This window comes from Polyangium sorediatum (assembly GCF_029946465.1).
GTDB classification, from domain to species: Bacteria; Myxococcota_A; Polyangia; order Polyangiales; family Polyangiaceae; genus Polyangium; species Polyangium fumosum.
The window spans coordinates 57,672-115,342 of record NZ_JARZHI010000028.1 but is presented as its reverse complement, the minus strand read 5'-3'; the positions used below and the strand labels follow the sequence as shown (position 1 = coordinate 115,342).

Below are 57,671 nucleotides of genomic sequence, written 5' to 3'. Positions count from 1 at the left end.
GGCCGCCCTCCGCGCCGATCTCCTCAAGCTCGGCCACCACGGCAGCCGCACCTCCACGACGGCGCCCTTCCTCGACGCCGTGCGCCCGAGCGTGGCCCTCGTCTGCTCCGGCGTGCGCAACCGCTACGGCCACCCCGACCCCGGCGTCCTCGCCTCGCTGCGCGCCCGCGCCATCACCATCGCCCGGACCGACCGGGGCGGCGACATCGTCTGGGAGACCGACGGCGAGGCCGTACACCTCACACGCCCCTCCGCCCGCTGACGCGGGGATCTCGGGTGTTTCCGTGAGGAAATCGGCCGGGATCGCTTGCGCCACCGAGCCTGCTGAAGGAGTCTCTCCCCGAATGTCACGTGACGTCACCGTGGCGACCATCCGGCGGCGGCTCGCCGAGGAGGTCGGCCGCCTCGACAAACACGCGCCCTGGCGCATCGCGCTCGCCTACCCGTCGCCTTACCGCACGGGCATGAGCTCGCTCGGCTTCCTGCAGATCTACAAGTCGATCCAGAACGAGCCCGACATGGCCGCGGATCGCGCCTTCCTGCCCGACGACGAGCACGGGCCACGCGCCGTCCCGCTCACGTACGAGTCGCTCCGCCCGCTCAGCGATTACCCGGTGATCGCCATGAGCGTCGCCTACGAGCTCGAGGTCGCAGGCGTCATCCGCCTGCTCGAAGCCTCGGGGATCGCGCCGCTCCGCGAGGAACGTTCGTTTCGTGATCCCTTCATCCTCGCGGGCGGCCCGCTGACGAACTCGAACCCGCTGCCGCTCGCGGCCTTCGCCGACGCGATCGTCATGGGCGAAGCCGACACGCTCGCCGTCGACGTGCTTCGCATCCTGCGCGACACGCCCTCCCGCGAGGCCGCGCTCGACGCGCTCGCGAAGACCCCGCACGTCTTCGTCCCCGCGCGCCACGGCGCCTCCATGCCCGGCATCGCGCAGTGCGACGACGAGCTGCTCCCCGCGTGGGCGCCGATCCGCACGCCCGACACCGAGCTCTCGAACATGTTCTTGATCGAGACCGAGCGCGGCTGCTCGCGCGGCTGCACCTACTGCGTGATGCGCCGCTCGACGAACGGCGGCATGCGCATCGTCCCCAAGGACAAGATCCTCGGCCTCATCCCCGAGGACGCGCGCCGCGTCGGCCTCGTCGGCGCCGCCGTCAGCGATCATCCGAAGATCGTGGAGATCGTCCGCACCCTCGCCGAGCGCGGCTGCGAGGTCGGCCTCTCCAGCCTGCGCCCGGACAAGCTCTCGGACGAGTTCGTCGGCGCGCTCAAGCTGGCCGGCTACCGCACGCTCACCACCGCGATGGACGGCACGAGCGAGCGCGTGCGCGAGACCCTCGACCGGCGCGCGCGCATCCGCCACCTCGAGCGCGCCGCCGAGATGGCGCGCAAGCACGGCATGCCGCGCATGAAGCTCTACTTGATGATCGGCGTGCCCGGCGAGGAGGACGTGGACGTGGACGAGTGCGTCCGCTTCGTCACGCAGCTCTCGCAGCAAATCCCCATCGCCCTCGGCATCGCGCCCTTCTGCCCGAAGCGAAACACGCCGCTCGCGCAGGCGCCGTTCGCGGGCATCGACGTGGTGAACGCGCGTCTCGAACGGCTGCGTCGTGGCCTCAAGGGCCGGGCCGACGTGCGCTCGACGAGCGCGAAGTGGGCCTGGGTCGAGGCCGTGCTCGCGCAGGGCGGCGAGGCCGAGGGCCGCGCGGTGCTCGACGCCGTACATGCCGGCGGCACCTTCGCCGCCTACAAGCGCGCGTTCGAAGCCTTCACCCCGAAGAAGCCGAAGAAGAGCCTTACCATCGTCGCGAGCGCATGAAGACCCTCACCCTGTACACGCGGGAGCGATGTCACCTCTGCGACGTGGCCAAAGAGGCGCTCGAACAGGTGCGCAGCACGGAGCCCTTCGAGCTTTTGGTCGTGGACCTCGACCACGAGGCCCCGGCCGAAAAGCGCGCGGCCTACGATTGGGACGTGCCCGTCCTGGAGCTCGACGGCCGTAAGATCATGAAACACCGCGTCGACGAGGCGCGGCTCCTGCGGTTGATCCGCGAGTCCGAGGCGTGAGCGAGTGGGCGCAGGGGCGCCCTTGCGCTATGGAGGTCGAGGCATGAAGTCGTCCACGCTCCTGCAGATCGTCTTCATCGTGGCCGCGGCCATCGCCGTCTTTGGCTTCGTCACGGCCGCGAAGAACGATCAGGTCCGCGCGAGCTGCACCGCGATGTGTGGCCTCAACCCCGCGTACGCCGGCCGCGATCGGCTCGCGCCCGACTTCGAGCTGCCCGACCTCGACGGCAAACCCGTCCGGCTCTCGTCCTTCCGCGGCAAGGTCGTCTTCCTGAACTTCTGGACCGAGACGTGTGGCCCCTGCAAAGAGGAAATGCCCTCGCTCGCCACGCTCGCGCGCGTGTTGCGCGGCCGCAAGGACATGGTCCTCCTGACCGTCACGATCGACGAGGACCGCACGAAGGTGCGTGACCTCCTGCGCGTGCTGCTCGACGGTGACGCGCCCTTCCCCGTGCTCTTCGACACGGACTCGAAGATCGTCGCTGACCGCTACGGCACGAAGCTCTTCCCCGAGACCTGGCTCATCGACAAGAACGGCATCATCCGCGCCCGCTTCGACGGCGCGCGCGACTGGTCCGAGGCGAGCGCCGTCGAGATCGGCGAGATGCTCAAGAAGCCCTCGGGCGCGGTCCTCGACTTCGGCTGCCCCGTCGACTTCCTCCAGGGCGTGCCGCGCGGCAAACACGCGTCCCTGTGCATGGACGACTCCTGAAGCTACATTGGCGCCCGCGATGACCTCTCGCAGGCCAGACGGAGACGGAGAACCGAGCGCCCCCGACGAACGCGTCGTCGCCGCGCGCCTTGCGCTGCTCGAAGGCGTGGGCGCGGAGATCGCCGCCTCGTTCCCCGGCATCACGCGGCTCGGCGGGCAGGTCGTCGCCGCGCTCTACCTCGCCGACAGCCCGCGCTCGATGGACGAGCTCTCGATGGAGCTCGGCCGTTCGAAGAGCAACATCTTCGCGAACCTGCGCGGCCTCGAAGCGGCGGGCATCATCGAGCGCCGCCGCGAGTCCGGCGCGCGGCACGACTCGTACACGCTGCGGGGCAAGTACCCCGACGTGATCATCGGCGCCTACCTCGCGCGCCTGCGCCGCGTCGTGCAAGACAAACGCGCCCTCTCGCGCCGCGCCCTCGGCCTGCTCGGCGACGCGCAAGGCGACGAGGCGAACGCGCTCCGCAAGCGGCTCGACGACCTCTCGCGCAAGTACGATCTCTTCGCCGAGCTGATGGACCGCTACGTCCCGAACACGGACGGCCCGGTGGACCTCGAGCGGCTCATCGCCCTGATCCCCGAGCCCGTCCTGCGCGCGCTCATGACGGCCGTGAAGGCCGCGTTCTCCGTGGCCGACACGATCGCCACGCACCACGAAGAAACGCTCCGCCGCGCGAACCGCAAGCGCTGACTAGCTCGCCGCTTGCTCGAGCTCGAGCATCCGCTCGATCCGATCCCGCACGATCCGCGCCGTCGCCATCCGTTCGAGCTCGCCTGCGTCCGCCGGCGAGAGCTTGCACGCGAGCGTCCGCGCGTCCGCCACCGGCGCTGCTCCCTCCGCGAGCCACACGACGGCGTGCGGGTTCACGAGCGCCTCGTCGAGCTTCAGGATCGACGGTGTTTCCAGGCCGATCTCCGCGAGCACCGCCGGCACCTCGGCGGGCAGCGGCGAGACCTCGCCGGAGGTCGCGGCCACCGCGTCCGTATGACCGAGCGCGCGCGCCACCGCGGCGCCGAGGGCCGCAAGCGCGCCCCCTGTGGCGTCGGCGAAGCAGAGCGGCCGATGGGGCTTTGTGGTCACGAGGGATCCGCCTAGTTCGTGTTCAGCTCGACGCGCAAGAGCTTGCGGCCGATGAAGAGGTAGTCGCCGTGCCCGAGCTCGCGCTCGCTCTTGATGCGCACGTACGTGCCGTTGCGGCTGTTCAGATCGGTCAGCGAGAAGCGCCCGCTGCTCTCCTCGATCCGGCAGTGCGAGCCCGACATGTAGAGGTCGCCCGGGAAGTTCAGGTCGCCGCCTTCGCGCCCGATCTGCAGCGACGAACCCCGCGCGCACACCGTCATGCCGACCGCGCCGCCCTGGAGGATCTGCGTGAGCCGGAAGGGGCTCGGATGCTTCGGCGACGAATAAAAGTACGTGCCGTCCGGGTCCTGCCCGTCGGAGGGCTTGGGGCTCGAATCGAGGCGGAAGAGCTGCTCGCCGGCGAGGAACGTGTCGCTCGGGACGATGTCGACGGTGCCGCGCACGCGGATGTAGACGCCGTTCAGCGAGCCCTCGTCGCGCACGACGAGCTTGCCGTCTCGGTAGAAGAAGTTCGCGTGTTTCGGAGAGACGAACGGATCGTCGGGGAAGACGAGCTGACCGTTGCGGCCGACGATGTGCTGCTCGGCCTTGAGGTGGAAGCTCAGGCCGTCCATGCCTTCGCCGCGGATCAGGATGAGCTTCGCCTTCGCCGGGTTCTGCATGTCCCCGAAGAAGAGCGTCTGCGCGTTCATGATCTCGAGCGGAACGGCAGTCCCGCACCTCCCGCAGAACTTGTGGCCCGAGGGCACGCCGCTCGAGCAGGAACGGCAGACGTAGTTACGGGCTTGCTCCATGAGCTCCTCCTGCGATAGGTCCGCGAACTCGCTTCGTGCTGGGGTTTTTTGCGCGGGAACGGCGCCCGCCGCGGGGGCGCGGCGAGGTCCCACGGAGGTCGCTGCGGCGGGCAGCGGCGTCGCGGGGCGATGCAGCGGCGGCGCAGGCGTCGTCGCGGGACGGGCCGACACGGCCGGACGCACGGGCGCCGACGGCAGCGGCGCCGGCAGGACGGATTGCCGGCTCCCGAACAGGGCCAGATCGTTGTCGCACGCCGTGCAGCTCGTGGCGCCCATGGAGCTCCACGTGTCGCACTGACCGCAAACGATGCCTATCTCGTGCTGCTCGTTGCCCAACGTCGTTCCTCGGGGACACCCGGTTCTAAACGGCGATCGAGAGGAGGGTCAAGCAAACAAGGATCCGAACGAGCGTGTCATCGGATCACCGTCATCCGGGCGTCCGCATCGCCCCAGCCGTTCTTGCCGACGAACCGGAAGACCACGCGCTCCTTGCACGTGGCGCGCTCCAGCGTACCGAACTCGCGGGAATCGTCGTAGAGGTCGATGTTGTCGCTGAGCAGATAGACCATGCCCTCGCCCACCTCGGCCTTGAAGGTCGAGGGGCTCGTCTTGGACTTCGTCTGCCCGCGGTAATGCCACCCCCCGCCCATCTCCACGACGCCACACTCGAGCTCGACCTCGGCCTCGGTGTTCGGGTGCAGCGTTTGGTACTTGCGCGGCGGGCACGCCTGGACGGTGTTGTAGCGCTTGCCGTTGACCTCGACGCTCCGCGCGGTGATCTCGATCTTGTCGCCCTCGACGCCGATGATGCGGCCGACCACGTACTGGGTCGGATCCTCGGGGTCCTTGCAGCGGACGAGATCCCCGAAGCCCGGCGTGCCTCGGGTCAAGAGGAGCACGAAGTCCCCGCCGTCGAGCGTGGGCGCGACCGATGCCGAGAGACGGAGCGTCGTCGGCACGGCCCAGGTCTTGAAGAGCAGCACCCTGAGGAGCCCGAAGACCACCACGAGGGCGAGGACGGTGTAGCCGAGCGCTTTGCCGAATTTCTGCATCGGAGCGCAGATCGTATCGCAGGTGCGGCCGGGCGGGCGAGCATCCGGCGGGGCGGGCTGCGCCGCGCGCGCCGCTCAGCGCTGGCAGCTTCGGAAGGGCGGCAGCTCGCTCGGGCTCGTCCCGTTCGCGATTTCCTTGGCGGCGCTGAAGAGCTCACGCCACGCATCGAGCCGCACGAAGATCGAGGGCGCCGCCGTCGCGTCGTCGCCATCCATCACGGAGGCCGAGACCACGCCGACCACGTCTTGCCGGTTCGCGCTGTACGCCGGTCCGCCCGAATCGCCGGGGCAAACCGAGGCGACCGCGATGAAATCACCGCCGCGCACCTTGCCGATCGGCCCGCCCACGCGCTCGATGCGGTGGATCGGCCCACGCGAGAGCGCGCACCTTCCAAACCCGATCGGGTAAATCGACTCGTTTTGCGTGGGCGCCTCCTCGATGCGCGGGCTCAGCGTGGGCACGCCGACGAGCTTCCGCGAGAGGACGAGGATCGCGATGTCGCCTTCGCCTGACACGTAGCCGCAATCCGGGCTCACGATCGCGCGCACCTTCACCTCGCCCCAGGGCAGGTCGTCGCCGCCGAGCTCGATGGTGAGGCTCTCCGGATCCTTGTCGCGGTTATGCACCGTCCCGTCGGCGTCGCGCTCGGAGACGCAGTGGTGCGCCGTGAGCACGAGGTCCTCCGCGATGAGCGTGCCCGTGCACGTCACGTCCCCCACGATCCGCACGACCGCGTTGACCTTGTTCTCGATGTCGAGGTCCACGGGCGGCTGGAAGATGAAGGGGCGCTCCTCGGCCTGACCGTGCGACGCGGGGGTCGCGATCGGGCGCTTGGTGGGCTGGCCGCAGCCGACGAGGAGGGAGGTGGAGACGAAGACGGTCGCCCAAGGCAGCCCACTCGAAAGGCGGGCGCCGAGGGAGGAAGGCGGGGAGGAGCGGGGCTCGCGTCGATTCAGCACGCTGGCGATGGCCTCCCGCGTACGCATCGTCGGTGGGTTCCAGTCATCGCTTCCTGAGACGAACCAGAAAAAGAATCGTGACATGGCGGCGCCGATGGGGCATCCGACAACGCCGCCCGATTTTCCTTGGGTGCGTCTTACGTCACGTGACGGACGCGCCCCCGGGCGGCTTCAACGCATCGCGACAAGACCGACCTTCTGCGTCGAACGCTCGTACGCAGCCCGGACGGCGGCGGGATCCGTCATGGGGTCCTCGACGCCCGCGGCCACGACTTCATGGAGAAACGCGGCCTGGCGGCGGGCCTTCGCGACCTGCCAGGAGCTGCACGCGACCGCGTCGGTGTCGCAGGCGTCGAGCGCGCCCTCGACGGTCGCGAGGGCCTTCCGCGCCTGCCCGCGGTGGAAAAGGGCGCGGGCCGCGACGTCGGCGACGCGGGGATCGAGCTGAAGGGCGCGGGGGGCCTTGTCGATGACGGCGCTCGCGAGGCCGGGCTGGCCACGGTCGACGTACGCCGAGGCGAGGGCCACGACGGAGTCGACGGTGGGCGAGAGCGCGGCGGCCGATTCGAGGGCGGCCATGTCGACGGCGGTCTCGGAGGCCTGGGTGGTGTCGGCGGCCAGGAGGCGCTTCGAGTGGGTCCCGGGGCCGATGCCCAGGGCGAAAGCGATGCCTGCGAGGAGGATGCCGTTCATGAAGAGGAGGCCCGAGCGCATGGTCCAACCGACAGCGCTCGGGCGGGTGGGTTCCCGCGTTTCGAAGAATCCGGACGCGTGTCCGGGGCTGCCTGGGTCAGAGGGCCGCGCCGAGCCCGAAGGTCATGAAATCGCCGGCGCGAATGCTGACGCGCTCGAGCTCCTCCGCGTCGCCCGCGACACGGGTGTACTCGAAGAAGAGGTGCACGCCGGGGACGCTGAAGTCGTCGCGGTCTTTCCTCTGGCGGAAGGACACGAACAAGGAGGCGCGGAGCTTGTGCTCGCCGAAGCCCTCGTCTTCGAGGCCATCCGCCCGACCGCCGAAGACGTTGCTCGCGGTCTCCGGGATCCAGCGGTAGGTCGCTTCGGCGTCGACGTAGTCCGGCACGATCGTGAAGGCGATGCGCGGCTTCAGGTACCCATACCCGTGGGCGTTGAAGCCGCCGCCGACCGCGAGGCTCGCGCGCAGGTGGCGGAACGAAATCGGCTGCACGACGAGGCCCAGGTTCGCGCCGAAGCCGCCGAAGTACGATTTGAAGAGCGGGAACCCGATCGTGATGTCCCCCTCCATGCCGCCCATGCCCCCGAAGAGCGTGGGCAGCGGCAGGATACACGCCGCGATCGTGAGAGCACCCGTGCCGGAGATCGGCGGGTCCTGCTCGTTCTCCTCGAAATCGACCACGGAGCGCGGCGTATAGACGATCGCCACGCTCCCGAAGTGGTTCGTGCCGAGGCCGTAGCTCTGCAAGAAGTCGTCCGAGGAGAACTCGTCCCGCGGGCTCCAATCGTCGGCCCGGGCCACGCCGGACGCGAGGGCGAGCGCGGCGAAGGCGAACGAGGCCGCGGCGATCGGGCGGGGCATTCGTGTGCGCAAGACCATGGCTAGAACCTCGCCCCCGCCGTGGCGACATACCCGAACTGGCCCGTCCACGGCCGCGCCGTCTCCACGCCCACCGAGAGGTGCAGCCGCCAGAGCATCGCATTCACCGAGATCGTGAGCGGAATCGGCCGCACCGGGTCCACGCGCATGCGGCGCCCGTCCACCTCGCGCGTCTCGATCTCGTCGTCCGCGAGCAGGCCGAAGTCGAGCCCGCGGAAGTTCAGGTCGACCGCCGCCTGGGCGTAGAACGGGCCCCAGGGGACGATGAAGCGGACCGGGATTCCGACGTACTTCTCCTCGACGAGGATGTCCTTGCCGGGGACGATCGCGCTGACGTCGCCGAAGCCGAACCCGCCCTCGAGGATGAATCGTTTCCCCGTGTAGACGGTGAAGAGGAAATTCATTCGATAGCCGCGGGCGTCGCCGAGGTCCGCGCCGAACCACTTGCGGGTGAAGACGTCGAGCTCGAAGGATTGCTGGCGATAGGCGACGAGGCCCTTGGCGCTTTCTTCTGCCGCAGCGAGGGCCGCCTCGCGTTCTGCGGCGCTCCTGGTGGAGGTCGCGGTGTACGTGGTGGTGGTGACCCGCTCCGTTTGGCCGCTTGCGTTCGTGCGCACATAGGACGAGGTCGAGACGCTGGTGGAGTCCGGCATGCTCGCCGCGGTGGCGCCGAGCAGATAAAAGATGCCGCCGACCACGAAGCCGGAGATGAAGCCGCCCCGCTCGACGAAGCGGTACCCGGTGACGAGCGGATTGCCCTGGCCGAGGGAGGAGCCGAACATACCGCCGCCGCCGCGGATGCTGGCGCCGACGGTGTACCCCGGCCAACGAAAGCCGCTGTAGGCGTGTGACTGCACCTGGAACTTCGTCAGCTCCGGGGCGGGCGTGGGCTTGGGGGCGATGGGCGCGGATGGGGTCGGCGATGGCGTCGACTCGGTCGGCGATGGGGTCGACTCGGTCGGTGATGGCGTCGACTCGGTCGGCGGTGGGGTCGACTCGGTCGGTGATGGCGTCGACTCGGTCGGTGATGGCGTCGAACCGGTCGGTGGAGGTTGTGCGCCCGATGCTCCCGAAGGCGCCGGCGCGCTTGGAGAAGGCGTCGGCGACGTCGGGGTGCCCTGCGCAGCCGCCCCCGGCGCTGCGAGCACCACGAGCCAAGCCGCCGGGAACCACAGGAGATGTTGACGGAAAGAGGACATCGGCCAGGACTTCGAAAAAAGTCCCAGCACTGTAACCGAAGTGCCTATTCGGACGGAAGCACGAAGTGGAAACCAGCCGCGTCGACCACGTCGTCGATACCGGCTATTCCTGGCCGCTTACCTAAACAAGGTCTTGCTCGGGGCTGATCTCTTCGAGGCCGATGTCCTTCACGTCGAGCCCAAAGGCATCTGCTTGCTGCTGCATGAGCGAGATCACCTCGTGCATCGCCATGAGACGCCCGAGAGCAAAACCACGGTCTGCTTCGGAGGCCGAGAGAGCCTCCTTCTTCGCTCGGAGCGCCATCTCTTTGAGCAGCCCGCCGAGGTCTCGAAGGTAGAGAGACTCTGTGGATGAACTCACTGCACACCTCCCAACAGGCCCTTCAGGATCTGCTCATCCGCGGTGGGTCGCGAGTTCCTGCGCACCGGTCTCAGTCAAATATCTGAGGTGTGGGCTTGGCTCCCAGCGGGGACTGTGAATCCAGCCGAGCCGAGCCATCTCGTCGAGTTGCTCGACCCATGTATTTTCATCCTGAAGCTCCAGGAACTCGTCCCAGTTGCTAGCGAATTCTCGCAGTCGCCACGCATCAAAACCGTCGTGACGACCCTCCGGACCGAAATCGAAATCGATGTCGATGCCATCCAGGGTCGCGGCGCACCCGACTCCGTGGAACTGATACTCCCCCCGTTGTTCGATCCGGCCTTCACGAGGCAGGCGCCTGGCCGCGACAGCACGAAGTAAGTCGGCCTCACGACTCTGCGCTTGGAGCAGGGTGACCACCTGCGTCGCCCGCTCCAGGTAGCGCTCGATGAGCTTCCACGCCTGTTCCATCTTGTTCCCATGCCCCATGGCCACAAGCCTCCACATGCTGCTCGGCGGGGATACCCTGGGAGGCAGTCGTTCCACACGCAAGAAAAGAACGCTACTCGTTGGCAACCTCCACCAAGTGCTCCGGGATCTCGATCGAGTGTCCGTCCCCGAATTCAAGGAGATAGAGAGTCGTCCCGATCGCGCAGCCGAACGGCTTGGCTTGATCGCCGTTTTCGACCTCCCGCATGCCGCAAACGGCCGCCAGACGCCCGGGAAGCATCTCGTGCGGAGCGTTGCTCTTGATCCGAACCGTGTCTCCCCAAGTAGGCCGCTGCATGGCTCCTCCGATTGGTTGATCGGCAGCCACGGGGTGCCGTCTGGATTGTTTACGCCAGGAACGTGCCCGTGGGGCTGTTGCGCGCGTGGATCAGGATGGGTGGCGGGCCGATGGGGGGGCCGTCGATGCGCACTCTGGCAAGATTCCCGGCTGCGTCACGCGCTTGAACGAAGCGCCCATCCGGCGATCCGGTGATGCGGCCTCCAGGGGGCGTCGGTACGACAGATACACGCGGAACGCAGCCAAGAAGACAGGAGCTTGCATCAGGGCTCCTTGGAATCGCGGCTCCCGGGCACGGGAATGCCCTGGTTTCGCGTTCGCGCAAAAATCAGGAATCGGTATATATCCATGATCGCACCATCACGGGCACGAAACGGCACGGAAAAGACGTCCCCCGAATACAGCTCGACCCTGAACTCCTCATCCAGCGGCTCCTTGCAGACCCGATGGAACCCGGCAATATCTTTGTAGCGGAGGACTTTCTGCAACGAGTCTTCGAGTACGACCAGCGCATCCTGGGTGATGATGAGCGCATCGGTCGGGCTCCCTTGGAAACTCTCGTAGATGCCAAGCACCTCGCCCTGCTGTGGATCCATCTCCGGTCGCCACCACGCCGGTTGCTCACCATGCGTGAAGGCATAATAGCCCGGCATGCCTTTCTTTTCACCCGACGGCAAGACCTGATTGCGTAGCGTTCGGTTGAGATACGATTTTATAACATTCATTAGAGACCTCCCTCGTAGAACATCGTACCGTTGGACCGCTGCGCGAAACCCATTCGCTCCAAAAGTTTTTTCAAGTTGCCCGTAATCTCGATGATCGGCGTCGTCTCGACACGTATGCTCGACGCTCCATACTCTCGCGCCATCTTCTTCAGCGACGGAAACACTCGCGCCGCTTTCATACCCACGCCATCCATGCTGCCAATATAGTCTATCTTGACCAACGCTCGCCCGTCCTTCACCCGAATGCTCCCCTGCACCTCGGCATCCGTTCCGCCCAACCCCAGGTCCTCCTGCGTCAGCCGCCTGTCAACCTTCGGCCCCGGTGCACGGGCGCCGCTCGCCCCGCCACCCGTCGACCAAGCCTGCCAAAACCCATCCCACCCCACCCCCACCGCCGCATACCCATTCACGAGCATCCCGGCCGACGCCACCGCGATCGGCATCCCCACGATCGCGCCTCCGCCCGTGGTGCTCATCCCACCACCCAGGAACGACCCACCCGCGCCGAGCACCATCTGCACGATGCCCGCCCCCATTTCCCCGACCGCCTTCCCGAGCCGCGCCTCCCGCGTCCCCTGCGGCAACGCCCCCGCGTCGATCGCGATCTGCGCGCCGATGCTCCCTCCCGGCACCGTGCCAATCATCGCCCCCGACACCACACCGCCGCCGTATTGCACGCCCGGCAGCTCAAGGAAGCTCGCCTCCGGCTCCGCCGCATCCGGCGACGAGGCCGGCGGCGGGGTCGGCAGATGCGCGCGGAACGCCGCCACGATGCCGGTTTGCAGTTCCGGATCCTTCGACATTCGTGGCGGACCCCGGACGACCACGTCGATGACTCCGTCGGGCCCGGGCGGAACGACGGGGCCGAGCAAGATCGCCTGATACCCGCTCGGATCCACGTACGCGAGCGGATTGTTGAACGTATACGAATATGGATTCCAAGCCTGCCCGGACAGGACATCCGCCACGATGGGATCTGTCTGCAGGAACCGCCCGATCCTCGGGTCGTAGATACGCCCCTTCGCATTGACGAGCCCGACCTCCTCGTCTTGCTCGTGCCAGGTGAACCCACGCCGCATCCCCGTGCTCGCAGTCGCCCCGGCACTCCCACCCCACGCGGGATCCCGCGGCGCCCCGAACGCGTCGAAGCTCCGCCGATCCACCTCCGCGCCGGCCTCGTCCGTGATCACGTCGACCGAGCCGAGGTGGTCCACGTGCACATAACGCCGCGTCTCGTTCTCGCCGCGCCGCTCGAAGACCGCGACCATCCGCTCGCCATTGCTCACGAAGTACCGGTCGACGACCCCCTCGGGGCGCGTCTCCTGCTCGAAGAGATCCCCGAAATAGATCGTCTCCCGCTCCCCACGCCGGCCGAGCACCCGCGCCCCATGGCCGTCGTATTCGAACGTGGTGGCGGGGCCACCAGCCGTTGGCACGTACGATCGCGGCAGGTCGAAGTCCGTATACGTGATGGTCACGTCCGGCCGCGTGATCTGATTGCCCACGGCGTCGTTCGCGAACGCCGCGCTCCCCGCGAGCTGCACCGCGTGCGGATGCACGGGGTCGTACGTGTATGTCCCGACGTCCGATTTGAACGTGATATCGCCGGCCGCGTCATACTCGATCACCGTATCGCACGGCCCATTCCATTCGAGGCACGAGAGCGGGGATTCGCAGTCCTCCACCCGACTGCACGTGAGCCGATCGAGCTCGTCGTGCTGGAACCGCTCGATCTTCTGCTGTCGCTTGTCCTCCCTCGAATCGACGTTCAGCCGCACATTGTGCCGAACCACGAGTCCCTGAAGCATGTTCGTGCCGTGGTGCGTGAAGATGCTCTCCACGGCGCCGCTCTGCGGTGAAACATCACGCTCCGTGAGCGCCCCGTTCCCGAACGTCTCCATGACGGTGCGCCCCGCGCCGTCGACCATGTCGAGCTGCCAGAGGAGATCCCGCGTGACCCCCTGGCGAACCGCCGTCAGCGTGCCTGTCGTGTCGTACTCGTGGTAGACGCTGAAATCACCCTCGCCCGGATACGTGATCTTCGAGAGTCGACCGAACGTGTCATAACTGCGCCACGCCGCGAACGCGCGTGTATCCGCGAGCCGGAGCGTCGTAGACCACGGCCGCGAGAGCGCATCGTACTTGTATTCGACCCGGTGCCCGTCTGCGCCGATCACACGCGACGGGAAGCCGACGCCGTGGTCCGCCATGTCGAACTCGTACGTCGAGACCTCGCCGCCCTGCTCGCGGCGCGTGAGCCGGCCGAGCGCATCGTGCTCGAACTTGTAATGCCGCCCCAGCGCGTCGCCGAGATCCGTGACCTGATCGAAGCCATCAAAAACGGACGTCGTCTTGCCCCGGTCTGGATCCGTCTCCTCGATACGCCGGCCATAATCGTCGTGTACCGTCTCCCGGGACGTCCCGTCGGGCAGCTCGACGCTGCGCACGAGCCCGAACGGCTCATAGGTATACGTCGTCTCGCCACTCTTCGCGTCGACGACGGTGATCGGCCTCCCGATCGCGTCGAGGAGGGTCCTCTTCGTCAGGACGCCCCCCTCGGGGTTGCTCTCCTGCGTCACGACCTGGTCGTGGTCGTACGTATGATTCGAAATCGCGCCCCAGGGCGCCTTCGTGGAGATCACGCGCCCGGCGTTGTCGTACTCCCACGTCGTGCCGAGCCCGGCCGCCGGAGCGTCGCCCTCGATGTGCGGATTGCTCTCCCACACCATTCGCCCGTGGAAATCGTACGACCTCTCCGCGACGATCCACTTCCCGACCCCGAACGCCGAGATCCCGGACATGAGCACATCCGGCCCCTTCGATCGCTGCCGCACCGGGCGCCCGAGCGAATCGAGCACCGTCTCCCGCGCGCCGTGCCCCGGCGTCGCCTCGTGCACGTGCAGCGCCCATTCATTCGCGAACGGCCCGCCATCTTTAGCGCGCGTCAGGCTCCGCGTGCTGACGACCCCATCCGGCCTGTGCTCCTCGACGACGCGGCCGAACCCCTCCACACGCCATTTCGTGACGAGCGCGTTTGGATCGCGCATCGAGAGCTCCACGCCGAGGCCCGCGTCGAACACGTGATACGACGTGTGCCCTGCAGCATTCCGCGTCGCCCACGGGTACGTGCCCGAGGGCTCGTACGTCACGCATGCCTCCCGGTGATGCCCGAAGGCATCGTCCGCGAGCACGCTCGTGACGTTCCCGAAGTCATCGCGCAGAAAGTGTACCACGCGCCGCGCGGCAGGGTCGTTCGGCGCGCGCGTGCTCCGCCAAAGCGCGCCCCGGAGGTCGAACGCCTGCTCGGTCTCCCGGCACTGGGTCGCGCCGAGCGCCGAGCTGCACGTCTTCTCCTTCTCGACGAGGCCGAGCAACCACAGCGCGGGATCATTGGTCACCGTGCGCGTCGTCTTGTTCAGGAGGTCGACGCCCTCGGTAAACGATCGCATCTCGAGCACGTTCCCGAACGTGTCGACGTCATCGACGACGGTCCACGTGCGCTCGAGGAGGTCCCCGTCCTGCTCGCGGCGCTTCTCCGTTCTCCGTGTCGTGACGAAATAGGTGGCGCCGCCGCTCGTCGGGATGACCTCCGGCTCCACGTAGTACGAACTCACTTCCTCCCTCGCGGCGGAGATCCGGGTTTCGGACTCGATCACCATTCCGGCGAACGGAAACGTTCGCCGCGCGGAATCGAACGTCACGTTGTCGGAGCGCTCGTGAACCTCGGTGCCCGTGTCGAGGTCACGCACGATACGCGCGCCGAACCCGAGAAACCCACGACCATGCCGATGCGCGCGGCCATCGCGATACTCGACCTCGAACCTTCGTGCCTCGTTCTGGCCATTGTTCAGCCGGTACGACGATACGACAGCGGCGCCACCCACGACGCAGGCACGCGGATAGATGCAATCGTTCTCCGGATCCGAGCGCGGCGCATAGGTAGCTTCACCTCGATCGACCAGATCACCATACGTGATCTCGAGATCCGGCAAGAACCCGGGATCGCTTGGGTCTTTAGGGTTCCGTCCCGTCGTGAGGGTCGTGAGCAGATCCCGCGGCGCCCGGTTCCGGTACGCGACCATCTGCGCGTCGTGGTACGGATACACGATGTCCGTGTCCTGGTCCCCGTCGAGATCGATCGTGCGGAGCAGGTATTGTGGGGCCACGGTGTCGCCGTATGGATTCTCGAACTGGATCGATGTGGCCGTGACCGTCGCGTTTTCCCCGAGCTTGCCGCTCTCGTACACCACGTAACACGTGTCGTCTCCGCAGGATCCCGGCACCGGCAGGAACAGGTCGTCGCGGCCGTCACGATTGGAGTCGAAGACCCTCGCGTAAGGCGAGTACGCGAACGCTTCAGAGCCGGCGGCCGGGAAGGGAGCGTAGACCGCACCGAAGAACTCGAATTCGTCGCGCCCGTGGTTTTCGTACACGAAGGGGATGATGTCCGTGCCGAGGTTGCCTACATGGAGGAGGTCGGGATAACCATCGGCATTGACATCGGGGAAGAGCACCCGGAGCGCATCCCACTCCGCGTTCATGCTCGCGGCGTGCACCTTCGTGAGCGGATAGGCGACCATCTCCGCGACCGGGTCTTCCGACACTCCCACGCCGAGGGCATTGGCCATGGGAAGACCCGTCGACCGGCTCTCCCACGCGAGGGAAGGTACATCGAGCCGATGCACCCACCACTTCGCGTCCGTGTCGACCGTGACGAGCTCCGTCTGCCCGTCCGCATCCCAGTCGACCGCCCCGAAGAACCGCTTCATCGTCCAGCAAGACACGCCGTCGAGCGCCGGAATGGGGCGCTCTTTCTCCTCGAATCCGCCCGGCCTCCACAGGTGCGCGCGCCAGTGCGCAAGCGATGGCTTGCAGTCTTCGCCCGGGAGGCAATTGTCCTCCACGTAATTCGCGCCCCCGTACCACGTCCGCTCGTCGTCGCATCCGACGAAATCAAGCATGCCGTCGGCGTCGAGATCCGCGAGCGTCCAGCCTGAAGCGCTCTCGGACGTGAACTCCGATGCACGGAAATGCGCCTGGCGCCTGATGTTCGTGGCGACGAGTTCGAAGTGCGGCGACGGCTCCGGCCTCGATACGAGGACGTGGTGGAAGTTCCAGCCCACGCCCGACGGTTGATCGACGAGGAGGTCGATACGGCCATCGCCATTGTAGTCGAGAGGAGAGATGAGCCACTGCCCGAGGAATCCCGTCGGATAGGAAAGGTCCGCCCACTCCACGGGCACACCCAGGTTCCCGCCGCCGACGTTCTCGTACACGAACCAGCGATTCCTTCCCGTCTCGGGGTGGGTGGTGGACGTGACGATGTCCGGGAGACCGTCTCCCGTCACGTCGGCGAGGGTCCAGCTATATTGAGGGTCTTCGTTCTTCGTGGGGACGTGGGGCCAGAGCGTGCTCGTCTCGAAGCCGCCTTGGGCCCCGCCGTCGCTCCAGCCGAACCGCGCGGCAGGTTTGCATTGCGCGAGGTCCCCCGCGGCGCATTCTTCGGCCTTCACGAGCAAGGAGCGGTCGGTGATGGGGTCCTGGTCGTAATCGAATTCATAAGAGCGGACCTTCACCCCATCGGCGAACATGTCGACGCCGGCGAGCTGCTTGTCCCGTGAGATGCGCTCCCCCTCGTGAAACATGGCGCCGCCGTCGTTGACGGTATAGCGGAATCGAACCTCGCGGCTGCCCTGCGTCTCGACGCCGTTCGCGCCGACGTGACCCGCGTACGTGATCCGGTCGGGTACACGCTCACGCGTGGCGCCGCTCTGCGCGTTCGCGTCCGTTGCGTAATAATATCGGATCGTATTGCCGAACCGATCCCGATCCCGCTCGATGCTCCAGGCGCGCGTGATGCCGTGCCGCCAGACGACGCGCGTAGCATTGCTTTTGCCGTACTCGACAACATGACCGTCGCGCCGGAAGACGACGAAATAGATCGAATCGAAGCCATCCTTCGAGGGCGCGCCATACCCGTGGATCTTCGTCTGCGTATCGGGGAACGTGCGGTACTCGGCGAAGTCGCCGATCGTGTCCTTCCCTTGGCCCACCTGGACCAGGCGCAGTCCATCCAGGCAAACGTGGTCCGCGACGTCGAGCCGGACGCCGCGGATCGCGCCGTCCTGCGCGAGGTTCGTGCTGCAGCGGTGGATCATCGAGAGCCCTCGGAGGGAAAACCCCTTGCCAAGGAGGCCGATGTCGGCGCTGCTATCGTACGTGATCGAGAGGGCGGGCTCGATCCGCCCCGGGGGCACGATGAGCGGAAGGGTATGGGTCGCCGAACCCGCGGCCGACACGGCGAACGATCCGTCGAGGGACAGGGCGCCTTGCGCAGGCGCCTTCTCGAGCGGGGTCATGGCCGGATATGCGTGGTGCCCAGCGTAGGTCGGACAAGCGAGGGCCGGCTCGGGGAGCTCCGACGGCTCCGCCGGCGACGCAGGTGACATGGGCTCGTCGCTCGCGCGCGCGAAGGGAAAAAGGACGAGCAGCAAGGAAAGGACCAGGACAGCCCAGCGCATGACGACGACCTCCACGCACGAGCACCTCGTGCGTTGTCGGCCGGACCTGTACCGAAACCAACTGATCTGTCAACAGCGTATTCGTGCTGTGACACACATGGTCCGAGGGCGGCATCGAGGAGGCCGCCCTCGGCTTCGGCGAAGCCGCGGGCAGCATCGCACCACCCTGCGTGCGGCTTCGTGAAGCTTGCACGCGGCAGCATGCAAGCCGCCCGCAGCATCCCAAACCCCGCCCGCAGCCTCCTGCAACCCGCGGCCGCCATCCCTCGACCCTGCGCGCGGCATCGTGACCCCTGCGCGCAGCCTCGCGAAGGCCGCGCGCGGCATCGACGACCCCGCGCGCGGCTTCATGGGAGGCGCGTGCGGCTTGGGGAAAGCCGCGGACGGCACCTGCGAAGCCGCGGGCAGCCTCGGAGACCCCGCCCGCGGCATCCCCCTCCACGAGCGCAGGATTCCGATCCTTGCAAAGAATCCACCGCGCACAGCGTCCATACCCTACCTCGCGCCGTTGCGCGTGGAGATGCCATGCACCCGTTCCCCCCGGTTTCGGGGAGGAGATCCCATCATGCCGAATCCCATGGAGCCCGTCGCGCTCGACACGCTCGTCCATGATTGCACCGCGTTCGCGCCCTTTCTCGTCGACCTGCCGCCGCGCGCCCGGTTGGGGATGTGCTCGGAACAAGAAGGTTTCCCCGAGGTCGTCTCCGAGATCCTCACGAACCAGGCCCTCCTCGGCGACAAGGCCGGCATCACGAAATCCGATATCGAGGCCTTCCAGGAATCGAACCACCGCGTCGGGATGATCGACGCGCATTTGCCCGCCCTGAAGAAACTCGTCGAAATGATGGAAGAGACGCGGGCGCTCGAAGACGACAAAAGGCAGCGGCAGGTGAACGCGTTCGCCGATTCGATCGAGCGCCGCGCGAAGACGACGAACGATAAACACCTGCTCGCGAAATACGAGAAGACGCGGACCTATCGATCGGCCATCGCGAAGAAGGGCGTCAAGACGCGGACGAAGAGCGCCAAGGCGGACGCTGCCGAGGACGCAGACGCGAAGACCCAAGGCTGACGCTCGGCCGCTAAGCGACCCCGCCCCCCTCCCCTCGCCCTCCTGTCTGAATCCCCCTCACTCCATCGGAAGCACGACCAGGTCGTCCCGATGGATCACCACGATCTCCTCCCCTTCCTCCTCGCGCTTCTGCCCCGCCACGCGCGCCGCGTCGGACTGCGAGAGGCGGCAGAGGCCACGCGCGATCTCCCGGCCGTCCGGATCGACGACGGAGACGGCGTCTCCCGGCTGGAACGTGCCGCGGACGCCGAGCACGCCCACCGCGAGGATGCTGCGGTTCTTGGCGCAGATGGCCTCCGCAGCGCCGCGATCGACGAGGATCACGCCACGCGGCCGCAAGGTGTAGGCGATCCAGTGCTTGCGGGCGCCGAGGCGCTGGTGGACGGCCGGGAAGAAGGTGCCGACGTCCTCGCCCGCGACGACGCGGCCGAGGATGCCCGGCTCGCGGGCGTGCGCGATGACGACGTGCGCCCCGGCGAGCGTCGCCCGGCGCGCCGCCTCGACCTTGCTCGTCATGCCGCCCGTGCCGACGCCCGAGGTCGAGCCACCCGCGAGCGGGCGCGCCTCGGCGGCGATGCTGCGGACGATCGGGACGCGACGGCCGTCGGCGTCGAGCAAGCCCTCGACGTCGGAGAGGAGGAGCAAGAGGTCGGCGTCGACGAGCGGCGCGACCATGCTGGCGAGCTGGTCGTTGTCGCCGAATTTGATCTCCTCGACGGCGACGGCGTCGTTTTCGTTGATGATCGGGACGCACCCGGCTTCGAGGAGCGCACCGAGGGCGCCGCGGGCGTTGTTCGTCCGGGCGCGGTCGGCGAGGTCGGCGTGGGTCAGCAGGACCTGCGCGACGGGGATGCCGACCTTGTCGAAGGCCTCCTCGTAGCGCTGCATCAGGATGCTCTGGCCGGCGGCCGCCGCGGCCTGGAGCCAGGCGATGTCCTTGGGGCGGCTCTTCAGGCCGAGCTTCTGGATGCCGTGGGCGATCGCGCCGCTCGATACGATGACGACGCTGCGCCCGCCGCCCCGCCCGGCGCGCTGGCCACGGTAGGCGGCGACGTCCTGGGCCAGGCGGTCCCAGGCGTCGCCGGTGAGGCTCTTCGAGCCGATCTTGAGGATGGCGCGCCGGGTTTTTCCGAGGACGGCGCGCGGGTGGGACGAGGAGACCGCCTCGCGCTCAACCATCGTGGCTCACGACCTCGTCGAAGGCGGCTTCGAGGCGCCGCTCGACGTAACTCGGCAGCGAGGCGCCCGTGAGGATGGCGGAGTCCATCCAGCGGGTGAACTCGTCGCGGAGATCCTCGACGGTGTCCGGCAAGGTGATCGGGGTCGGGCGGAGCATCGGGGAGAAGGCGTGCAGGAAGGCGCGATCGATGGTCTCGCGGATCTTGCGGGCCTCCTCGGCATGGATGCGGACGGCGCCGGAGCGGCGCACCTGCGTGATGTAGCGGTCGAAGAGGTGGCCAAAGGCGAACACTTCGAGGGCGCGGGCGACGTTCGTGATCGCGCTGAGCGGGCCGAGGCCACGCTTCAGGATGGCGAAGCCGATGACCTCGGCGGCCCTGCGCGCGATGGCGCGGCCGGCATTCTGCTCGCTTTCGACGCTGGCGAGCAGCGCGCGGGCATCCGAGGTGAGGCTGATGCCGTGGCGCGTGGCCGTGTCATGGGCGAGGGCGCCGCGCAGGCGCGTGACGATGCGGTCCGGGAGGATGGGCAGCGGGATGGCGAGCGCGCCCATGGCCGCCGCGGAGAGCACGGCGAGGCGGCCGGACGGCGCGGGCGTCGCCACGGGGACCGCGACGGTGCTCTGGCTCGGAGGGCGCACGGCAGGGGCGGGGGTCGTCATGGGTCCGACCGTACCCGAGGGGCTGGCGGGGGGGCAAGCCCTCACCCCGCGAGCGTCTCGCCGCGCGGCGGACGTCGTGAGCTGGGCTGGTTGATCTCCCTCTCCGACGACAAGTACGCTCGCTCGCCGAGGGGGTCCACGATGCTTCATCGTGTCTTCGTCTGGTGGGTGGTTGCGGTGATCGTGTTTTCGTGCCGGATGCCGGCGGCCCTCGCGCAGACGCCCGTCGATGTTTGCTGGAAGCCGTCGGGGCTGCCGCCGGATGTCGATACGTTCGCCGTGATCGAGGAGAAGACCGGCGGCACGCTGGTCATTCTCAATGCTCATCAATTCTGGCAGCAGGCCCAGCACAGGGTGGTGCTTCGGTACAATCCGAACCTCGGGCCGGAAAGCCTCGCGCGAATCCCATCAAAAGCTCGGCCGCCGGGATGCACGCCCCCGCCTCCGAAGAAGCCGGAGGCGCCCGCCGCAAAAGCCCCAGCGCCACCCGCACCGCCGCAATCGGAGCCTTCGCCGAAAGAAGCAGCCAAGGAGAGCAAGAGAGCGGACGAGCCGAAGGAGGAGCCGCCTCGTTCACGCGTGGCCGAGCGGAAGGATGAGCCGAGGGTATCGCAGGAAGGCTCCTTGCCGCGGGAAGGCATTTTGCGCGAGGAGAGCGTCCTGCCGAGGCGCGACGAGGTGCATCCGCCGAGGTGCGTGGATGAAGCGTGCTCGCACGTGGATCGGGGCGGCGCGCTGCCGGAGCTTCAGCATAGGCACGGGCGACCGCTGGTGAGCGCGGTTCGCTGTCAGGATACGAAGCAGGGGTGCAATGGGAAGGGCGACGGGACGGGCAAAGGCAAGGCCCTGACGCCGCTCGAACGGATGGTCCGCGAGCTGGCGATCGCCTCCGCGATGCTGAACGGCGAGTTCAATCACGACCTCGCGCGGAAAGACGGCAAGCGGTTCGGCGTCATCGGCGGCGATGACGAGGACGGCGTCGACAACGCCATCGTCCAGGCCGCGGCGGCGATCACACAGGTCGCGTCGGCGGTGCTCGTCGGGCAGGCCGAGACGTTCGCGAAGAAGCTGGAGGAGGCGTGCGCGAAGAAGGCGCCGATCCTTCTGCAGGGGGCCGAGGAGCTGTCCAAGGAGACGGCGGAGCTCTTGGCCAAGAAATACGGGGCGGACATCGCGGCCGCGCTGGAGCAGAACGGAACCATCGGCGCGTACGAGGTGATGAAGAAGTTCACGGACAACCTCGGCGGTTCCTACCAGGCACATCACATCCTGGAGAAAGCGATGGCGGAGAAGTTGGGGCTGAAGAACTTCGACAAGCTGCCCGCGGTGATCTTGACGGAGGCGAAGCACAAGGAGATCACGCGCATGCTCAAAGGGCTCCGACCTCCGAAGCTGACGCCAGATACCTTATGGGAAACGTACAAAAGCGCGTATAAGACTCATCCGCACTGGCTGGAGGCCATCAAGCCATATTTTGGCAAATGACATCGCCATCGAGGCACGAACATGTGGACAGAGGTACGAATCCTACTCATCAACGATCGTTTTCCCGGGGGGCCGCAGACGATCCTCCGACCGGCAGACTGCGGTCCCGACGTGGCGGTGCTGGATGCAGAAGCGAATCTTACAACCGTCACGCTTGACGAGAGGGACGAACGCCTGCCTGTCCTCCTGGATCTGCTCAAGGGCTACGATAACGATTGGGTCGAACGCCGCCAAGACCGCTTCACCGACGAGGAGCTCGAAGCAGCGCGGCTGCTCATCGTGTCGTACGACGTCAATGCCGAGGTCTACGGCGGGCCGCGGCAAGGCACGACCTACGACATGTCCGAGGCCTGCAAGCGGTGCGGCGCCGGGGCCCGGCAGACCTCCGCGATGATCCTCGACGTCGAGTATCTTCATCGTCTCGAAGGCCGGCGTGCGGCTATGACCTTCAAAGACGACCTGCTCGTCGACGAGAAGCTGGCCGGCGCGCTCGCAGAGAGCGGCGCGACGGGGCTTTCGTTCCGGGGCGTCTTCGCGGCGTTCGACAGGCGAGGGCATATCCAGCTCCCCTGGCGGCAGGTTTGCGCGACGCACACGTTGCCTCCCATGTCGCCTCGATCCACCGGCGTATATCCCTACAAGCCCTGCCCTTGCGGGCGCAGTAGCTTCACGGGAAAGGAGGAGGTCCCTACCCGCCTCGCGTACCGCGCGGCGGACGTCGCCGATATCCGCGACGTCAACGTGAGCTGGGAATGGGGCGGCGAGGTGAGGTTCGACGGCGACGTGAGTGATGCCCTCTTCCCGTGCCCTTGGTTCCTCGTCACCCCCAAGGTCTGGCGCATCTTCCAGGACGCAGGCGTCACCGGGTTCGACTGGAACCCGATCCGCGTCGTGGACGCGTCATAGGGTGGGTGAGGCTCCATGCTTCGACGGCACGTCGTCGAAGTCGAAACGGTCAACATGGGTCCGACCGCACCCGAGGGGCCGGCAGGGGGGGCAAGCCCTCACCCCGCGAGCGTCTCGCCGCTGCCGTAGACGTGCCCGACGATCGACGCGATCAAGGCGTCGGAGAGCGTGACGCCGCGCGCCTGTCGCCACGCGACGTGTCCGTCCGGCCGGATCAAGAGCGCGCCGTCGGGCTCGATCTCGAGCGCCGTGTGCACCGCGGCCACATGACAGACGGGGATGTCCGCCGCCCCGAGCTCGAAGAGCCGGACGCCGTGGCGCGCCTCGATCGGGCCGAGCGCCTCGACGTCCGAAGGCCGCGTCGCGACCGCCGCGCCGACGAGCAGGGTGGACGTGCGGTAATCGATGAGGGAGCGGCTGCTGCGGCGGCGCGTGTTGCCGTCAAGCCAGACATGCGGGAATCGGGCGCCCGGCCGCGTCGAGGGGACGTACGAGGACACGCGGTCGTCGGACGCGGGCGGCTTCGTGCCGTCGCGCAGGAGCGCGCCTTCTTCGTAGGTGTAGCCGAGGTCGAGGCCGATCCGATCGAAATGGGACCGCTGCTGCGTGATGGCGGCGAGGACGCGCTCCCGCACGGAAGGGTCTCGATGGTACCGCGCGAGGACGCTCTCGGCGTAACGTTGCGCCTGTCGTTCGGCGAAGGCGCGGACGTTGTCGGGCAGCGCGCGCATCGTGGAGCTCGCGAGCTTCTCCGTCGCCCATCGCGCGTCCTTCACGTCGATGCCGAAGGCCTCCGCGACCTCGTTCATGCGCTCGAAATTGAGCCGGCTCTCGTCGCAGTTCGTCTGGACCACCGGGCGGCGCTCGGCCTCGTAGGTGTCGAGCAGCTCGGGCGGGGCGCGGCGATCGAGCACCATGGCGAGCTTCCAGGCGAGGTTGTGCGCGTCGCCGATACCGGAGTTCATGCCGAGCCCGCCGGTGGGCGGGAATCGATGGGCCGCGTCGCCGACCAGAAAGACACGCCCGCGCCGGAAGCGGTCCGCCACCTGCGCGGTCATGCGCCAGTGGCTCATCGAGGTGATCTGGATGTCCACGTCCTCGCGCCCGAGCGCCGCCTTGATTTTCTTCAGCATCACCTCCGGGGTGTATTCCTCGATCGCTTCGTGGGGCGTCGCCACGGGGAGGTGGAAGACCCACCGCTTCTCGACGTGGTGGGCAATGAACGCGCTGCCCGGCGCTTTGGGCGAGAAGATGAAATAAAGCTTGCCGCGGGTGCGGACGACGTGGCGCAGGTCGGCCTGGAAGTAGGCATTGACGACGTCGAGCAGCTTGTCCGGGCCTCTCATTTCGATGCCGAGCGCCTTGCGGCTCCGGCTGCCGGCGCCGTCGGCGCAGAGGACGTACCGGCTCCGGAGCGTGAGCATCTCGCCGGTGGCTCGGTTCAGGATCCGACTCGCGACGCCCTCCTCGTCCTGTTCGAAGGACTCCCACTGGTGGTTGTAGAGCGCCTGGATGCGCGGCGAGGCCGCGACGTGGTTCTGCAGGATCTTCTCCAGTTCGACCTGGGAGAGGTTGAGGTAAGGCATCGGCGCCTCGAGGTGCTCGCGGTATTTGCGCCCGATGCTGCCGGCTTGCAGATCGATGCAGCCGAACTCCTCGCCGATCGTGTCGCAGAAGAGGACCTTCGCTGCGTCTTCCGGCGGCGACGCCTCCGCGGAGAGCTCGTCGTAGCCGAGCCCGAGCTCGTGGAGGATCTCGATCGAGCGCGCCGAGAGCTCGTGGGCCTTGGGATGCGTGTCCGTCCCCTGCCGGCGCTCGAGGAGGATGCAATCGATGCCGCGCTTCGCGAGGCACAAGGCGCTCACCATGCCCGAAGGCCCGGCGCCGATGATGAGGACGGGTGCGGAGACAGTTCGATCGCTCATGTCGTTTTGCCTTCCGGGTGGCACAGACGAACACCAGCAAAGAGCAGCGCCGCCGAGGTGCCGAGGTGCAGCATGGCCGGCGGGAGGAAGCCGAAGAGGACCCGGCCATCGGCGTCGAATTCGGCGCCGGCCGCATTCTTGAAGAGGGCGGCCACGAAGAAGCCGCCGATGTGGAGGGCCCCGAGGAGGGCGCCCGTGCGAATCCGCCAGAGGGTGCGAGGGGTGGCGGTCCAGAAGAGGTAGATGGAGACGAGCGCGCCGAGGGCCCCGCCGCTGATGAGCCAGAGCAGGTGGAACCGCGCATGCCCCGGCCAAGCGGGGTTTCGGAGGTGGTGCGGATCGAGGACGTCGATCAGCGCCGTGAGGAGGCCGTACGTGAAGGTGGAAAGGATACAAAGCGCCTTGCCCGCGGCCCACATCGAGGAGGAAGGCGGTCGCTCGGGTTTCATGAGAGCAAGCAGAGCACGGGCGAGGCGGGGCGTGATGGCCAGAGGTGGCCATGGGGTGGCTGGAAAGGAGCCATGTCCCTCTCGGGGCGGCTCAAGGGGGAGGAGGGCACATCATATCCACCGGCAGCGTGCACACGGCGTCCGGCTCCACCTGGACGATCTGCATCATGCTCGCCCACGCCTCACCGTGACGGCTGTCTGTCGGCGGCCCCCGCCCGCTGGAGGAGCCGATCGCGCATCTTGAATACCTCGTTCGCCGCGACCACGTCGCCGCCCTCGCGGAACGCCTCGGCGGCGCGCTCGTAAAAGACCGCGGCCTCGCGCGGCAAAAAGACGGCGCGGGACGACGTCGCCGCATCCATCAGCTTTCGACCCACCATGCAAGGTTCGCCTGCGCCGCGCCATTGCTCGGCCACGAGGGCAGGGTCAGCGCCCAGCGCTTCGAGCGCCACCGCCAGCCGGCGGCGCAGGAGCACCTCGACGGGGCGCGGGAGCGTCGCGAGGACGGTTTCCCCGATGAGATCGTGGCTGAAGCCCATGCCATGCACGACGTGCGCGGCCGTGAGCTCCGCCCAGCAAGCAGCAGTGGCAGCGGCGCTGGCTTCGAGCGCGGCCGACGCGCTCGCGAGCGTGAAATTCGAGCCGAGCAGCGCGAGGACGCGCGCCATCTGCAACGCCGGCTCCGACAAGCGCAAGAGCGTGCCTTCGAGGATCACGCCGATGCGGCCGGGGGGCATACGCGCGACGTCGGCGCGCGAGAGCGCGCCCGACGCGATCACGTGCTTCACGGTCTCGAGCACGAAAAGCGGATTGCCGCCCGCGTAGCTCGCGATCGAGTCGGCCATGTCGGCAATACCAGGCACGTCGAGGCTCCCGAGGAGCTGCCGCACGCCGGCCGGGGGGAGCGGATCGAGCTCGATATGGATCCCCAGGCCAAACGCCACGCCCTCGCGGATGGACGCCATGATCGCCTCGGGCAGCTCGCCCGCGCGATAACAGAGCACGGCGCGCAGCTTCACCGTCGGGTCCTGGAAGAGCTGCGCCATCACGTATTGCCCGGCTTCCGCGGTCGCGGCGTCCACGAACTGGATGTCGTCGACGCCGAACGCGTCGTAGCCTTCACGCGCCGCGAGGCGATGCGCTTCGATCTCGGCCTGGAGCATGCGTATCTTGTCCGCCTCGCTCTCCATCGGCCCCGGCGCCTGCCCCAGCGCCGGCACGAGCCGCGCGAGCTCGGCGCGCGCCCAGGGAGCGAGCTTCGCCGCGTCAATCTTCGCCAGCATTTCGCTGTACACACGTGCGTGCGTCCCATAAGGCACGGCGCGGTCGCCGGGGCGGCCCGAGAAGAAAAACGGCTTCGCCACCGCATTGAGGAAATCGTGCATGAGGCGGCTCTTCCCGATGCCGGGCGGGCCGCCGATGACGATGGCCTGGCCGGCGGCCCAAGCCGCCTCCATCCGCGCCCACGCCTCCTCGCGGCCCACGAGCTCCGGAGGCCGGAGCACGGAGAGCGGGATCGCGCTCGCCGACGGCGCAGACCTCGGCCCCCGTTGCTCGACAGAGCGCGCGATCTCGCGGGCAAGCTCGGTCGTTGCGCGGGATGGCTCGATACCGAGCTCCCGCTCCAGCATCGCGCGCAGTCGCTGGAAGACCACGAGCGCTTCGCCCCGATCTCCCGCGGCATAAAGCAGGCGCATCCGCTGCCGGTGCGCGTCCTCCGAACGTGGTTCGAGCTCCACGGCACGCGCGGCGAGCGCGAGCGCGTCGGCGAGGCGACCGCTCCGTTCGTGCGCGTCGATCGCGGCGGTGATCGCCAAACGCCGCGCGGCGTCCACGTTGGCGCGCGCGCTGTGCAGCCACTCGTCGAACAGCGGTGCGTCGTCGAACGCGAGCTGACCGAGCAGCCGGCCCAAGGGCAGCTCGGTGGCGCGCGCCGCGAGCTCCGTACGGCGCGCGCCTCGCAGCGCGCTCACGTCCGCGTCCACGGAGGCCGCCAGGGCCAGCGGATCTGCGCCGCTCACGAGCACGTCGCCGGTCGCCACCTTCAGCCGCCGGAGGAGCTGTCGCAGGTTGGCCCGCGCCGTCGCCTCGGGCGAGTCGGACCAGAACAGCCCGGCGAGCCTCGACTTCGGCGTCGCCCCCTCGACCGCCAGATAAGCAAGGAGCCCGAACGCCTTCTTTTCGAGCCGCGCCGGGCCGTTGGGACCAACGAGTCGGACCTCTCCCAGCACGGAGAGATGCCAGTCGAGGATCCCTTTTGTGGAGTTGCCCTGAGCGTGCACGTGGCGCTGTGACCTCGGAGGCCTCCAGCGCCATCGACGGGAGGCGGGAGCGATTAAGGATGCGGTCCCACCGAGTCATGCCCCACCTTGGGTCAGGCCGCTACCATCGAGCAGCAATCGGCGATGCTGCGCGCTCCCGGGAGGGGCCGAGCTATCGGCGCGGAAGCGCGACGAAAATCTGCTCTCCGCGTCCTGTCACGCTTCCGTCACGCCCCCGATCCCAAGCTCCCGTTCGACTTGGCCCGCCGAGACCTACGACGTCGCGGCGCATGGCCTATCGGGGAGCTTGCACGTATGAAACCACATATCGATTCCAAGCGTTCCTTCTCGAGTTCTCCCGGTCCGCGGAGGGGCTCCCACCGGGGCGTGCTCGGCGTCGCGGTGGCCTTGGTCGCGGGTGCGCTCGTCGCCGGCGCGTGCGGCGTTGCGCCCGAAGACGCTTCGCTGGAAGAAGAAAACGTCGCCTCGTACAGCGCTGCCGCCACCTGCGAAACGTGCGAACCCGGCGACCCCCCTCCCCCGACCTGCACGCCCAAGTGTACGGGCAAGGTGTGCGGGGCCTCCAACGGCTGCGGCGGCAAGTGTGCCAGCGGCTCCTGCCCGGCAGGCACGACCTGCGGCGGCGGCGGCGTGTACGCCCAGTGTGGGTGTACGCCCCAGTGCTCGGGCCAGGCGTGCGGGGCGCCCGACGGCTGCGGCGGGATCTGCACCGGCGGCTCGTGCCCTTATGGGCAGGCGTGCGGCGCGGCGGGTGTACCGGGCCAGTGCGCGACGCTGCCGACGGGGCAGGGCGTCGAGTGCTTCGTGTTCAACGACGGCTACGCCGACATGGTCGGGCCGTCGCAGGCGATTTACCTCGAGAGCGGCTCGGGCCGGGCGTGCGTACCCGACGGCACCCCGGGCGGCTCCTGCCGCAAGTGGTTCGGCCGCTGCCAAACCACCGACCCGAGCCACACGCCGGTGTACTTCAATGTCTTCAACGACGGCGAGGCCGACATGGCGGGCCCGTCGGATGCGGTGTTCTCGCCGGGTCGCAAGCAGGCGTGCGTGCCGGGCAACGGCGCCGCGGGCATCTGCCGGCGCTGGTTCGGCGAGGCGACGCTGCCCGACGGGCGCTCGGTCGAGTGCAAGCTGTTCGACGACGGCGGCGCGCAGAAGACGAAGTTCACGGAGCACGCGATTTACAACCATGGCTACGGGGACGTGTGCTTCCCCGACGGCAGCACGCACGGCCTGTGTCGCAAGTGGTTCGGCGAGTGCAGGGTGGCCGGCTGCGGCGACGGCGCGTGCAACAGCGACGAGACGCCGTCGAGCTGCCCGTCCGACTGCAAGTGCGGCGACGGGCTCTGCAATGGCTCCGAGTCGTGTGGCAGTTGCTCGCAAGATTGCGGCGGTTGCTGTGGCAACGGTGTATGCAACCCCAGCGTCGGCGAGTCGTGCAGCACATGCCCGTCCGACTGCGGCAAGTGCTGCGGCAACGGCGCTTGCGACAACAACGAGACGTGCGATTCGTGTCAGCAAGACTGCGGCGCGTGCCCCGTGCCGACCTGCTCGGGGCAGCCGGCCGGGTCGCAGGCGCAGTACTTCACCGTGGGGATCGAAAACTACTGGGGCTGCCTGCTCCAGAGCAACGCGTTCTTTGCCAACTCGCTGAGCGAGGCCGTGCAATGTGGGCAGGCGGCCTTCCCCGGCTACAACATCGTCACGGGCAACGTCGGGACGTACACCTACAACACCGGCAACGTCAACGGCTGCGCCGATATCACGTTCGCCGCGATGTCGTCGTCGAAGGCGGCCTCGTGCGCGAATGCGAATGGTTACCCGTACGCAGGCGCCTGCCCCTGAAGCGGCGGATCGAACCACCGGCCGAGTGGGGACGCGAGGCGTCCCCCTCGGGGCCGGCCTGCCTCACGTCTCCGAGCGAGGCACGTCGTCGAAGTCGAAACGGTAAATGTCTTCGAGCGGCGTGCCCGGCTTCATGAGGGCGTGCTCCTTCAGAAAGCCCGTGCGGATGTCGTAGACCCAGCCGTGCAGCGTGGGGCGGTTGTGAAGCGCCCAGGCGTGCTGGACGAAGCTCGTCTCGGCGAGGTTCTGCACCTGCTCGGCGACGTTGAACTCGACCAGGCGGTCGAGGCGTTTGTCGACGTCGGCGAGGGTCTCGAGGTCGCGGCGGTGCGCGCGATAGACGTCCTTGATGTGGCGGAGCCACTTGTCGATGAGGCCGAAGGAGCGGTTCGTCAGCGCGTTGCGCACGCCGCCGCACCCGTAATGGCCGCAGACGATGATGTGCTTCACCTCGAGCACCTCGACCGCGTACTGGAGCACCGAGAGCATGTTGAGGTCGGTGTGGACGACGAGGTTCGCGATGTTCCGGTGCACGAAGAGCTCGCCGGGCTCGGTGCTGGTGACGGACTCGGCAGGGACGCGGCTGTCGGAGCAGCCGATCCACAGGTAGGCGGGCGTCTGGGTCGTCGCCGTGCGCTCGAAGTAGTCGGCGCGAATGGCGAGCTTCTCGGCGACCCACGCCTTGTTGCTGAGCAGGAGCTTCTTGTACGCGTCCATCACGATGTCCTCGCCGGCGGGAGCTCCCCATCGGGGCGCTTGCCACGCAGGTTCTTGAATTCAACCTTGATGTCCTTGAACTTCGCGTTCTCGACGAAGTCGTCGAGCACCTCGAACGCGTCCCGATCCACGTGGAGCGCGCGGGTGCCGTCGACGATGAGCGTCGTGCCCTCGGGGACCCTCGCGAGCTTCTCCTTGAGCTCGGCCTTGTGCACGAAGCTGATGTCCTTGTTGAAGCGCAGGAGCGAATAGTTGTCCTGCGAGACCACGATCATCGCCGCGTGCGAGTTCGTGCGGATGACGAAGAAGACGCCGACGGCGAGGCCGATGAGGACGCCCTTGAGGAGGTCGGTGAAGACGATCGCCAGGATCGTCACGATGAACGGGACGAACACGCCGAAGCCCTCGCGCCACATCTGCTGGAAGAGCGCGCGCGGCGCGAGCTTCGAGCCGATGACGATGAGGATGGCGGCGAGCGCGGCGAGCGGGACGTGACTGAGGATGCGGCCGAGGAAGAGGACCGCGGCGAGCAGGAGGAGCGCGTGGAGGATCGTCGACCAGCGGGTGCGGCCCCCGGCATACACGTTCGCGCTCGTGCGCACGACGACCGACGTGACGGGCAAACCGCCGAGCAGGCCCGAGGTGATGTTGCCGAGGCCCTGCGCGACGAGCTCGCGGTTCGGCAGGGCGATGCGCTTGTACGGGTCGAGCCGCTGCCCAGCTTCGAGGGCGAGGAGCGATTCGAGGCTCGCCACCGCGGCGAGCGTCGCGCCCGTGACGTAGACGCGTTGATCCTTGAAAGCGGCCCAGAGCGGGCGCGGCAGCTCGCCGACGATGTCCAGGGGCGAGTGGAGGATCGGGAGCGAGACGAGGTGCCCGTCCTCGCCCTTCAGGTGAAACCCGTTCGTGCCGAGACGAAACGCCTCGTTGATCAAGGTGCCCACGACGACGACGACGAGCGGCGCGGGGATGAGCTTGAAGATCTTGCCACGAGGGACGACGAGTTTGTCCCAGGTGACCAGGAGGACGAGCGAGATGAGCGAGATGACGACGGCGCCGCCGCTCGCGCTGAGGAGCGACTTCACGATGGCGGAGAGGGTGTTCTCCTTGCCGTCGGGCTCGATGAAGCTCATGTCCATCTCGAAGTCGAGGTCCCGGCCGAGGGCGTGCGGGATCTGCTTCAAGACGATGACGATGCCGATCGCCGCGAGCATACCTTTGATGACGGCCGTGGGGACGTAGTCAGCAATGGCGCCGAGGCGGAGGGCGCCGAAGGCGAGCTGGAGGACGCCGCAGAAGATGACGGCAGCGAGGAAGGCCTGGTAGCCGAGGCCATGGATCGCGGTCGCGACGATGACCGTGAGGCCCGCGGCCGGGCCGCTCACGCTGACGTCCGAGCCCGAGACGAAGCCGACGACGATGCCGCCGACGACCCCGGCGACGAGGCCGGCGAGCAGCGGCGCGCCGGAGGCGAGCGCGATGCCGAGGCAAAGCGGTAGCGCGACCAGAAAGACGACCAAGCCCGCGGCCGCGTCGTAGCGGAGGTGGTCCTTCCCGATGTTCTCCTTGAGCGTCATCCCGACCGTCGCATACGATCGTTCCTGTCAGCGAGCCAGGCAGAACATCAGATTTGTGCCCAAAGCTTCGATGTCCTGGACGACGGCGGCCGTTGTGGACCGCCTGGGCCTCCTGTAACGTCCGCGCGCGTTTGACCCCGAAAAACGGGGTTCCAGGAGAAACCGCGCCTATGTCGTTCCGTCGTCCGCGTCCTTCGATGCTCGTGACCCTCGTCCCGGCCGTGCTCGGCCTTTGCTTGGCGGCCGCCGGATGTGGCGGCGGCGGCGCGGCCGCCTCGGACCCGAAGACAGGCGAGGAGGCCAAGGCGGGCGAATCGAAGCCCGCGGGTGAATCGAAGCCCGCGGATGCGGCGGCGGCGCCGGCGGCGCCGGCCGGGGATGTGGCGACGGCGGAGGAAAAGCCCGCCGCGGCTACAGGGAAAAAAGAAAAATTCGCGCTGCCGAACGTGGACCTCGCGACCGGGGAGGAGCGGGAGACGCTGACGCTCGCGGGCAAGGAGCTCGTGGCGGAGGCGTGCCTGCTCGACACGTCGGCGCCGGAGCTGCGGCACGAGTGGTTCAGCCAGGCGATCCGGTCGATGGCGCTCGCCCCGGATGGCGCGCTCATCGTGCTCGATCACGAAAAGAAGGTGCGGCGGTACGTGGTGCAGCCGGGCGAGCGATGCAAGCTCGGGCTGGATCCGGCCTTCGGCAAGGGCGGCGTGCTCGCGTTCCCCGGCGAGCTCGACGATGCGATCGAGGTGCTCGACGACGGCACGATCGTGGGTTTCGAATTCCAGAAGGTCCACAAGTACAAGGACGGGAAGTTCGAGACGCTCGATTGCTCGCTGAAGAGCATCGACGCGAACGGCAAGCGGGGCTGGAAGTCGTTCGCGGACGAGGTCGAGAGCGTCGACCTCACGGCCGAGTGCAAGGCGACGCCGTGGAAATACACGGGCTGGCCGAGCGGCAAAGACAGCAAGGACAAGCCGAACGTGCAGTTCGTGCGCTCGTGGGGGAAGGACGTGGTGGTGGCCGCGTCGGTCGACAGCACGCATTACGTGGCGATCCACGGGGCGGACGGGAAAAAGAAGCTCACGCTCGGCAAGAGCAGCAAGGACACGAAGGACGACGGCGAGAACATCTGCTGGGCGCGCGACGCGGACGCGTGCGCCGGCGGGATTTGCGTAGTCGACTCGAATTGCCGTGACCTCGCGGTGTGGGACACGAAGGGCAAGTACGTGGGGGTCGTCGACATCAACAGGCTGCTCGGCGTGGAGTATTCGTGGCCGGTGGACCTCGTGATGGCGAAGGGCGGCGTCGCGTACATGGCCGCGTCGCACAAGGAGAAGGCGCCCGAGAACCCGCCGAAGGACTACGAGGCGAAGAGCCTGGGGCTGATCTTCCGGATCAAAGGGCTCAACTGACGAAGCGCCCGCCCGCGGGGGGGAGCGACAATCGGGCGAGGGGGTGCTCGGCATAAGAGCGGCCCTCGTCCGTGCTGTCGACATCCAGCCGGAAGTCGTAGTTCTTGAAGGAAAAACGGCGCGGGTGGACGCGGAGGACGGCGCCGCTCGGGGCGCGGTGGATGGACGTGACGCTGTAGGCGTGGCCGTGGGGGATGTCGCGCTCGCGTCCGCCATAGACCGCGCCCGCGATGATGCGGAGCGCGTCGGCGCCGCCGCCCGTGACGATTCGCTCGCTCTTCGCGTCGTGGATGTGGCCGGCGAGGTAGGCGTGGGCGCGGCTCCCGAGGAATCGAGCGAGGTCGCGCTGTTCGGCGAGCCAATCGTCTTCGAGCGGGTGATGGCCGAGGACGAGGACGAGCTCGCGTTCGCGCGCGGCGTCGTTGAGGAGCGCGCGCTGGCGCTGGCCGAGGCGTAACTTGCGCGCGTCGTCGTCGCCGGCGGCGAGGAGCGAGGTGTTCACGCCGAGGAGGCGGAGGGACAAACCGTCGCGGGTGGTCTCGGTGCTCGACCAGAAGAGGTCCCGGCAGGCGGGCGCGAAGGCGGCGGCGAAATCGAGGTAGGCGGCCTGGCGGCGGCGGAGGAGGTCGAGGTCGCCTGCATTTTCGAGGGCGTCGTCGAGGTCGTCGTCGCCGCTGCGGAGGCCGCGGAGGAGGCGTTTGACGGTGCGGTCGGCGTCCATGCCGCGATCGACGTCGTGGTTGCCGGGGACGACGAAGATACGGTCTTTGGTGAGGTCGAGCCGCTGGGCGACGTCGAGCAGCCATTTCGAGGCCTCGGCGTATTGATCGGGCTTGCCGCTCCAGGCGATGTCGCCGGTGACGAGAATGGCGTCCGGGCGCGGGAGGTTTTGGCGCGCGAGGGTGGAGAGGTCGTCGCGGAGGATCGAGAGGATCTGCGATTGGTTGTGGCGGTCGCCGGCGCCCGGGAGGCCAAAATGCAGGTCGGAGAGGTGCAGCCACGTGAAGAGCGGCGCGGCCTCGGGCGCGGGCGCAGAGGCGGATACGGACGCGGACGCAGGAGCGGAGGCGGGCGCGGTGGCGGCGGGCGCGGAGGTCCGGGGCGCGGGCATGGATCCGAGGACGCGGAGGGCGGCGATCGTTTCGGCGCCGGCCTCATCGAGCAGGGATTTCCACGCGGGACAGGTGGCCACGAGGTCGAAGCCGGTCATGAGGGACGCGTAATCGGCGTGGGCGAGGGCGAGGGCGCCGAGGGGGCCGTCGAGGCGGCCGTGGTGCTGGCGAATGAGCTTGGCATGCTCGTCCCAGGCGAAGGCGACCCAGAAGGCATCAACGGGGTTCTGATCGAGCCACGTCTCCCAGGCCTCGTCCGAGGATTTTTCGTCGGATTGCTGGACGTGGAGGTGCCGGCTCAAGGCGAAGAGCCATTCGTTCGCCGCGATCGTGCCCACGTCGGCGAGGAGCACGGGCAACGCGAGGGGGTTTTTCAGGTCGAACGTGAGGTTCGGCAGGCGAGCCTCGGCGTGAATGCCAAGCCTCGGGCGGTGGATGTAGATGAGCCACCAGAAATCGTCCTGTTCGAGGACACGGGCGACATGGGACTCCTCGCCGAGGGCCTGATCCCAAAGGGCTTCCCAGTCGAGCGCGCTGGCCAAGGTGTCGGGGTTTCCGAAGACCGCGGCATAACGACGGCGCTCGGGCGCGGGCACGAGGTCGCGCACGAAATCGCGGCCGAGGGCGGGGCCGAAGGCGCGCAGGAAGGCGCGGCCGAGCGAACGGAAGAAGTCACGCAGGAAGTTTTGCGCGAAGGCGCGGCCGAAGGAGCGGAGGATGTCGCTGCGGAGGTCGCGGCCGAGGGACTGGACGAATTCACGGACGAACGTGGGCTTGGGGTTGCCGGTGAAGGAGCGCGGGAAGCTCCAGGCGAACGTGCGGACGACGGTGCGGACGAAGGCGACGGCGATGTCGTGGACCGTGTCCTCGGGAATGGGCTCGCCCTCGGAGAAGGTGGCGAGCGCGTCCTGGTTGAATCGCACCATCCGCTCGATGATGGGGGCCTCGACGAGGTCGGCGTTGCCCATGCGATCCCGGGCGAGCTTCGGGTGGCGGAGGGTGGTGGTGATCGGCGCGGGTTGCGGGAGCGCCGAGAGGGCCTGCGGGATGTTCCGGAAGGCGAGCGGCGCGGTGAGGGTATGCGTCCAGTCGGAGAGGCGCCAGCCGTAGGGGGATTGCAGGAGGAAATGGACGCGCTCGGGGTAATGCTCGGTGTAGGCGAGGCGCGAGCCGATCTCGGCGCGGATGCGGTCGCGGAGCCAGCGCGCGGCGCCGAGGAAGGGGGCCTCGGAGGGGACGGGGCTCTCGGAGAGGCCGGTGAGCCAGCCGAGGGTGGTGCGGTAGACGGCCGTGCCGCCGAGCGCGGCGAGGGCCGTGGCCCAATGGTCGACGGTGGAACGCTCGTCGACGATGGTGCCGAGCGCGGGTTCGTCGCGGAACACGACGAGGTCGGGCAAAAGCTCGGCGAGGTCGGGGCGGGCGCGAATTCGATCGGCGACGCCGGGGAGGTCGCCGAGGAGCTTGCCTTCGAGGTGGACGGCGGCGAGGGCTTCGGCGGACGTGCCTTTTTCCTGGAGATCGGCGCAGGCGACGCGGAGCTCGGTCCGGAGGTCGGAATCGCCGAACTCGCAGATGTCGTCGAGGACGGCAAAGATATCACCTGAGAAGGCGGGTTTTTGCGCCCAGCGGGCGAGGATGACGGAGAGGATGACGCGCCGGTCGCGCTCGCGGGAGACGAGGCCGTCCCGAATGGCGCGGCCGAGCGTGAGCCAGCCCGGGTGCTCGGGTGTCTTGGCGAGCGCGTCGACGATTTCCCCGAGGAGATCACGGACGAGCTTGCGCCGGCGTTCGCCGCGTTTTTTCGCGAGGACGAACCAGCGCAAAAGGAGGACTTCTTCCCAGGCCCCGTCGCCGAGGTGTTCCCGGACGAACTGGACCTCGTCGTCGTCGTCGACGTCGAAGCTGCCGGCGTAGGCGGCGAGGTATTCCTGGAGGGTGAGGTGCAAAAAGGAGAGCTTGCCGCCGCCGCGGTCGACGAGCAGGCCGACGCGGTCGCAGGCGAAATCGATGAAATCGCGCATCTCCGCGTGAGCGGCCTCGTAGGAGAGGGCGCGCTCTTCGTCCTCGGCGCGCTCGCGGTGGAGCTGGGTCAGGAAATCGAGGGCGTCGTCCCGCGAGAAGAGGCCACGGACGCTGTAGGCGTCGCCGGGCGCGCGGGATTGGACGTGGAGCGCGAGTTTTTCCAGGTATGCGCGCGGCAGTTCGGTGGGGAGGGCGCGGCGCTCGAAGGCGTGTTTTTCCGGGCGCTCCTTGGCGTCGAGCCAGGTGCGGAGGAGCATGTCGACGCATTTTTCGTAGAGCTCGCCGCGCTCCTGGGGCAAATGGCCGAGGAAGCGGTGGACGAAGGCCATGAGCGTGAGCAGGAGCGGGTTCGTGGCGAGGGCGCGGACCTGCGAGGTGCGGAAGACGGCGCGGCGGAGGGAGGATTGCTGGCTCTCGCGGAGGCGATCGTTTTCCCGGATCTGGATGCGGTACCAGCGCTCGATGAAATGGGCGATGTCCTCGTCGGCGAGGGGGCCGATGCGGAGGTGCTCGAATTCGCTCCGCGGGAGCGCGATGTCCGCCGTGTAGCCGTGAATGCGGGAGGTGACCCAGACGGGGCAACGAGGGTAGGCGGCGCGGAATTCACGGACGGCCTTGGCGACGCGGCTCCGGGTGGTGGAGGCGCCGACCTCGTCGAGGCCGTCGAGCAGGACGAGGGCCTCGCCCATGCGCAAGGTGGCCTCGAAGAAGGCAGGATGCGCATTCGGGAGAGAATGGTCCGAGCGGGCGCGCGCGGCGAGGAAATCGACAAGCGTCAGCTCGTTCTTGTGGATTTCGATGGCGTATTCGCGCAGGGAGACGAAAAACGGAATGCGCCGCTGCGAGGGCCGATACCCTTCGAGGGTGACGCCCGGATCCGAATGAAGGAGCGAGAGGAACGCGAGGAGCGTGGTCTTCCCCATGCCGGGATCGCCGAGGATGAGGGCCGAGCTGCCGTACTGGAGGAGGCCCGCCAGCGTGGGCTTTTTCTGGTCGCGATCGTCGGTGATGAACCGGGTGGGGACGAAGAGATCGGCGAGGCGAATGTCGCCGCGGGCGTCCTTCTGGCGGAGGGCATCCGGGGGAAACCCGAGCAAGCTGACGTGCTCGAACGCGCGGGCGATTTTTTCGCGATAAAGGCGGCCGAAGGCGTGGAAGTCGAAGCCATCGTAGCCGGGGAGCAGGGCGCGCGCCTCGGCGGATTCGGGGTAATACCGAGCGAAGAGGGCGGGGACGAGGCGGAGGAGCTTGACGAGTTCGGGCGTCGACCAATGGCGGACGGCGTCGGCCTCATAAAGCGAGATGGAATAAGCCTCGGAATGCGTGGGGTGCGCCTCGACGACATAATGCGCCTGCGGATCGAACCCCTCGCGCTGCGCCCAGGCCGAGACGAGCTCGTCGGAGAGGACCTCGAGCTCCCGCGCGCCCTCGTTCCCCGGCGAGAGCCGCTCCACGAGTGGCGCGAGCTCCACGGCCGCCGTCGCCCCCGGCAGCGTCCCCGCAAACAACGCAACGTCGTCCCGATCCATGGATCCGCCCTCCCCCGAGGACGAATCCTAGCCCACAATCGGAAACATCTCCACGAGCGGCGCCCGCGCCTTGCTCGCCGCCGCGACGATGTCCTTCGTCGAGGCCGCCGCAGAGAGCCGTACGCTCATCCGCAATGGTCCGCCCGTGACCTCGATCCCGCGCGCGAGCAATTCCTCCCGGAAAGGTCCAGGGTTCTTGCGGATCGTGACGCCATACACGCGGACGCCGGCAAACAACGTCTCGGGCGCACCTTCGAGGACGAGCGCGCCGCCCGCGAAGACGAGGACGTCGGTGGCCCCACGCGCGAGGTCGCCCTCCGGCGTGCCCGGATCGAGGCGCTCGGCCGAAAGAAGGGCGCCGCGGCCGTCGGTCGCGCGCGCAAGAGCGTTCATGACGAACGCAGCCCCCGGGCCGTCGAGGCCCGCGAGCGGCGCTTCGAGGACGAGGACCGGAGGATCGGCGACGAGGGCGTGCGCAAGGACGAGCGCGCGGCGCGTCGGGAGCTCGAGCGTGTCGACGGTACGGCGAAGGAAGGCCGAGAGGCCCACACGTTCGAGCGCAGAGGCCGCGAGATCACGCGCCGCGCGGGGAGAGAAACCGGCGAGGCGCGCGCTCCAGGTGACGTAGTCGTGCGCGGTCGTGCCCTTGGGCAAGGGCGGGTCGAGCGGGGCGATGCCCGCGGCGTCGAGGTGCGCGCGCGTGGCGACGTCGAAGCCGGCGACGTGCAAGGTGCCCGCGGCGAGCGAGGCTTCGCCGGGCATGGCCGCGTCGTCGTGGGAGGGCGCGCGCGAGCGGAGCGGGACGGCCGTGAGCGCCGCGAAGAGCGCCTCGGCCTCGCCGGTGCAGAGGACCCGATCGCCGCGCGCGCGGACCGTGAGGCGATCGATCGCAACGACGTCGTCGATCGTGATGCGAGCGTCCTCGGCATGAAGGACAGGCGGAGGCGCGGCGTCGCTCACGGGAGTTCGTCGTCCACGGTCGCCGGAGCGCCGCCGAAGGAGACGTCGCCGACGAGGTCGAGGCGCGCGAGCGGCTTCGTCCCGTCATAGACCATGAAGGGCGCGAGGCCCCGCGCGAGGTCGAGCAAAGCCGGGGGAATGACGATCGGCACGGCCCCCGCTTGCGGCATGATCGCGGCGATGCCGGCGAGCTTGGCGAGCGCGAGGAGGACGTTGTCGTCGTCCTCGGGGAACTCGACGAGCGGCGCGTCGCGCGGGAGCTCGGCGCGCGAGCGGACGTCGTCGAGCGCCTCGCGGAGGCCGCCAATGCGATCGACGAGCTTGCGTTCGAGCGCCTGCTCGCCGGTCCAGACGCGGCCACGCGCGACGGCATCGACGTCCTCGGGCTTCATTTTGCGGCCCTCGGCGACACGCGCGATGAAGAGGTCGTAGAACTGTTTGACCTTCACGCCGAGCTCGATGCGCTCTTCTTCGGTGAAGGGTCGATAGAGGCTCTCGGCGTCCGCGCGGGGTGCCGAGCGGAACTGTTCGAGGCCGACGCCGAGCTTGCCGAGGAGGCCGACGAGGTCGACCTTGCCGTAGAAGATGCCGATCGAGCCGGTGATCGTGGCGCGGTTCGCGAAGATCGGTCCCCCCGCGACGGCGGCGTAATACCCGCCGCTGGCCGCAGACGTGCCCATGGAGACGGCGAAGGGCTTGGCTTTTGCGGTGAGGATCGCCTCGCGAAGGATGACGTCGGCCGCGAGGGAGGAGCCGCCGCCGGTCTCGATGCGGAAGACGACGGCCTTCACGCTCGCGTCCTCCCGCGCGCGCTTGAGCGCCCTCGCGATGGTGTACGAGCCGGCGAGGCGAACGCCGACGAACGGGATCGTCTGGCTCTCGCCATCGACCATGTCACCCGAGAGATAGATGATCGCGACCTTCGAAGGCGTGCCCCACCAGGTGGGCGCATTCGAGGGCGTGGCGTCGTCGATGATGCGCGCGCGGCCGCCCATCATCTCCTCGACGACCTCGTCGATCTCGTCGTCGTACGCGAGGACGTCGACGAGGCCGTCACTCCGCGCCTCGGGCGCGACGAAGGGGCCCTTCGCGATGGTCTTGCGCAGCGCAGAGACGGGGATCCTCCGGCCGCCGCCGACATCGTGCATGTAGATGCCTTCGAGCTGCATCAGGAGGTCCTTGTGGTCCTGGCGCCCGATCTCGGAGGACTCCTTGCGCGTGAACTGCTCGGCCGCGAGCTTGTGCTCGGCGATGCGGACGAAGTCGGCGCGGACGCCGAGTTTGTCGAGGGTACCGCCGTAATACATGTACTGCGAGGAGAGGCCCGCGAAGCGCAGGCCGCCGGCCGGGTTCATGGCGATGCGGTCGGCCTGCGCGCAGACGTGGAGCGATCGGCCTCCCGCGTCTTCGAGGTGGCAAAGGACCTTCTTGCCGCTCGCGCGAAGCAAGCGGATCGCATCGCCGACCTCCTCGGCGTGCGCGAGCGAGCTCGCAGGCTCGGCGCGGAGCTGGAGGACGACGCCGTCGACGTTGCGATCCTCAGCGAGCCGCCAGAGGCGCCGGAGGAGCTGGACGTGCTTGCGGACGCCGGGTGTGCCGTCGAGGCGGATGCGCGCGACGCGCTTGGGCAAGGGCAAGCCCGGCTCGCGGTAGGAGCGCAGCGCGGCCGTCGCGTAATAACCGACGTCGCCGCCGCCGAAGATCGCGCCGCCGCCGGCCTGGAGCATCGCGAGGTTCACGTCGAGGCCGACCATCGCGGTGACGTCGGGGCTCGCAGCGAGGTCACGCACGGAGACTTCACCGCGCAAACGGCCGACGTGCGGGACGTCGAGGCCAAGCGTGGCGCGCGGCGTGACGTCACCGGTGCGCTCGTGGATCGAGGCTTCGAGGCCGAGCTCGGCGTACCTGCGTCCCCAGAAGGGGCGGAACGCGAAGCCGACGTCGTACCGGCGATCGGCGTTCGTGGTCCAGTCGCGCGCGACGGCGGAGGCCGAGAACCAGGTGAAGGGGCGGATCGTGAGGCCGGTCGTCACGCCAAACTGCTCGTCGAGGTCCCGCCGCTCGGCGTAGGACCAGCCGAACGTGGTGCCGATCGAGACCGTGTCGCCGAGGCTCGTCGCGAGCGCCCAGCGCAGCCATCGTTGCGAGGCCGAAGCGCCGATGGGCGTCGTGACGTCGAGAAGATCGACGCGCAGGCCCGTGGACAAACCGAGGATCGGGAGGCCGAGATCAAAGGCATGCCCGTTCGTCGTGCCCGCGCCCGCGCCGGCCTGCGCCATGGTCCAGCGCAGCTCCGCGCCGGGCAAAAACGCGAGGTTCGCCGGGTTGTACGCGATGCTCGACGCATCGTCGCCGGCCGCGACGGGGCGGCCTGGTGCAGGGACGTACGCGCTTTGCGCGTGGAGATCCGACGAGGGCGTGGTGAGCGCGGCGAGGGCGAGGCCCCCGAGGGCCAGGGCGGAGAGCTTCTTCATAAGGTCGAGAGGCGGCGCAACGTCTCGGCCTCGGCGTCGTAGATCTTGCGGATCTCGACCAAGGCCATGCGGCCGGCGAGGGACGAGAGTACGCCAGCCTTGATCTCGATGTCGCCCTCGACGGTCCTGCGCGCGCGTCCCTCGGGCGCCGGTTCGAGGCGGCAGGTGCCCGAAGCGCTGAAATACTTGCGGAATTGCTCGCGCGGGGCGACGGACCAGGAGGCGACGTGGTTGCCGAGCCGATAGACGCAGCGCTCTTCCCAGGAGAGGGCCTCGCGGGCGACGTCGTAGCCGCGAAACATGGCGAGCGGCGCGTTCGCCTGGAACCGAAGGACGCGGCGCAGCTCGCCGTTCGCGATGACGTGCTCGATCGTCTCGACCGAGGCGACGCTCGTGGTCGCGAGGAAGGGGGCCATCATCAAGCCGATGTCGGGCGAGAGGACGGCGAGCTCCAGGGCATCGAGGGGTACGTCGAACTCATGCGTGATCTCGAAGTGCAAATCCGTAGCTCCCTTGCGCGATCCGTACCGGTTGAACGATCCCCTCACCCCCGTGAAACGATGCGCTCCCCCCATCCCCTCGCCCTCACGGGAAAGGGGCGAAGAAGGGTGGAGCCCTTCGATTACGCAAGAATCCCTCGGGCCCGGAGCGCGGCCTCGATCTCGGGCCTGCGCCGCTCGAGCTCGGGTACGTCCTTCACGGGCAAGAAGCGCGACGCAGCCCCATCGCGCGGGACGCGGAGGAACTGCGGATCGAGCGCAGTCGTGATCTCGTTGACGATGCGCTCGAACTGAACCGCCTTCGCCTCGCCGACCGTCTTGTCGACCTCGACGTACGTCCACTTCAGGTCGAGCGAGGCGAGCGCCTGCGCCGAGACGAGGAAGGTGTTCGTGCTGAAGACGGGCATCTGCGCCGGGTCGAAGCCGAGCGGGAGGCGCATTTCTTCGGCGATGATTTTCCGGCCGTTCCAGCGAATCGGGCCGCCGCCCTTGTCGCTGCCGACCTTGTTCACGACCTCGACGGTGAGCGGGCCGCCGTGCGCGAGGTGAAAGCCGAGGATCGCCGGATCGACGGTTGCGCCGAGGTTGTCGAGGTTCGCGATCCACACGGTCTTGCCCCCTCGTTGGATGAAGCGGTCGAGAAGTCCGCTCGCGCGGAGCGCGTCGGGCAGGTCGCCGTGGCCGGTCGCGTAGACGCTCGGCTCGCCGTGTTCGTCCCGGAAGATCGTCCCCTCGTGCGTGAGGCGGAGCGAGACGAACTGCTCGAACGTGGCGACGTCGCCCTTGTCGAGCCGGCCGCCGAGCGCGGCCCGGATCGGGCCTTCGGTGGCCTCGCTCGTCATGAGCCAGAGCGGGCAGGTCGCGCCCGCCCGGCGCGCGAGGGCCTCCATCTCGGCGAGGCGCAGATCGAGGAACGTCGTCCCAGGCAGAGCCTCGACGAGCGCCTTGACGACGCCGCCCATGCGCGTCGCCATGCCGCCAGCGAGCACACAAAGCGCGACCTCGCCCCGCGCGAGCGCCTCGCGGCCGAGCGCCTCGAAGCGCGCATGCTCCGGGCTGCCCGGCGCGGGAGTGTCGACGACGTCCCCTGCGGCGGGGGGAAGCACTTCACCCGCGTAACGATTTCGTTTGTCGCGATCCTGGCCGATCGTGGCGGCCCACGCGGCGAGACGGTCGGGATCGAAGCCACGCGCGCGGAGGCGAGCGAGCAGGGCCGGCGGGAGAGCAGCGATCTCGTCGACGAGCGTCACATAAGCGGAGAAAGCACGGCGCTGGTGTCGAAGCAACCCATCGCGGCCGCGGCTAGCCGTCAGGGTTTTGCGTGGCCGGCCGTGGGGACTCCCACCGCCCTGGAATCCATACGTATTGGACACCGTCGTCGTGCCAGGCGCCCGGAATCCAGAGCATGCCCGGCGCAGGCGGCGCCGTCTTGACCTCCGGCAGGGGCGGAGGCGCGCCCTGCCCCCGCGCCGGGGTCTCGGGTGTGCCGGCGACACACGCCGCGAGGAAGGAACTCAAGAGGAGGCCGAGCAAGCGGGCTGTTCGATTCATCCGTGAAGCACCATCGCCCACACGTCGTAGAGGGCGTGCGTCCAGACCGCAGGCGCGAAGCCGCGGAACACGTAGATCGCCGTGAGGACCAGGCCGCAGACGGCGCGGAAGACAAACGATTGGACGTCCCACGAATCGCCGAGCGACCCCACGTAATGCCAGGCCGAGAACGCGACCGCCGCGACGCCGGCCCAGAGAAGCGTGAGCACGAGGCGGCGGATCCCCGGGCCGAAGATCGCCTTCACGACGAGCGCACCGAGGCCGAAGATCCCGGCGCGGAAGGCGATCTCCTCGTAGAAACCGGCGCCCATTGACATGACGACGCCCGAGAAGACGCCACGCGTCTCGACGCTCGGCCCGAGCGTGAGTGAACCGACGATGTACGAGGCCGCGAACCGCATGAGGATCGCGTAGAGCGTGCCTTCGAGGGCGATGAGCGCGAAGCGCTTGCCTTCGAGCGCGCGCTTCTGCCCGGTGGCGGCGAGGACGACGACGAACGCGATGCCAATCGCGACCGTGAGCCCCGCATACGTTGGCAGGCTGTTCTTCGCGAGCGCCGAGAGCTCGGCCGTGACGGGATCGGCGGCGTTCCGCACGGGGAGGAAGACGACGCCGAGGTGGTAGAGGAGAAAGATGGGGAGCGTCAGGCCGAGGTCGGTCCAGGCGTCGCTTTTCTCCGGGACTTTGCCCGGTTCTTCCTTCGCCTTCGCCTCGTCCGCCATCAGGAGGGCCTCAGCCGGTAGACGATGAACACGACCTCGGCGACCCAGATCATGATGTTCATCATGAAGGGGACGTCGCGCAGGATCTCCTGCGTGGGGCTCTCGGCCTTGGGGCGGCTCACGACGAGCTGGAGGAAGCGCACGACGCCGAAGAGCGGGTGAATCGTGGTGGCCCAGAGCCAGGGGTTCTGGAAGAAGCGCTGCGTGTCGTGGTCGAGCGTGTACGCGAGGTACGTGCCGATCGTGGCGATGCCCGTGATCGCGAGTGCGACGGTGAGCGCCTGCGGCGAGTAGGCCTCGAGCGCTGCGCGCTGCTTGCCGGCGTTCGCGGCCGACGCGAGTTCGTGGCGGCGCTTGCCGAAGCCGAGGAAGAGCGCAAGGAGCGCGGTGCACCCGACCATGAAGCCGGAGATCGGCGTGTTCGTCGCGAAGCCGCCGGCGAGGACGCGCAGGACGAACCCGAGGGCGATGAGGCCGACGTCGACGTACGCGATCTTCTTCAGGCCGAAGGAGTACGCGACGTTCTGCGCGAAGTACGCGAGCGCGACGATGAAGAACTTGATCGGCCCGAGCAGCGCGCCGCCGAGCGCGGTGAGGACGAGTGCGACGGCCATCGTCTTGGCGACCGAGACCGGGACCTGGCCACTCGCGATCGGCCGGAAGCGCTTCACCGGGTGCACCCGGTCGGCCTTGGCGTCCACGATGTCGTTCATCGTGTAGACCGCGCCGGCGAGGAGGCAAAACACGCCAAACGCGCCGATCGCGCTCTTGATGATCGACGGGTGCGTGAGGTGCTTGGCGAAGACGACCGGCGCCAGGACGAAGAGGTTCTTCACCCACTGGCTCGGTCGGACCGTGCGGATCATCCCGCGGACACGCCAGAGGACGCTGCCCTGTTTCGAGGGCGGAAGGAGCGGTGTCGGCTCCGAGAGCGGCGCGCTCGTCCCGGATACCTCCAGGGCGGCGCCGCCCGGAGCCGGGGTCAAAGCGAGCGCGTCGGCCTCCGCGGAGGAGGCGTTCCGACGCTCGTCGTCATCGTTCGAAGGGGCCCGAGAAGGACCGGGGACGGCCACGACGGCGGAGCATACATGCGGCCCGGGGGTCGGGCCACACGAGTGCGGAAAGGAAGCCCGGCAGGGGGCGAGAGCCGGGAAGGACGGCCGCCTCGGTACCCCGTGCTTCAGAAATCAGGAGGTTACCGCGGGCGCCTCCGATGATCGTGCTAGCATCAGCCCCAATGACGTCGGCGCTCTCGATCGCGCGGGAAACGACGCCCGTGCTCCAGGAGCTCCGCTCCGCGGTGGAGCAGGCCCTCGAAGGAAAGCCGGAAGCCGTCGAGCTCGCGCTCATCGCGCTGCTCGGGCGCGGCCATGTGCTGATCGAGGACGTGCCCGGCGTCGGCAAGACGACGCTGGCGCGCGCCCTCGCGAAGGCCGTGGGCGGCGAGCTCCGGCGTGTGCAGTTCACGAGCGACCTTCTGCCGAGCGACGTGCTCGGCGTGAGCGTCTTCGATCAGCGCACCGGGCAGTTCGTCTTCCGGCAAGGCCCGATCTTCGCGAACATCCTGCTCGCCGACGAGATCAACCGCGCGAGCCCGCGGACGCAGTCGGCGATGCTCGAAGCGATGAACGAGGGGCAGGTGTCGGTCGACGGCGTGACGACGCCGCTCCCCGATCCGTTCTTCGTGCTCGCCACGCAAAACCCGCAGGACTTCGCAGGCACCTTCCCGCTGCCGGAGTCGCAGCTCGACCGGTTCATGGTGCGCATCCGGCTCGGCTATCCGCCGCCGCACGTGGAGATGCGCCTCTTGCTCCAGAGCGGCGACGGGGACCGGATCAAGGCCGTGCCGCAGGTGCTCGAACCTTCGGCGCTCGTCGCGCTCCAGCGCGAGGTGGATCGGGTGGAGCTCGACGCGTCGCTCGCGACGTACCTGCAAGCCGTGCTGTCGGCGACGCGCACGAACCCGACGCTCTCGCTCGGCGCCTCGCCCCGCGCCGGGATGAACCTCGCCCGCGCCGCGCGGAGCCGCGCCGTTCTGCATGGGCGAACCTACTGCATCGCCGACGACATCCACGACCTCGCGGTGCCCGTGCTCGCGCACCGGATCCGCCTCGCCGCGCACGCCGAGGGCTACATGCCGAGCCGCGACGAGTGCGAGAACGCGGTGCGGGACATCGTCGCGCGGGTGCCGGTCCCGCTCTGAGCGAGGCGCGCATGGTGGCGGACCGGAGGCAGGCCGAGTCGCTCGCCGTTCGAGGCGACAAACCGCCCCGGGACAGCCGCGTCACGAGGCCGGAAGCAACGCCGCTGCCGACCGTGCCCGGCGCGCTCGCGCCGCTCCCGGGAGGCCCGACAGCAAACTCGCCGCGCGCGGACAACGCCCTCACGCGGTTCTGGCGCTCGTTTTTCAGCTTCAAGATGCCGCGGCGGCTGAAGTTCACCCGCGAAGGAAAATACTTCGTGGGCATCACGCTCGGCGTGGGCTTCGCGGCGATCAACACGGGCAACAACCTGCTGTACCTGCTGCTCGGGATGCTGCTCTCGCTGATGGTCGTGTCGAGCGTGATGAGCGAGCTGTCGCTGCGGACGCTGACCGTGACGCGAAGGCTGCCGACGCGGGCGCAGGTGGGCCGGGCGCACCTCGTGGAGATCGAGGTCTACAATCACAAGAAGCGCATCCCCTCGTACGCGATCGAGGTCGAGGATCTGCGCGCCGGGCAGCCCGCGGACAAACGCTGCTTTTTCCTGAAGATCAGCCCGTCGAGCGCGCAGGTCGCCGCCTACCGGCGCACGCCCGCGCGCCGCGGCCGCGATCGGCATACGGGCTTCCGCATCGCGACGCGTTTTCCCTTCGGGCTCTTCGAGAAATCCCGCGAGGTCTCGGCCGACGGGGAGCTCGTGATCTACCCGGCCGTCGATCCGGTGCGCCTTCCGCCCGAGGATCGGGGCCGCGCGCTCGGCGGCGTGGGCACGGCGGGGCGCGGGACGAGCGACGAGACGTACGCGCTCCGGCCGATGCGCGAGGGGGACGATCCGCGCGACATCTACTGGCGGAAGAGCGCGATCACGAACCAGATGGTGCTGCGCGAGCGGGCGCGCGAGACGCGGCCCGACGTGCGGCTCGTGATCGACGTGGTGCGGCCGAAGGGCTCGGGCGACGTGTTCGCGCAGCAGTTCGAGAAGCGGATCCGCGAGGTGGCCTCGCGCGCCGTGGCCCACATCAAGCGCGGCGACGGCGTCGTGGTGGCGACGAACCTCGGCGAGGAGGCGCGCGGCGATAGGAACATCGGCTCCGATCGGATCCTCCGGTTCCTCGCGCTGCTCGACGCCGTCGATGAGGAGCGGGTGCAGGAGATCCAGGAGCGCCGCGGGCTCGCGCGGGGCGGGCCTTCGCGGACGAGCGGAGGGCACGCATGAGGTTCGGGCTCGTTCACCGGGTGATGACCGACGCGCTCGCGGTGCTCGGCATCCTCGCGCTCCTCGCGAGCGGGCAGTTCGGGCCCTGGGTGAGCGGCTCGCTCATCGGCGGGCTCGTCATCGCGCTTCTGATCCGCGACGTCTGGGAGAAGTACCCGGCGCTCAAGCACTTCGACGCGATCACGCTGATCGGCGTGCTCGCGCTGCAGATCGGGCGGCTGCTCTTCGATCCGAACGCGAACGTGCTCGATGTGGTGATCGAGTTCGCCGCGGCGCTGCAGATCATCCGGCTCGCGACGCGCAAGGGCGCGGCGCACGACCAGCAGGTGATCGTGCTCGCGCTCCTGCACCTGATCTCGGGCACGGTGCTCGGCGGGGGCCTCGGCTACGGGCTCTGCTTCCTCGGCGTGATCATCGTGGCGCCGGGCGCGCTCGTGCTGAGCCACCTGCGGCGCGAGGTCGAGGGCAACTACCGGCAAGGCGCGCGGGATCGCACGGGCCTACCCGTCGACGTGCCGCGCATCCTGCGCTCGCGCCGCGTCGTCGGTCGCACGTTCCTCGGCGTGACGTGCCTGCTCTCGGTGCCGATCTTCGTGTTCACGGCGCTGCTCTTCGTGCTCTTTCCGCGCGTCGGGCTCTCGCTCCTGCTGCTGAACCGCGGGCACTCGGGCCGCGTGATCGGGTTCTCGGGACGCGTCGACCTCGGCGAGGTGGGCGTGCTCCGCAGTGACCCGACGCTCGTCATGCGCATCGAGATGCCGAACCTGCCGGATCCGCCGCCCGCGCGGATCCCGCTGCACCTGCGCGGCGCGGCGCTCGACGCGTACGACGGGCGCACGTGGACGCAGAGCGAGTCGTGGAAGCGCGCGGCGGAGACCGAGGCGGGCATCGTCCCGATCGACGACCGCTGGCCCGACTCCGCGCTTGATCCGGTGATGCGGATCGACCTCGAGCCGATCGACCCGCCCGTGATGTTCCTGCCGCCGTACGCCTCGGGCCTGCGGCTGCGGACGCGCGCGACGGTGGCGCCCGAGCCGCAGGCGATGGCCTTCAAGGGCCCCGAGGGCGAGCTCCGCTACCAGCCCATCGACGACCGCGGCATCAAGTACGACGTCTTCCTCTCGCGCAAGAAGACCCCATCGTTCCGCAAGCTGCCGAGCGGCGAGCGCTGGAAGTACCTCACGCTGCCGCGGAACATGTCGACGCGGATCCGCGATCTCGCCGCGGAGTGGACGAAGGAATCGACGAACCCGCTCGACCGGGCCCGCGCGATCGAAAATCATTTGAGGACCGACTATCGGTACGACCTCGCCTCGCCGTCCGGCAAGGACCCGCAGCCGCTCGACCACTTCCTGTTCGAGTCGAAGCGCGGGCACTGCGAGTTCTACTCGACCGCGATGGCCATCATGCTGCGCACGCTCGACGTGCCGACGCGCAACGTGACGGGCTTCGTCGGCGGCAGCTACAACCGCTTCGGCCGGTTCTATGCCGTGCGCCAGGGCGACGCACACTCGTGGGTCGAGGCGTGGATCGACGAATACGGCTGGCTCACGTTCGACCCGACCCCGCCCGCCGACGCTGCGCCGAAGAGCGAGATCGTCGGCGTCTGGGCCTACCTGCGCGACCTGATCGAGGCGACGAGCCAGCGCTGGGATCGGCACGTGGTGAGCTACGACCTGAGCCAGCAGGTGGGGCTCTTGAACAGCCTCACCTCGCGCTACCGCCGCGGCGGGTCGAAGGGCACGGACGGGCCGCGGGGCCGCGCGGGCCTCCTCGTCGCGGCAGCGATCGTCGCGACGGCCGGCGGCGCGGCGCTCTGGATGCGGCGGAAGAAACAACGCGCGGCCGCAGCCTCGCGCGGAGCGGATCCTCGCTCGGCGAGCGCGGTGCTCGCGACGTCGCTGTACGAGCTCCTCGACGCGGCGATGGGCGCGCGGGGCGTGGGCCGTTCGCCGAGCGTGCCGCCGCTCCGGCATGCGCAGGCGCTCGTGTCGATGTCGCATCCGCTCGCGGAGGAGATCCTCGATCTCACCGAGATCTACATCGCAGCGCGGTTCGGAGGCGTGACGATCTCCGACGAGGATCGGCGAAGCTTCGAGCGGCGCGTGAAGTCGATCCGTCAGCCGGAGCGGCCGAGCCAGCAGGCCGTGACGTCGCCCGCGTCCTGAGAGGATCGTCGCGTCAGGGCGCGCGGGACGCCGAGATCCCCGGCCGGCGCGGCGCGCGCGCGTTGGCGGCGACCATCATCGCCTTCGCCAGGATCACGTGCTTGATCGAGGCGCCCGTCAGGCCCACCTCGCCCGGCGCGAGGCGACCGACCTCATCGAGGAACGCTTGCGCTGCGTCGTGCTCGCCGAGCATCGAGAGCACCGCGCTCTGGTCCCGCAGGGTCCCTGCCACCACCGTCGACGTCGCCGTGTCCGGCACGATCGGCGCGGCGATCGCGGCCATCACGCGCTGGATCGGCCGGAGCGATGCGGTCGTCGAGAGCTTGCGGTCCGAAGGCCCGAGCGGCTGCGGCGCATACTCCAGCCAGCATCCGTCCACCGTGAGGTGCGAGACGAGCCGACGCGGCCAGCTCCGCTCGATCTCCGCGTGCAGCGGCCGCACGTCGGCGAGCTTCGAGAGCGCGTACTCGCTCGGCTGCCCGGCGAGCGCGTAGTCCCGCAGGAGCGGCTCGATCTCCGGATCCACCGCGAGCAGGCTGAGCGCCACGCGCCCGCGGTGCAGGAGCCGCTCCGGGACGATCAACACGTCGGGCCGCTCGCCGCGCAGGAGCCGCGCCGCCCAGAGCCGGAACGCGAGCGCCGGCGAGCGCACGAGGATCGCCGAGCTCGGCTCCAGCCGGCCGAGCGCGCCGTCCGTCCACTCCTCGGCCGCGAGCTGCTTGCCACGATCCGCGACGTAGCCGGCTTCCTCCGAGGAGAGCGCGACGAGCGTCACGTGAAAGACCACGACGAGCACCGCGCCGCTCTTCGCCATCGGCAAGCGCAGCTCGAGCAGCTTCTGCGTCACCGCGCAGACGCCGAGCGCCGAGCACACGGCGAGCGCGGCCACGGCGAGCGCGCGGACCGGCGTCATCGGATCGGCGTAGAGCGCGGCGAAGGCACGCGCTGGGATCAGCGTGTCAAACGCGACGAACGCGACGAGCGGCGCGACGAGCCCACGCGCGCCGGGCGTGAGGAGCGAGACGACGGCCCCGCCGAGCGCGATCAGGAGCGACGCCACGCCGACCTCGCGCGCCCACGCCGCGAGGCTCGAGAGCCGCGGCCCGGCCACGTCGAAGCCCGTCAGATCCGCGGCCGAGAGCGCGCGACCCACATCGGCAAACGCCCGCGGCGCGAGCGGCCGGACCACGAGCGGCACGAGCAACAGGAGCGCGACGGCCGCCATCGACGCGAACGAGATGGCGACGAGCTTGCGCGATGGTATCGGCGACGGCTCGATCCCCGCCGTGTTGCCGAACGGGAGCCGCTCGGCGATCGGCGTCGCGAGCACGGCAAAAACCGCAGCGAACGCGGCGGGCGGGCTCTCCGCGAGGGTCGCACCCGCGAGCGCGCCGAAGAGCACGGCGCCGCGCACCGCGAGCGCGCCTTCCGCGCGCAGCGCCGAGGTCCCCGCGAGCAGCGTCCCCAGCGCGAGCGCGACGGCGATCATCGCGCCGCCGCCGACCGTCGCCTCGCGTTGAAAGACCGGCGAGAGTGCGGCCGTCAGCGTCCCGAGCGCCGCGAGCGCCGAGGCGAGCGTCGGCCCGGCGCCGTGCGCCCGCAAGAGCCGCCGCGCGAGGCCAAAGAGCAGGATCGACGCAACGCCCAGCGCGATCGCCCCGCCGAGCGCGGCCCGAAACGTCCGCGGGCCGAGCGGGAGCAGGCCGAGCGCCTGCGTCAGCGGCGTCGACGCGCCGCCTCCGACGCCGACCGCGAGCAGCCCGAGATCGCGCAGCGCTGGTAAATCATCTCTCCACTGCCCGCTGCCCGCCGCCCTCATGAGCGCGAGCCCGAACGGCAACGCCACGGCCACGAAGCGCAGGACGCGCTCGTGCCATGCGAGGCGGGTCTCGACGGGCGCGGGGGACGAACGAGGCTTCGGCACGGGTCTCTCGTGCCAGGGACCACCGGAGACGGCCAAGTTTCGGGCCGCCGCGCCCCGCTTCGGCCGTCCGTTCGGCGGAGCCGTACGATTTACGGTTTTTCGCTGCGCGAATCTCCGTCGGCCCGAGTTAGGCTGGCGCCGCCCAACATGGCAAGCGCGGCGCGTGTCCTGGTCATCGACGACAGCCCGACCATTCTGAAGGTCGTCAGCGCCATCCTGGCCCGCAACGGCTACGAGCCTACCACCGCCCGCGACGGCGTGGCGGGGCTCGAGCTCATCCGAAAAGGCCCGAAGTTCGACCTCGTCCTGCTCGACTTCGTGATGCCGCGGATGAACGGCTACCAGTTCTGCCGCGAGCTCCGATCGGACGCGACGCACCGCACCTTGCCCGTCGTGCTGATGAGCGCCAAGGGCGACAAGATCCGCGGCACGTTCGTGCAGCAAACGGGCGCCGTCGACGCGATCACGAAGCCCTTCGACGCGCGCGCGCTCGTCACCGTGGTCGAGGGCGCGCTCGCCAAGACCGCCGAGGGCCGCTCGCCGCGCCCCGTCCCCGAGGGCCAGAAGATGCCCGAGGAGGAGGTGCTGCCGGTCGAGAGCATGCGCCCGAGCATGCACATCCGGCACGCGCGGCAGCGCGCCAGCGTGGAGTTCGCGCAGCAGGTCGCGAACGCCGTCGTCCCCGCGATCCTCGCCATCTCGCCCGAGGACCGCGCGAGCGAGGCCGCCGTCATGGCCGCCGTCGCGCGCGCGATGACGCCCGACATCCTCGCCTCGCTCTCGCTCACGGTGAAGGACCTCGACCCGGGAGACGGCGTGCGCGAGGCGATGAGCGGTGACCTCTCGGTCGTCGCGCTCGCCGAGATCCTCCAGGTGCTCGGCATGCAGCGCCAGACGGGCGTCCTGCACGTCACGAACAACCGCACCTCGATCACGATCTCCATGCGGCAGGGGCAGATCGACTTCGTGCAGTCGCGCGGCGCGACCGAAGAGTACCGCCTCGGCCGCTACTTCCTGGAGAAGGGCGCCCTCTCGCGGGACCAGCTCGACACGCTCCTCGCCGATCTCCGCGGCTCGAACAAGCTGCTCGGCGAAGAGGTCGTGGCCCGCGGCATCGTCACGCGTGAGGAGCTCGTCGACATCCTGACCAAGCAGTCGAGCGAGCTCATCTACGACATGCTCCGCTGGCCGTATGGCCGCTTCTCCTTCACGAAGGAGCCGTTCCGCCCCGAGGCCGACATGGCGAAGCTCACCCTCGGCGTGAGCGCGCTCGTCCTCGAAGGCTTCCGCCGCGTCGACGAGTGGCGGCTCATGGAGGGCACGATCCACTTCGATCAGGTGCCCGTGATCGATCAGTTTGCGCTCGAAGGACTTTCGCCCGGCCAGCTCGCGCGGCCCGAGCGACTCGTGCTCGACGCGGTGAACGGGCAGCGCACGGTGAGCGAGGTCGTCAAGGAGAGCACCGTCGGCTCCTTCGACGCGGTGAAGATCATCTACCAGTTCTTGCAGTCGCGCGTCCTTCGTACGAGGTAGGCGTGTGCGACGCGGGGGCGTGCTCGTGAGGGTCTCGGTCGCGAAGGACGGACGCTTCGTGCTCGTGCCGGCGGAGGTCGTGCGCGGCGTCTTCGTGCTCCCCTCGATCACGCCCGTCGAGGGACTGCGCAAGCCTGCCGCGGGCGTCGCGCTCGCGAACGGCGAGGTCGTCACGGTCCTCTGCATCGACGAGGAGGGGCTCTCGCCGTCGTCGCAAAACGAGCGCACGACGGCCGTCCTCTGTGACCTCGGCGGCGAGCCCGTCGCCATCGTGGGCCGCGCGGTCGAGTCGTCGGGTCTCTTCGAGGTGGCGCGAGACGGGTTCGTGCGCGCGGGCGAGACGGATGCCGCGATCCTCGACGTCGCGGCCCTCCGTCGCGAGGCCGAGGAGGCGATCTGGACGGCGCGCACGGCGGTGCTTCGTTCGCCGGAGGTCGCGTCGTGAGCGCGCCGCGCAGGCGAAGGTGGATCGACGTGCTCCGGCGCGCGGCCGAGCCTGCGAGCGCGACCGAAACGCCCGCGGACATCGACACGGCGCTCTGGTCGGCGCACGGCGAAGCGCAACGCGCCGTGACCGAGGCAGCCGAGGGCGCGCCGCGCCTGATGGACGCCGTCACGCGGCAACGCGCCTCGGTCGAGGGCGTCTCCGAGCGCGCTGGCGCGATGGCCGCGCACGCCGAGGGCCTCACGCTCGCGGCCACACGCGTCGCCGATCTGTTCGAGCGCCTCAGCGTGATCGCGCTGAACGCGGGCCTCGAAGGCGCGCGCACGCCGGAGCCCCAAGGCAAGGCGCTGCTCCTCGTCTCCGAGGAGATCCGCACGCACGCCGCGCGCGGGGCCGATGCCACGCGCGACCTCGTCGCGGTCGTCGAGGAGATGGCCGCCGAGACGAGCCTGCTCCGCGGCGAGCTCACGAGCGTCCTCATGGCCGCCGACGAGACGGGCGGCTCCGCGCGCACGCTCGGCGACGCCGCTGTCCGCGCGGGCGTCGCGCTCGTCGACGTCGAGAAGCACCTGCGCCGCGCCACGGGCATCGATCCCGAGGTCGCGCGGGCCGTCGCGCTCGCGGCCGAGCATGCGCGCGGCCTCCTCTCGGCGCTCTCCACGCTCCGCGCCACCACCCCTGCGCGCCCGCTCCTGCTCGGCGCGCTCCGCCCCGTGCTCACGCCTCTCTCGCGCTTGCTTGGCGAGCTCGGGGACGAAGGTCGTGCAGGGGAAGCCTCGCCCGGATCGCCACAGGGCGACGACGGTGGGGCCTCGTCGTGACGGCGGATCGCGAGATCACCCGCCTCCTCCTCGAAGAGATCCAGCGCCACGCCCCTGCGCTCGACGGCGACGCGCTCGACGACGCCCCGCGACGCGCGATCCACGCGCTGAAAGGATCGGCCGGCGTCGCGGGCGAGCGCGCGCTCTTCGACGCGCTCGCCCGGCTCGAACGACGCCTTGTCGACGGCGACGCCACGGCCCTCGGCGACGCGCGCGCGGTCCTCTCCATCGCGGGCGACGCCCTCGCCACGGGCCGCCCCATCCCGGCGCCTGCCTGGCCCGAGCCTCCGTGGGATCTCCGCGGACGCCCGGCGCCGCCCGAAAAACGCGCGCGTTATGCGGCGGAAATGAGCGATCGCCTCGCGCGGGTCGACGAGCTCCTCGCGGGTGAGCTCCCCGAGCCGCACGCCATCGCCGGCATCTTCCGCGAGGTGCACGCCATGAAGGCCGCCGCGCTCGCGGCCGGCGACGACGCCACCGCGTGGTTCTGCCATGGCCTCGAAGATCGCGCGCGCGACGCGAGCCGCAGCGACGTCGAGGCGCGCCGGGCCATCGGCGAGATCGCGCGCTGGCGGGGCCTGCTCGGCGAGCTCGTCGCCGCGCCCGATCGTGCGGTCGAAGTCCTCCGCCGCCTCGCGTACGGCGCTCGTTCGAGCTCGCAGCCCCCGCCCTCCTACAGCACGCCTGAGCCGCCTCCGCACAGCACCCCCGAGCCCTCGCTCGATCCTCGCGCCGCGCGCCTCTCCGGCGACACCCTCCGCGTCTCCACCGCCGCTCTCGATCGCCTCCTCGATCGCGTCCGCTCCCTCGAACGCACCGAATCCACCATCGCCGCGGCCGGCCGTGAGCTCGGCGTCCTCGCCACCCGCGCGCGTCGTGTCCGCAGCTCCCTCGCCGAAAGCCGCGGCCCCCACGACGCCCTCCCTCGCCGCGCGAAACGCCTCCGCAAGGCCACCGCTGCCGTCGCGGCCCTCTCCGACGCCCTCGACGCCGAGGCGTCCACGCTCCTCGGCATCGCCGAGCGCTCGCGCTTCGAGGCGGCCTCTGCGCATGCCGACATCGCGCTCATGCGCACCACCACCGTCGCGACCCTCTTCGATCGTGTCGTCTCTGCGGCGATCGCGCAGGCCCGCAGGCTCGGCCGAGACGTCCGTGTCCTCGCGCGCGGCGGCGAAACCCTCATCGATCGCCGCGTCGCCGAGGGCCTCTTCGACCCGCTCCTCCAGCTCGTCCAGAACGCCATCGTCCACGGCATCGAGCCCGAGACCACGCGCGCGCATCACGGCAAACCTCCTGCCGGCCGCGTCGAGATCCTCGCCGAGCAGCGCGGCGCCTCGCTCCGCATCGTCGTGCGGGACGACGGCGCAGGTGTCGACATCGAGCGCGTGCGTTCACGCGCCGTCTCACGTGGCGCCATCGCCTCCGCGCGTGCTGTCACGGCCGATCACAAAGCGCTCCTCGGCTTCCTCTTCGTCCCGGGCTTCACCTTGCGCGAAAGCGTCGACCTCCTCGCGGGCCGTGGCCTCGGCCTTGGCCTCGTGCGTGAGTCCGTGCGCCGCCTCGGCGGCACCGTGCGCCTCGCGAGCCGACCTTCCGAGGGCCTCACCGCCACCCTCGACGTCCCGCTCGAGCGTGGCCTCGTGCGTGTCTTGTGGGTCCGCGCGGGCGAGGCCGTTTATGCGATCCCGGCGCGCCTCGTTCGACGGATCGCCTTTGGCGCCGACCTCCCGAACACGCTCGCGTTCCCGCTCGCGGCTTGCGTGCGTGGGCTCGGCGCGCTCGAGACCGGCGAGGCGCTTGGCCCCGACGATGGACCTTCGTACCTCCTCGAGCTTGATCCGGGCCGCGAGGACGAGCCTTCCTTCTTCGTCTCGGTCACGTCCGTCGGCGAGATCGAGGAGACCTCGCTCCATGCGGCTCCGCCGCTCGTCGCGCTCGCGGGCCCGTACAACGGCGCGATCGTGCGAGGCGACGCCGTGCGCTTGTGCCTCGACGTCCACGCGCTGGCGGAGCTCGTGTACCTGGTGCAGGGACGGCGCGCGCCCTGACGCGCTCTTCGTTCCTGGTTCCTGTTCGTGGCTGGCGGAGAGAGAGGGATTCGAACCCTCGGATCAGTTTCCCGATCGCACGCTTAGCAAGCGTGTGCCTTAAGCCACTCGGCCATCTCTCCAGCCTCCAGACGACGCATCCATCGGCCGCGACCCTTGGGTCGGACGGCCTGGGACGCACGCCCAAAGCGCCACCGAGGTAGCACGGCTCCTCCTCCCGAGCCAACCCCAAACGGGAAGGGCTGCACGTTTCACGATGCTTTTTGTCCCGGCGGGGGCTTCGCGTCAGCGCGCGGCCCTCGGCGCCCGGCCGCGGAGGATCAACGAGAGGAGCGCCTTGACGTCGCGGTGCGCCTCGATCGGGTGCCGCAGCGGCTTGTCCGGATGCACCTCGTACAGGTTCCGCCGCCCCACCCGCTCTCGTGTCACGAACCCCTCCCCTTCCAGGTCCGTCACGATCCGTTGCACCGCGCGCTCCGTGATCCCCACCCGCTCGGCCACGTCGCGCAGCCGCACCTCCGGATCCTCGGCCAGACAGAACAGCACGTGCGCGTGGTTCGTCAGGAATGTCCACCCCGGCGCTTCTTCGGGTGGGGCCGCGCGACGCCTCGACGGCGCACGGGCCGCGCTCCCCGACACGCGACGTTCGTTTCGTGATTTCTTGATCATGCACGACCGGCGCTCGCCATCGGGCGCGGCGCCCCCCGCGAGTGGAATGGTAAGTCATGAATCGGCGCGACGCCCATCACCTCCGCGCGCTGCGCGTGCCCTCTCGCCTTCGCATGTCCCCTTCCCTACGGAGACGTCGAAAAGACTTCCGTTCCGCGACGCGCCCGGGCTCTACTCGAACCCGGGCCGCCTGGGAGGTGCCGCATGGCCGATCGCAAGGACATGCCTCATGTGGTGATCGTCGGTGGTGGATTCGGCGGGCTCAACGCCGCCATGTCGCTCGCGGGCGCGCCCGTCCGCGTCACGCTCGTCGACCGCACGAACCACCACCTCTTCCAGCCCTTGCTCTACCAGGTCGCGACCGCGGGCCTCTCGCCGGCCGACATCGCGGTCCCCATCCGCTCGGTCTTCTCGCGCCAGCGGAACGTCCGTG

46 protein-coding genes and 1 tRNA gene (2 of these 47 cut by a window edge) are annotated in these 57,671 nt (G+C 69.0%); 18 read left to right on the top strand and 29 right to left on the bottom strand.

What is annotated here, in order from left to right; all coding sequences use genetic code 11:
* The 5 genes from QHF89_RS27835 to QHF89_RS27815 form a co-directional block, all read left to right on the top strand.
* Positions 1-262 carry the final stretch of a DNA internalization-related competence protein ComEC/Rec2 gene (locus QHF89_RS27835; RefSeq protein WP_284721010.1) on the top strand. Its footprint begins 2,123 nt before the window's first position, so only the last 262 of its 2,385 coding nucleotides appear in the window; its start codon lies beyond the left edge, outside the window; it ends in the stop codon at positions 260-262.
* Positions 263-344: 82 nt separating this feature from the next.
* Positions 345-1,826 carry a B12-binding domain-containing radical SAM protein gene (locus QHF89_RS27830; protein WP_136966582.1) on the top strand — a complete coding sequence of 494 codons (1,482 nt, stop codon included), beginning with the start codon at positions 345-347 and terminating at the stop codon, positions 1,824-1,826.
* The gene (locus QHF89_RS27825) at positions 1,823-2,074 is read left to right on the top strand and encodes a glutaredoxin family protein (protein ID WP_136926875.1); all 252 of its coding nucleotides are present in this window, start codon (positions 1,823-1,825) and stop codon (positions 2,072-2,074) included. Before QHF89_RS27830 ends, QHF89_RS27825 begins: the two co-directional genes overlap by 4 nt.
* A gap of 43 nt (positions 2,075-2,117) precedes the next feature.
* Positions 2,118-2,786, top strand: coding sequence for a TlpA family protein disulfide reductase (locus tag QHF89_RS27820; protein WP_136926874.1), 669 nt, complete (start codon positions 2,118-2,120; stop codon positions 2,784-2,786).
* Positions 2,787-2,805: 19 nt separating this feature from the next.
* Positions 2,806-3,477 carry a GbsR/MarR family transcriptional regulator gene (locus QHF89_RS27815; protein WP_136966583.1) on the top strand — a complete coding sequence of 224 codons (672 nt, stop codon included), beginning with the start codon at positions 2,806-2,808 and terminating at the stop codon, positions 3,475-3,477.
* On the opposite strand, the gene QHF89_RS27810 is transcribed toward QHF89_RS27815, so the two are convergent.
* The 11 genes from QHF89_RS27810 to QHF89_RS27760 all read right to left on the bottom strand — a co-directional run bounded on the left by QHF89_RS27810 (position 3,478) and on the right by QHF89_RS27760 (position 17,839).
* Positions 3,478-3,867 (bottom strand): hypothetical protein, encoded by a 390-nt coding sequence (locus tag QHF89_RS27810; RefSeq protein ID WP_136966584.1) that lies wholly within the window; start codon positions 3,865-3,867, stop codon positions 3,478-3,480.
* An 11-nt stretch (positions 3,868-3,878) separates the two neighbouring features.
* A complete protein-coding gene (locus QHF89_RS27805; RefSeq protein WP_136966585.1) occupies positions 3,879-4,997 on the bottom strand; it encodes an FHA domain-containing protein in 1,119 nt (372 codons plus the stop codon).
* A gap of 77 nt (positions 4,998-5,074) precedes the next feature.
* Positions 5,075-5,713, bottom strand: a complete 639-nt coding sequence (gene lepB, locus QHF89_RS27800) for a signal peptidase I (RefSeq protein ID WP_136966586.1) — start codon at positions 5,711-5,713, stop codon at positions 5,075-5,077.
* 75 nt (positions 5,714-5,788) lie between these two features.
* The gene (locus QHF89_RS27795) at positions 5,789-6,700 is read right to left on the bottom strand and encodes a trypsin-like serine peptidase (RefSeq protein ID WP_136966587.1); all 912 of its coding nucleotides are present in this window, start codon (positions 6,698-6,700) and stop codon (positions 5,789-5,791) included.
* A gap of 144 nt (positions 6,701-6,844) precedes the next feature.
* Positions 6,845-7,387 (bottom strand): hypothetical protein, encoded by a 543-nt coding sequence (locus tag QHF89_RS27790; RefSeq protein ID WP_136966588.1) that lies wholly within the window; start codon positions 7,385-7,387, stop codon positions 6,845-6,847.
* A gap of 76 nt (positions 7,388-7,463) precedes the next feature.
* Positions 7,464-8,246, bottom strand: a complete 783-nt coding sequence (locus QHF89_RS27785) for a hypothetical protein (protein ID WP_136966589.1) — start codon at positions 8,244-8,246, stop codon at positions 7,464-7,466.
* Between the two features lie 2 nt (positions 8,247-8,248).
* Positions 8,249-9,103: a hypothetical protein gene (locus QHF89_RS27780; protein ID WP_136966590.1), complete on the bottom strand. Its 855-nt coding sequence runs from the start codon at positions 9,101-9,103 to the stop codon at positions 8,249-8,251.
* Positions 9,104-9,566: 463 nt separating this feature from the next.
* Positions 9,567-9,806, bottom strand: coding sequence for a hypothetical protein (locus QHF89_RS27775; RefSeq protein WP_136966591.1), 240 nt, complete (start codon positions 9,804-9,806; stop codon positions 9,567-9,569).
* Between the two features lie 33 nt (positions 9,807-9,839).
* A complete protein-coding gene (locus QHF89_RS27770; protein ID WP_136966592.1) occupies positions 9,840-10,295 on the bottom strand; it encodes a DUF6896 domain-containing protein in 456 nt (151 codons plus the stop codon).
* Between the two features lie 561 nt (positions 10,296-10,856).
* Positions 10,857-11,318, bottom strand: a complete 462-nt coding sequence (locus QHF89_RS27765; protein ID WP_136966594.1) for a hypothetical protein — start codon at positions 11,316-11,318, stop codon at positions 10,857-10,859.
* Entirely contained in the window at positions 11,318-17,839 is a 6,522-nt protein-coding gene (locus tag QHF89_RS27760) for an FG-GAP-like repeat-containing protein (protein ID WP_136966595.1), read from the bottom strand. Before QHF89_RS27760 ends, QHF89_RS27765 begins: the two co-directional genes overlap by 1 nt.
* Positions 17,840-18,404: 565 nt before the next feature.
* On the opposite strand from QHF89_RS27760, the gene QHF89_RS27755 reads away from it, so the two are divergent.
* Positions 18,405-18,911 (top strand): hypothetical protein, encoded by a 507-nt coding sequence (locus QHF89_RS27755; protein ID WP_136966596.1) that lies wholly within the window; start codon positions 18,405-18,407, stop codon positions 18,909-18,911.
* 57 nt (positions 18,912-18,968) lie between these two features.
* On the opposite strand, the gene proB is transcribed toward QHF89_RS27755, so the two are convergent.
* Both proB and QHF89_RS27745 read right to left on the bottom strand, forming a co-directional pair.
* Positions 18,969-20,090 carry a glutamate 5-kinase gene (gene proB / locus QHF89_RS27750; RefSeq protein ID WP_136966597.1) on the bottom strand — a complete coding sequence of 374 codons (1,122 nt, stop codon included), beginning with the start codon at positions 20,088-20,090 and terminating at the stop codon, positions 18,969-18,971.
* On the bottom strand, positions 20,083-20,751 hold the full coding sequence (locus QHF89_RS27745) for a hypothetical protein (protein WP_284721009.1): 669 nt from the start codon (positions 20,749-20,751) through the stop codon (positions 20,083-20,085). The genes proB and QHF89_RS27745 overlap by 8 nt, the downstream gene beginning before the upstream one ends.
* A gap of 141 nt (positions 20,752-20,892) precedes the next feature.
* Between QHF89_RS27745 and QHF89_RS27740 the strand changes: the two genes are divergently transcribed.
* Together QHF89_RS27740 and QHF89_RS27735 are read left to right on the top strand one after the other, a co-directional pair.
* Positions 20,893-22,236, top strand: a complete 1,344-nt coding sequence (locus QHF89_RS27740; RefSeq protein WP_136966598.1) for a hypothetical protein — start codon at positions 20,893-20,895, stop codon at positions 22,234-22,236.
* 111 nt (positions 22,237-22,347) lie between these two features.
* Positions 22,348-23,142, top strand: a complete 795-nt coding sequence (locus tag QHF89_RS27735; RefSeq protein ID WP_284721008.1) for a hypothetical protein — start codon at positions 22,348-22,350, stop codon at positions 23,140-23,142.
* Positions 23,143-23,240: 98 nt separating this feature from the next.
* Here QHF89_RS27735 and QHF89_RS27730 read toward each other — a convergent pair whose 3' ends face one another.
* From QHF89_RS27730 to QHF89_RS27720, 3 genes are all read right to left on the bottom strand, one after another.
* Entirely contained in the window at positions 23,241-25,067 is a 1,827-nt protein-coding gene (locus tag QHF89_RS27730) for an FAD-dependent monooxygenase (RefSeq protein WP_284721007.1), read from the bottom strand.
* Complete coding sequence (locus QHF89_RS27725) at positions 25,064-25,516, bottom strand: hypothetical protein (RefSeq protein ID WP_284721006.1); 453 nt, start codon at positions 25,514-25,516, stop codon at positions 25,064-25,066. The genes QHF89_RS27730 and QHF89_RS27725 overlap by 4 nt, the downstream gene beginning before the upstream one ends.
* Positions 25,517-25,698: 182 nt before the next feature.
* The gene (locus QHF89_RS27720; RefSeq protein ID WP_136966601.1) at positions 25,699-27,798 is read right to left on the bottom strand and encodes an ATP-binding protein; all 2,100 of its coding nucleotides are present in this window, start codon (positions 27,796-27,798) and stop codon (positions 25,699-25,701) included.
* A gap of 366 nt (positions 27,799-28,164) precedes the next feature.
* On the opposite strand from QHF89_RS27720, the gene QHF89_RS27715 reads away from it, so the two are divergent.
* On the top strand, positions 28,165-29,643 hold the full coding sequence (locus QHF89_RS27715) for a hypothetical protein (protein ID WP_136966602.1): 1,479 nt from the start codon (positions 28,165-28,167) through the stop codon (positions 29,641-29,643).
* Positions 29,644-29,706: 63 nt separating this feature from the next.
* Here the strand turns inward: QHF89_RS27715 and QHF89_RS27710 are convergent, their stop codons facing one another.
* Positions 29,707-30,360, bottom strand: coding sequence for a carbonic anhydrase (locus QHF89_RS27710; RefSeq protein ID WP_136966603.1), 654 nt, complete (start codon positions 30,358-30,360; stop codon positions 29,707-29,709).
* Entirely contained in the window at positions 30,360-31,937 is a 1,578-nt protein-coding gene (locus QHF89_RS27705) for a SulP family inorganic anion transporter (RefSeq protein ID WP_136966604.1), read from the bottom strand. Before QHF89_RS27705 ends, QHF89_RS27710 begins: the two co-directional genes overlap by 1 nt.
* Positions 31,938-32,107: 170 nt before the next feature.
* On the opposite strand from QHF89_RS27705, the gene QHF89_RS27700 reads away from it, so the two are divergent.
* Positions 32,108-33,343: a hypothetical protein gene (locus QHF89_RS27700; RefSeq protein ID WP_136966605.1), complete on the top strand. Its 1,236-nt coding sequence runs from the start codon at positions 32,108-32,110 to the stop codon at positions 33,341-33,343.
* Here QHF89_RS27700 and QHF89_RS27695 read toward each other — a convergent pair.
* The 8 genes from QHF89_RS27695 to QHF89_RS27660 all read right to left on the bottom strand — a co-directional run bounded on the left by QHF89_RS27695 (position 33,336) and on the right by QHF89_RS27660 (position 45,286).
* Complete coding sequence (locus tag QHF89_RS27695) at positions 33,336-38,006, bottom strand: metallophosphoesterase (protein WP_136966606.1); 4,671 nt, start codon at positions 38,004-38,006, stop codon at positions 33,336-33,338. The two genes, QHF89_RS27700 and QHF89_RS27695, sit on opposite strands and share 8 nt — an antisense overlap.
* A gap of 27 nt (positions 38,007-38,033) precedes the next feature.
* On the bottom strand, positions 38,034-38,966 hold the full coding sequence (locus QHF89_RS27690; protein WP_136966607.1) for a P-loop NTPase family protein: 933 nt from the start codon (positions 38,964-38,966) through the stop codon (positions 38,034-38,036).
* Positions 38,963-41,440: a S49 family peptidase gene (locus QHF89_RS27685; protein WP_136966608.1), complete on the bottom strand. Its 2,478-nt coding sequence runs from the start codon at positions 41,438-41,440 to the stop codon at positions 38,963-38,965. The genes QHF89_RS27690 and QHF89_RS27685 overlap by 4 nt, the downstream gene beginning before the upstream one ends.
* Positions 41,437-41,940: an SRPBCC family protein gene (locus QHF89_RS27680; protein ID WP_136966609.1), complete on the bottom strand. Its 504-nt coding sequence runs from the start codon at positions 41,938-41,940 to the stop codon at positions 41,437-41,439. The genes QHF89_RS27685 and QHF89_RS27680 overlap by 4 nt, the downstream gene beginning before the upstream one ends.
* Before the next feature lie 122 nt (positions 41,941-42,062).
* Complete coding sequence (locus QHF89_RS27675; protein ID WP_136966610.1) at positions 42,063-43,190, bottom strand: UTP--glucose-1-phosphate uridylyltransferase; 1,128 nt, start codon at positions 43,188-43,190, stop codon at positions 42,063-42,065.
* 52 nt (positions 43,191-43,242) lie between these two features.
* Positions 43,243-43,491 carry a YXWGXW repeat-containing protein gene (locus QHF89_RS27670; RefSeq protein WP_136966611.1) on the bottom strand — a complete coding sequence of 83 codons (249 nt, stop codon included), beginning with the start codon at positions 43,489-43,491 and terminating at the stop codon, positions 43,243-43,245.
* Complete coding sequence (locus QHF89_RS27665) at positions 43,488-44,213, bottom strand: CPBP family intramembrane glutamic endopeptidase (RefSeq protein WP_136926846.1); 726 nt, start codon at positions 44,211-44,213, stop codon at positions 43,488-43,490. Before QHF89_RS27665 ends, QHF89_RS27670 begins: the two co-directional genes overlap by 4 nt.
* Positions 44,213-45,286 (bottom strand): decaprenyl-phosphate phosphoribosyltransferase, encoded by a 1,074-nt coding sequence (locus QHF89_RS27660; protein WP_284721005.1) that lies wholly within the window; start codon positions 45,284-45,286, stop codon positions 44,213-44,215. Before QHF89_RS27660 ends, QHF89_RS27665 begins: the two co-directional genes overlap by 1 nt.
* Positions 45,287-45,450: 164 nt before the next feature.
* On the opposite strand from QHF89_RS27660, the gene QHF89_RS27655 reads away from it, so the two are divergent.
* From QHF89_RS27655 to QHF89_RS27645, 3 genes are read left to right on the top strand one after another with little or no spacing between them, the layout of a single operon-like run.
* A complete protein-coding gene (locus QHF89_RS27655; RefSeq protein WP_136926845.1) occupies positions 45,451-46,416 on the top strand; it encodes an AAA family ATPase in 966 nt (321 codons plus the stop codon).
* 11 nt (positions 46,417-46,427) lie between these two features.
* The gene (locus QHF89_RS27650) at positions 46,428-47,630 is read left to right on the top strand and encodes a DUF58 domain-containing protein (protein WP_136966612.1); all 1,203 of its coding nucleotides are present in this window, start codon (positions 46,428-46,430) and stop codon (positions 47,628-47,630) included.
* Positions 47,627-49,798: a transglutaminase TgpA family protein gene (locus tag QHF89_RS27645; protein ID WP_136926844.1), complete on the top strand. Its 2,172-nt coding sequence runs from the start codon at positions 47,627-47,629 to the stop codon at positions 49,796-49,798. Before QHF89_RS27650 ends, QHF89_RS27645 begins: the two co-directional genes overlap by 4 nt.
* Before the next feature lie 13 nt (positions 49,799-49,811).
* On the opposite strand, the gene QHF89_RS27640 is transcribed toward QHF89_RS27645, so the two are convergent.
* Complete coding sequence (locus tag QHF89_RS27640) at positions 49,812-51,722, bottom strand: hypothetical protein (protein WP_136966613.1); 1,911 nt, start codon at positions 51,720-51,722, stop codon at positions 49,812-49,814.
* 147 nt (positions 51,723-51,869) lie between these two features.
* On the opposite strand from QHF89_RS27640, the gene QHF89_RS27635 reads away from it, so the two are divergent.
* Genes QHF89_RS27635 through QHF89_RS27620 form a run of 4 tightly spaced genes read left to right on the top strand, consistent with a single transcriptional unit; the run spans position 51,870 to position 56,569 of the window.
* Positions 51,870-53,255: a DUF4388 domain-containing protein gene (locus QHF89_RS27635; protein ID WP_136966614.1), complete on the top strand. Its 1,386-nt coding sequence runs from the start codon at positions 51,870-51,872 to the stop codon at positions 53,253-53,255.
* A gap of 4 nt (positions 53,256-53,259) precedes the next feature.
* On the top strand, positions 53,260-53,700 hold the full coding sequence (locus QHF89_RS27630; RefSeq protein ID WP_136966615.1) for a chemotaxis protein CheW: 441 nt from the start codon (positions 53,260-53,262) through the stop codon (positions 53,698-53,700).
* Complete coding sequence (locus QHF89_RS27625; RefSeq protein WP_136966616.1) at positions 53,697-54,521, top strand: hypothetical protein; 825 nt, start codon at positions 53,697-53,699, stop codon at positions 54,519-54,521. Before QHF89_RS27630 ends, QHF89_RS27625 begins: the two co-directional genes overlap by 4 nt.
* The gene (locus QHF89_RS27620) at positions 54,518-56,569 is read left to right on the top strand and encodes an ATP-binding protein (protein ID WP_136966617.1); all 2,052 of its coding nucleotides are present in this window, start codon (positions 54,518-54,520) and stop codon (positions 56,567-56,569) included. Before QHF89_RS27625 ends, QHF89_RS27620 begins: the two co-directional genes overlap by 4 nt.
* Positions 56,570-56,601: 32 nt before the next feature.
* On the opposite strand, the gene QHF89_RS27615 is transcribed toward QHF89_RS27620, so the two are convergent.
* Positions 56,602-56,691: transfer RNA gene (locus QHF89_RS27615), tRNA-Ser, on the bottom strand.
* 163 nt (positions 56,692-56,854) lie between these two features.
* A complete protein-coding gene (locus QHF89_RS27610; protein ID WP_284721004.1) occupies positions 56,855-57,115 on the bottom strand; it encodes a helix-turn-helix transcriptional regulator in 261 nt (86 codons plus the stop codon).
* Positions 57,116-57,442: 327 nt separating this feature from the next.
* Here QHF89_RS27610 and QHF89_RS27605 point away from each other — a divergent pair, with 327 nt between their 5' ends.
* Positions 57,443-57,671: the 5' end (the start) of an NAD(P)/FAD-dependent oxidoreductase gene (locus tag QHF89_RS27605; RefSeq protein WP_136966619.1), read on the top strand. Its footprint extends 1,124 nt past the window's final position; 229 of the gene's 1,353 nt are visible here — the first part of the coding sequence; its start codon is at positions 57,443-57,445; its stop codon lies off the right edge, out of view.

Bases quoted from the DNA above. Each gene is read 5' to 3' on its own strand.
- QHF89_RS27830 (WP_136966582.1), top strand. From the start codon at position 345: ATGTCACGTGACGTCACCGTGGCGACCATCCGGCGGCGGCTCGCCGAG.
- QHF89_RS27825 (WP_136926875.1), top strand. From the start codon at position 1,823: ATGAAGACCCTCACCCTGTACACGCGGGAGCGATGTCACCTCTGCGAC.
- QHF89_RS27820 (WP_136926874.1), top strand. From the start codon at position 2,118: ATGAAGTCGTCCACGCTCCTGCAGATCGTCTTCATCGTGGCCGCGGCC.
- QHF89_RS27815 (WP_136966583.1), top strand. From the start codon at position 2,806: ATGACCTCTCGCAGGCCAGACGGAGACGGAGAACCGAGCGCCCCCGAC.
- lepB (WP_136966586.1), bottom strand. From the start codon at position 5,713: ATGCAGAAATTCGGCAAAGCGCTCGGCTACACCGTCCTCGCCCTCGTG.
- QHF89_RS27795 (WP_136966587.1), bottom strand. From the start codon at position 6,700: ATGCGTACGCGGGAGGCCATCGCCAGCGTGCTGAATCGACGCGAGCCC.
- QHF89_RS27790 (WP_136966588.1), bottom strand. From the start codon at position 7,387: ATGCGCTCGGGCCTCCTCTTCATGAACGGCATCCTCCTCGCAGGCATC.
- QHF89_RS27785 (WP_136966589.1), bottom strand. From the start codon at position 8,246: ATGGTCTTGCGCACACGAATGCCCCGCCCGATCGCCGCGGCCTCGTTC.
- QHF89_RS27770 (WP_136966592.1), bottom strand. From the start codon at position 10,295: ATGGGGCATGGGAACAAGATGGAACAGGCGTGGAAGCTCATCGAGCGC.
- QHF89_RS27765 (WP_136966594.1), bottom strand. From the start codon at position 11,318: ATGAATGTTATAAAATCGTATCTCAACCGAACGCTACGCAATCAGGTC.
- QHF89_RS27760 (WP_136966595.1), bottom strand. From the start codon at position 17,839: ATGCGCTGGGCTGTCCTGGTCCTTTCCTTGCTGCTCGTCCTTTTTCCC.
- QHF89_RS27755 (WP_136966596.1), top strand. From the start codon at position 18,405: ATGCCGAATCCCATGGAGCCCGTCGCGCTCGACACGCTCGTCCATGAT.
- proB (WP_136966597.1), bottom strand. From the start codon at position 20,090: ATGGTTGAGCGCGAGGCGGTCTCCTCGTCCCACCCGCGCGCCGTCCTC.
- QHF89_RS27745 (WP_284721009.1), bottom strand. From the start codon at position 20,751: ATGACGACCCCCGCCCCTGCCGTGCGCCCTCCGAGCCAGAGCACCGTC.
- QHF89_RS27740 (WP_136966598.1), top strand. From the start codon at position 20,893: ATGCTTCATCGTGTCTTCGTCTGGTGGGTGGTTGCGGTGATCGTGTTT.
- QHF89_RS27730 (WP_284721007.1), bottom strand. From the start codon at position 25,067: ATGAGCGATCGAACTGTCTCCGCACCCGTCCTCATCATCGGCGCCGGG.
- QHF89_RS27725 (WP_284721006.1), bottom strand. From the start codon at position 25,516: ATGAAACCCGAGCGACCGCCTTCCTCCTCGATGTGGGCCGCGGGCAAG.
- QHF89_RS27710 (WP_136966603.1), bottom strand. From the start codon at position 30,360: ATGGACGCGTACAAGAAGCTCCTGCTCAGCAACAAGGCGTGGGTCGCC.
- QHF89_RS27705 (WP_136966604.1), bottom strand. From the start codon at position 31,937: ATGACGCTCAAGGAGAACATCGGGAAGGACCACCTCCGCTACGACGCG.
- QHF89_RS27700 (WP_136966605.1), top strand. From the start codon at position 32,108: ATGTCGTTCCGTCGTCCGCGTCCTTCGATGCTCGTGACCCTCGTCCCG.
- QHF89_RS27695 (WP_136966606.1), bottom strand. From the start codon at position 38,006: ATGGATCGGGACGACGTTGCGTTGTTTGCGGGGACGCTGCCGGGGGCG.
- QHF89_RS27685 (WP_136966608.1), bottom strand. From the start codon at position 41,440: ATGAAGAAGCTCTCCGCCCTGGCCCTCGGGGGCCTCGCCCTCGCCGCG.
- QHF89_RS27670 (WP_136966611.1), bottom strand. From the start codon at position 43,491: ATGAATCGAACAGCCCGCTTGCTCGGCCTCCTCTTGAGTTCCTTCCTC.
- QHF89_RS27665 (WP_136926846.1), bottom strand. From the start codon at position 44,213: ATGGCGGACGAGGCGAAGGCGAAGGAAGAACCGGGCAAAGTCCCGGAG.
- QHF89_RS27655 (WP_136926845.1), top strand. From the start codon at position 45,451: ATGACGTCGGCGCTCTCGATCGCGCGGGAAACGACGCCCGTGCTCCAG.
- QHF89_RS27650 (WP_136966612.1), top strand. From the start codon at position 46,428: ATGGTGGCGGACCGGAGGCAGGCCGAGTCGCTCGCCGTTCGAGGCGAC.
- QHF89_RS27645 (WP_136926844.1), top strand. From the start codon at position 47,627: ATGAGGTTCGGGCTCGTTCACCGGGTGATGACCGACGCGCTCGCGGTG.
- QHF89_RS27635 (WP_136966614.1), top strand. From the start codon at position 51,870: ATGGCAAGCGCGGCGCGTGTCCTGGTCATCGACGACAGCCCGACCATT.